At 74.4% G+C, this 51,538-nt stretch carries 45 protein-coding genes and 1 riboswitch; of the genes, 15 read left to right on the top strand and 30 right to left on the bottom strand.

Going from position 1 to position 51,538, the window contains the following annotated elements:
* Positions 1-67: 67 nt before the first annotated feature.
* The 4 genes from ACJTNH_RS17250 to ACJTNH_RS17235 form a co-directional block, all read right to left on the bottom strand.
* Positions 68-949 carry a M20 family metallopeptidase gene (locus ACJTNH_RS17250; protein WP_458177846.1) on the bottom strand — a complete coding sequence of 294 codons (882 nt, stop codon included), beginning with the start codon at positions 947-949 and terminating at the stop codon, positions 68-70.
* A gap of 46 nt (positions 950-995) precedes the next feature.
* Complete coding sequence (locus ACJTNH_RS17245) at positions 996-3,236, bottom strand: MMPL family transporter (protein ID WP_458177844.1); 2,241 nt, start codon at positions 3,234-3,236, stop codon at positions 996-998.
* A gap of 25 nt (positions 3,237-3,261) precedes the next feature.
* Entirely contained in the window at positions 3,262-3,888 is a 627-nt protein-coding gene (locus ACJTNH_RS17240; RefSeq protein WP_458177842.1) for a TetR/AcrR family transcriptional regulator, read from the bottom strand.
* Positions 3,889-4,082: 194 nt separating this feature from the next.
* Positions 4,083-5,813, bottom strand: coding sequence for a glycerol-3-phosphate dehydrogenase/oxidase (locus ACJTNH_RS17235; protein WP_458177840.1), 1,731 nt, complete (start codon positions 5,811-5,813; stop codon positions 4,083-4,085).
* 269 nt (positions 5,814-6,082) lie between these two features.
* On the opposite strand from ACJTNH_RS17235, the gene ACJTNH_RS17230 reads away from it, so the two are divergent.
* The 5 genes from ACJTNH_RS17230 to ACJTNH_RS17210 all read left to right on the top strand — a co-directional run bounded on the left by ACJTNH_RS17230 (position 6,083) and on the right by ACJTNH_RS17210 (position 12,598).
* Positions 6,083-6,811, top strand: coding sequence for an IclR family transcriptional regulator (locus ACJTNH_RS17230; RefSeq protein WP_458177838.1), 729 nt, complete (start codon positions 6,083-6,085; stop codon positions 6,809-6,811).
* On the top strand, positions 6,804-8,306 hold the full coding sequence (gene glpK, locus ACJTNH_RS17225) for a glycerol kinase GlpK (RefSeq protein WP_458177836.1): 1,503 nt from the start codon (positions 6,804-6,806) through the stop codon (positions 8,304-8,306). The genes ACJTNH_RS17230 and glpK (ACJTNH_RS17225) overlap by 8 nt, the downstream gene beginning before the upstream one ends.
* A 181-nt stretch (positions 8,307-8,487) precedes the next feature.
* Positions 8,488-9,225, top strand: a complete 738-nt coding sequence (locus ACJTNH_RS17220) for an MIP/aquaporin family protein (RefSeq protein ID WP_458177834.1) — start codon at positions 8,488-8,490, stop codon at positions 9,223-9,225.
* Between the two features lie 61 nt (positions 9,226-9,286).
* Positions 9,287-10,804, top strand: coding sequence for a glycerol kinase GlpK (glpK, locus tag ACJTNH_RS17215; RefSeq protein ID WP_458177832.1), 1,518 nt, complete (start codon positions 9,287-9,289; stop codon positions 10,802-10,804).
* Positions 10,805-11,008: 204 nt separating this feature from the next.
* The gene (locus tag ACJTNH_RS17210) at positions 11,009-12,598 is read left to right on the top strand and encodes an alpha/beta hydrolase domain-containing protein (RefSeq protein ID WP_458177830.1); all 1,590 of its coding nucleotides are present in this window, start codon (positions 11,009-11,011) and stop codon (positions 12,596-12,598) included.
* Between the two features lie 205 nt (positions 12,599-12,803).
* Here the strand turns inward: ACJTNH_RS17210 and pgm are convergent, their stop codons facing one another.
* Positions 12,804-14,438, bottom strand: a complete 1,635-nt coding sequence (pgm, locus tag ACJTNH_RS17205) for a phosphoglucomutase (alpha-D-glucose-1,6-bisphosphate-dependent) (protein WP_458177828.1) — start codon at positions 14,436-14,438, stop codon at positions 12,804-12,806.
* 76 nt (positions 14,439-14,514) lie between these two features.
* Here pgm and ACJTNH_RS17200 point away from each other — a divergent pair, with 76 nt between their 5' ends.
* A complete protein-coding gene (locus ACJTNH_RS17200; protein WP_458177826.1) occupies positions 14,515-17,790 on the top strand; it encodes a DEAD/DEAH box helicase in 3,276 nt (1,091 codons plus the stop codon).
* A 14-nt stretch (positions 17,791-17,804) separates the two neighbouring features.
* Here the strand turns inward: ACJTNH_RS17200 and ACJTNH_RS17195 are convergent, their stop codons facing one another.
* The 6 genes from ACJTNH_RS17195 to ACJTNH_RS17170 all read right to left on the bottom strand — a co-directional run bounded on the left by ACJTNH_RS17195 (position 17,805) and on the right by ACJTNH_RS17170 (position 23,155).
* Positions 17,805-18,179, bottom strand: coding sequence for a DUF4190 domain-containing protein (locus tag ACJTNH_RS17195; RefSeq protein ID WP_458177824.1), 375 nt, complete (start codon positions 18,177-18,179; stop codon positions 17,805-17,807).
* Positions 18,180-18,322: 143 nt separating this feature from the next.
* The gene (locus ACJTNH_RS17190) at positions 18,323-18,733 is read right to left on the bottom strand and encodes a VOC family protein (protein WP_458177822.1); all 411 of its coding nucleotides are present in this window, start codon (positions 18,731-18,733) and stop codon (positions 18,323-18,325) included.
* A gap of 4 nt (positions 18,734-18,737) precedes the next feature.
* Positions 18,738-19,619, bottom strand: a complete 882-nt coding sequence (locus tag ACJTNH_RS17185) for a helix-turn-helix domain-containing protein (RefSeq protein ID WP_458177821.1) — start codon at positions 19,617-19,619, stop codon at positions 18,738-18,740.
* A gap of 57 nt (positions 19,620-19,676) precedes the next feature.
* Positions 19,677-20,498 carry a DUF4253 domain-containing protein gene (locus ACJTNH_RS17180; RefSeq protein ID WP_458177819.1) on the bottom strand — a complete coding sequence of 274 codons (822 nt, stop codon included), beginning with the start codon at positions 20,496-20,498 and terminating at the stop codon, positions 19,677-19,679.
* Positions 20,499-20,591: 93 nt separating this feature from the next.
* On the bottom strand, positions 20,592-22,316 hold the full coding sequence (gene bluB, locus ACJTNH_RS17175; protein WP_458177817.1) for a 5,6-dimethylbenzimidazole synthase: 1,725 nt from the start codon (positions 22,314-22,316) through the stop codon (positions 20,592-20,594).
* Positions 22,313-23,155, bottom strand: coding sequence for an alpha/beta fold hydrolase (locus ACJTNH_RS17170; protein ID WP_458177815.1), 843 nt, complete (start codon positions 23,153-23,155; stop codon positions 22,313-22,315). The genes bluB and ACJTNH_RS17170 overlap by 4 nt, the downstream gene beginning before the upstream one ends.
* Before the next feature lie 94 nt (positions 23,156-23,249).
* Here ACJTNH_RS17170 and ACJTNH_RS17165 point away from each other — a divergent pair, with 94 nt between their 5' ends.
* On the top strand, positions 23,250-25,010 hold the full coding sequence (locus ACJTNH_RS17165) for a helicase (protein WP_458177813.1): 1,761 nt from the start codon (positions 23,250-23,252) through the stop codon (positions 25,008-25,010).
* A 9-nt stretch (positions 25,011-25,019) separates the two neighbouring features.
* Here ACJTNH_RS17165 and ACJTNH_RS17160 read toward each other — a convergent pair whose 3' ends face one another.
* From ACJTNH_RS17160 to ACJTNH_RS17135, 6 genes are all read right to left on the bottom strand, one after another.
* Entirely contained in the window at positions 25,020-26,450 is a 1,431-nt protein-coding gene (locus ACJTNH_RS17160; protein ID WP_458177811.1) for a signal peptidase I, read from the bottom strand.
* Positions 26,447-27,049: a hypothetical protein gene (locus ACJTNH_RS17155; RefSeq protein WP_458177809.1), complete on the bottom strand. Its 603-nt coding sequence runs from the start codon at positions 27,047-27,049 to the stop codon at positions 26,447-26,449. The genes ACJTNH_RS17160 and ACJTNH_RS17155 overlap by 4 nt, the downstream gene beginning before the upstream one ends.
* A gap of 182 nt (positions 27,050-27,231) precedes the next feature.
* Complete coding sequence (locus tag ACJTNH_RS17150) at positions 27,232-27,681, bottom strand: GNAT family N-acetyltransferase (protein WP_458177807.1); 450 nt, start codon at positions 27,679-27,681, stop codon at positions 27,232-27,234.
* A gap of 20 nt (positions 27,682-27,701) precedes the next feature.
* Positions 27,702-29,138, bottom strand: coding sequence for a DUF222 domain-containing protein (locus ACJTNH_RS17145; protein WP_458177805.1), 1,437 nt, complete (start codon positions 29,136-29,138; stop codon positions 27,702-27,704).
* Between the two features lie 80 nt (positions 29,139-29,218).
* Complete coding sequence (locus tag ACJTNH_RS17140; RefSeq protein ID WP_458177803.1) at positions 29,219-30,757, bottom strand: flotillin family protein; 1,539 nt, start codon at positions 30,755-30,757, stop codon at positions 29,219-29,221.
* The gene (locus tag ACJTNH_RS17135) at positions 30,754-31,317 is read right to left on the bottom strand and encodes an NfeD family protein (protein WP_458177801.1); all 564 of its coding nucleotides are present in this window, start codon (positions 31,315-31,317) and stop codon (positions 30,754-30,756) included. The genes ACJTNH_RS17140 and ACJTNH_RS17135 overlap by 4 nt, the downstream gene beginning before the upstream one ends.
* A 104-nt stretch (positions 31,318-31,421) precedes the next feature.
* Positions 31,422-31,515: riboswitch (TPP riboswitch) on the top strand.
* Here ACJTNH_RS17135 and thiM point away from each other — a divergent pair.
* From thiM to thiD, 3 genes are all read left to right on the top strand, one after another.
* Complete coding sequence (gene thiM, locus ACJTNH_RS17130; protein WP_458177799.1) at positions 31,508-32,302, top strand: hydroxyethylthiazole kinase; 795 nt, start codon at positions 31,508-31,510, stop codon at positions 32,300-32,302. Its footprint overlaps the riboswitch before it by 8 nt.
* Positions 32,299-32,952 carry a thiamine phosphate synthase gene (gene thiE, locus ACJTNH_RS17125; RefSeq protein WP_458177797.1) on the top strand — a complete coding sequence of 218 codons (654 nt, stop codon included), beginning with the start codon at positions 32,299-32,301 and terminating at the stop codon, positions 32,950-32,952. Before thiM ends, thiE begins: the two co-directional genes overlap by 4 nt.
* A complete protein-coding gene (gene thiD / locus ACJTNH_RS17120) occupies positions 32,949-33,767 on the top strand; it encodes a bifunctional hydroxymethylpyrimidine kinase/phosphomethylpyrimidine kinase (RefSeq protein WP_458177795.1) in 819 nt (272 codons plus the stop codon). The genes thiE and thiD overlap by 4 nt, the downstream gene beginning before the upstream one ends.
* A 12-nt stretch (positions 33,768-33,779) precedes the next feature.
* Here thiD and ACJTNH_RS17115 read toward each other — a convergent pair whose 3' ends face one another.
* The gene (locus ACJTNH_RS17115; protein WP_458177793.1) at positions 33,780-34,412 is read right to left on the bottom strand and encodes a hypothetical protein; all 633 of its coding nucleotides are present in this window, start codon (positions 34,410-34,412) and stop codon (positions 33,780-33,782) included.
* Positions 34,413-34,474: 62 nt separating this feature from the next.
* Positions 34,475-35,863, bottom strand: coding sequence for a DNA polymerase IV (locus ACJTNH_RS17110; RefSeq protein WP_458177791.1), 1,389 nt, complete (start codon positions 35,861-35,863; stop codon positions 34,475-34,477).
* A 50-nt stretch (positions 35,864-35,913) separates the two neighbouring features.
* Here ACJTNH_RS17110 and ACJTNH_RS17105 point away from each other — a divergent pair, with 50 nt between their 5' ends.
* Entirely contained in the window at positions 35,914-36,504 is a 591-nt protein-coding gene (locus tag ACJTNH_RS17105) for a class I SAM-dependent methyltransferase (RefSeq protein ID WP_458177789.1), read from the top strand.
* A 9-nt stretch (positions 36,505-36,513) separates the two neighbouring features.
* Positions 36,514-36,972, top strand: a complete 459-nt coding sequence (locus ACJTNH_RS17100; protein WP_458177787.1) for a cupin domain-containing protein — start codon at positions 36,514-36,516, stop codon at positions 36,970-36,972.
* Between the two features lie 9 nt (positions 36,973-36,981).
* On the opposite strand, the gene ACJTNH_RS17095 is transcribed toward ACJTNH_RS17100, so the two are convergent.
* The 8 genes from ACJTNH_RS17095 to rpsF form a co-directional block, all read right to left on the bottom strand.
* Entirely contained in the window at positions 36,982-37,857 is an 876-nt protein-coding gene (locus ACJTNH_RS17095; RefSeq protein WP_458177785.1) for a GmrSD restriction endonuclease domain-containing protein, read from the bottom strand.
* A gap of 260 nt (positions 37,858-38,117) precedes the next feature.
* Complete coding sequence (locus ACJTNH_RS17090; RefSeq protein WP_458177783.1) at positions 38,118-40,085, bottom strand: hypothetical protein; 1,968 nt, start codon at positions 40,083-40,085, stop codon at positions 38,118-38,120.
* 135 nt (positions 40,086-40,220) lie between these two features.
* A complete protein-coding gene (locus ACJTNH_RS17085; RefSeq protein ID WP_458177781.1) occupies positions 40,221-40,346 on the bottom strand; it encodes a hypothetical protein in 126 nt (41 codons plus the stop codon).
* A 13-nt stretch (positions 40,347-40,359) separates the two neighbouring features.
* Positions 40,360-41,730, bottom strand: a complete 1,371-nt coding sequence (dnaB, locus tag ACJTNH_RS17080) for a replicative DNA helicase (RefSeq protein WP_458177779.1) — start codon at positions 41,728-41,730, stop codon at positions 40,360-40,362.
* A 727-nt stretch (positions 41,731-42,457) separates the two neighbouring features.
* Positions 42,458-42,904, bottom strand: coding sequence for a 50S ribosomal protein L9 (gene rplI, locus ACJTNH_RS17075; protein WP_458177777.1), 447 nt, complete (start codon positions 42,902-42,904; stop codon positions 42,458-42,460).
* An 11-nt stretch (positions 42,905-42,915) separates the two neighbouring features.
* The gene (rpsR, locus tag ACJTNH_RS17070) at positions 42,916-43,152 is read right to left on the bottom strand and encodes a 30S ribosomal protein S18 (RefSeq protein WP_036333041.1); all 237 of its coding nucleotides are present in this window, start codon (positions 43,150-43,152) and stop codon (positions 42,916-42,918) included.
* A 102-nt stretch (positions 43,153-43,254) separates the two neighbouring features.
* Positions 43,255-43,749: a single-stranded DNA-binding protein gene (locus ACJTNH_RS17065; RefSeq protein WP_458177775.1), complete on the bottom strand. Its 495-nt coding sequence runs from the start codon at positions 43,747-43,749 to the stop codon at positions 43,255-43,257.
* 2 nt (positions 43,750-43,751) lie between these two features.
* The gene (rpsF, locus tag ACJTNH_RS17060) at positions 43,752-44,039 is read right to left on the bottom strand and encodes a 30S ribosomal protein S6 (RefSeq protein ID WP_237491988.1); all 288 of its coding nucleotides are present in this window, start codon (positions 44,037-44,039) and stop codon (positions 43,752-43,754) included.
* A 170-nt stretch (positions 44,040-44,209) separates the two neighbouring features.
* Here rpsF and ACJTNH_RS17055 point away from each other — a divergent pair, with 170 nt between their 5' ends.
* The gene (locus tag ACJTNH_RS17055) at positions 44,210-45,025 is read left to right on the top strand and encodes a deoxyribonuclease IV (protein WP_458177773.1); all 816 of its coding nucleotides are present in this window, start codon (positions 44,210-44,212) and stop codon (positions 45,023-45,025) included.
* Here ACJTNH_RS17055 and ACJTNH_RS17050 read toward each other — a convergent pair.
* The 3 genes from ACJTNH_RS17050 to ACJTNH_RS17040 form a co-directional block, all read right to left on the bottom strand.
* Positions 44,980-46,542 carry a glycosyltransferase family 87 protein gene (locus ACJTNH_RS17050; RefSeq protein ID WP_458177771.1) on the bottom strand — a complete coding sequence of 521 codons (1,563 nt, stop codon included), beginning with the start codon at positions 46,540-46,542 and terminating at the stop codon, positions 44,980-44,982. The genes ACJTNH_RS17055 and ACJTNH_RS17050 overlap by 46 nt on opposite strands.
* A gap of 22 nt (positions 46,543-46,564) precedes the next feature.
* Positions 46,565-49,105, bottom strand: a complete 2,541-nt coding sequence (locus ACJTNH_RS17045; protein ID WP_458177769.1) for a transglycosylase domain-containing protein — start codon at positions 49,103-49,105, stop codon at positions 46,565-46,567.
* Positions 49,106-49,248: 143 nt separating this feature from the next.
* Positions 49,249-49,407 (bottom strand): hypothetical protein, encoded by a 159-nt coding sequence (locus ACJTNH_RS17040; protein ID WP_458177767.1) that lies wholly within the window; start codon positions 49,405-49,407, stop codon positions 49,249-49,251.
* A gap of 166 nt (positions 49,408-49,573) precedes the next feature.
* Here ACJTNH_RS17040 and ACJTNH_RS17035 point away from each other — a divergent pair, with 166 nt between their 5' ends.
* Positions 49,574-50,236, top strand: a complete 663-nt coding sequence (locus ACJTNH_RS17035) for a PadR family transcriptional regulator (RefSeq protein ID WP_458177765.1) — start codon at positions 49,574-49,576, stop codon at positions 50,234-50,236.
* Between the two features lie 95 nt (positions 50,237-50,331).
* Complete coding sequence (locus ACJTNH_RS17030; protein ID WP_458177763.1) at positions 50,332-51,411, top strand: inositol-3-phosphate synthase; 1,080 nt, start codon at positions 50,332-50,334, stop codon at positions 51,409-51,411.
* Positions 51,412-51,538: the final 127 nt, after the last annotated feature.

Genomic DNA, 51,538 nt, shown 5'->3' with positions numbered 1-51,538 from the left:
CGTCACGGAGCACCGGGGGGTCGGTTTAGTTGGTGGCGGGGGCGGGTTCGCCCGCCGCCGGCTGGCTCTACACCCAGGGGTGGTGGGCGCCGGGGCGCCCCGGCGCCAGGTCGACCAGCACCTCGACCTCGGCCACCTCCGGCTGCGCCCGCCACCAGTCCAGCAGCGCGGTGCCCTCGCCCACCGTGCGCTGGTCGATCACCGCCTCGGCCCGGTCCGGGACGACGTTGGGCACGGTGCCGCTGCGCAGCACGCCGGGGTTCCAGGTCTCGGTGCCCAGGAACGGCTCGCTGGCCAGCGGCAGCTGCGAGCCGGCCCGGCCGAGCACGGCGACCAGGTCGAGCAGCGCGTTGTGCCCACGCTCAGGGGTGCTGCCGTGGGCGGCGACGCCGCGGGCCCGCACGGTCAGCCACAGCGCGCCGCGGTGGCCCAGCACCACCCGGTTGCCGGTCGCCTCCGGGACGACGACGGCGCCGACGCTCAGGTCGGCCACCGCGGCGGCCGCGGCGGCGGCGCCCCGGGAGCCGATCTCCTCGTCGCTGGTGAGCAGCAGCGCGACCGGCGTCCCCGGGTCGGCGCCGGCGAGCGCGGCGACGGCGGCCACCACACCGGCCTTCATGTCCGAGCCGCCCCGGCCCCAGACCCTGCCGTCGTCCAGGTCGGCGCCGAACGGGTCGCGCTGCCAGCTGCCCGGCTCGGCGGCCGGCACGGTGTCGACGTGGCAGGCGACCAGCAGCCGGGGCCGCGCCGGGTCGGTGGGGGAGCTGAGCAGCGTCCAGGGCTGGTCGGGGTCCGTGCCGGTCTGCACCCGCAGGTGCGGGGCGGCGGCGGTCAGCACGTCGGTGACCGTGCCGAGCACGCCGCGCTGGGCAGCGGCGTCGCCGGAGACCGTGGGGGTGGCGACCAGCTCGCGCAGCAGGCCGACGACGTCCGGGGCAGGGGCGCTCATGTGCCGATCATGGCCCCTTCTCCGCGCCCCCGCCCCCGCCCCGCGCTCAGCCGGCGACCGGCTCCGGGGTGCGCTCGGCCTCGACCGTGCGGCTCAGCTTCGCGCCCTCGACGTCCAGGTCGGGCAGCGCGCGGTCCAGCCAGCGCGGCAGCCACCAGGCCGAGCGGCCCAGCAGCGCGAGCACCGCTGGCACCAGCGTCATCCGGACGACGAAGGCGTCGACCAGCACGCCGACGGCCAGCCCGAACGCGATCGCCTTGATCGTCACGTCCTCGATGGTCACGAAGCTGCCGAACACCGAGAACATGATCAGCGCAGCGGCCACGACCACCCGGGACGCGTGCCGCATGCCGGCGACGACCGCCTCGACCGGCGCGGCCCCGTGCACGTACTCCTCGCGCATCCGGGAGACGAGGAAGACCTCGTAGTCCATCGCCAGGCCGAACAGCACCGAGATGAGCATGATCGGCATGAAGCTGATCACCGGGCCGGTGGCCGGGACGCCGAAGACGTCCATCAGCCAGCCCCACTGGAACACCGCGACGACGGCGCCGAAGGAGACACCCACCGAGAGCAGGAAGCCCAGCGCCGCCTTGACCGGCACCAGGACCGACCGGAAGACCAGCAGCAGCAGCACCAGCGCCAGGCCGAGGACGACGACGGTGAACGGCAGCAACGCGTCGGACAGCCGGTCGGAGACGTCGATGGCGACCGCGGTCTGCCCGGTGACGGCGACGTCGGCACCGGTCTGGGCCGCCAGGTCGGTGCCCAGGTCGCGCAGCGCACCGACCAGGTCGCTGGTCTCCTGGCTCTGCGGGCCGCTCTCCGGCACCACGGAGACGAGCGCGGCGGTGCCGTCGGCGACCACCTGGGGGGCGGCGTAGGCCACGTCGTCCAGACCGCCGGTGAACTCACCCGGGGTCCCGGTCGGGGTGCCGCCGATGGCCGCCGCCGCCTGGCCGGCGGCCTGCTCGGCGGTGGCCGGCTCCAGGCCGTCGAGGAAGACCAGCAGCGGGCCGTTCACCCCGGGCCCGAAGTACTCGCCGATCGCGTCGTAGGCCTGCCGCTGCGGGGTCTCCTCGCCGGCGGTGCTGGCGTCGGGCAGGGCCAGCTCCAGCTGGGCGGCGGGGATGGCGCAGACCAGCAGCGCGGCGAGCACGCCGAGCACGGTCAGCGCCGGGCGGCGGGTGACCAGCCGTGCCCACCGGGCACCACCGGTGCGGGCCGGGGTGTCGGCGTGCGCGGCCAGCGCCAGCTCGCGGCGGTGCGCCCGGGAGCCGGGCTTGGGCACCAGCCGCTCCCCGGCGAAGCCGAGCAGCGCCGGCACGAGGGTCAGCGCGACCAGCACGGCGACCAGCACGGTGCCGGCTGCGCCCAGGCCCATCACGGTGAGGAAGGGGATGTTGACGACGGCCAGCCCGGAGAGCGCGATGACCACGGTCAGGCCGGCGAAGACGACGGCCGAGCCCGCGGTGCCGGTGGCCCGGCCGGCCGACTCCTCGGGTGCCATGCCCTGCGCCAACTGGGACCGGTGCCGGCTGAGGATGAACAGCGTGTAGTCGATGCCGACCGCCAGGCCGATCATCAGCGCCAGGGTGGGCGCGGTGGAGGAGAGGGTGATGACGCCGGTGAGCGCCAGCAGGCCGGTGAGCCCGATCCCCACCCCGACCAGCGCGATGAGCAGGTTCATCCCGGCCGCGAGCAGCGACCCGAAGGTGATCACCAGCACGGCGACGGCGACGACGACGCCGATCAGCTCCAGCGGACCGACGGTGACCGCGGTGGTGGCGAAGGCCCCGCCGCCGACCTCGACCTGCAGGCCGGCCTCCTCGGCCGCGGCCGTGGCCTGCTGCAGCTGCTCCAGCGCGTCCCCGTCGAGCTCGGTCGCCTCCACCGAGTACTGCACCGAGGCCAGCGCGGCCTGCCCGTCGGGGCTGATCTGCTGGGTGGTGAAGGGGTCCTGCACCGCGGCGACGTCGGCGACCTGACCGGCCGCGGCGACGGCCGCACCGATGGCCTGCGCGTACTGCGGATCGGCGACGGTGCTGCCGTCGGGGGCGATGAAGACCAGGTCGGCACCGGCCCCGGCCGCGGCGGGGGAGACCTCGCGCAGCCGGTCCAGCGCGGTCTGCGACTCCGAGCCGGGGATGGTGAACTCGTCGTCGAACTCGCCCCCCGCGGTGAGGAAGAGGGTGACGACCAGTCCCAGCAGGGCTGCCCAGGCCGCGGTGAACAGCACGCGACGGCGGTAGGCCGCGCGGCCCAGCCGGTACAGCAGGGTGGACATCGGTACTCCTGGGGGATCAGCCGGGTCAGGGGGTGGTCGGAGCGGTCGACACCGCACCACGGACGAGGGAGAGCAGGGCGGTGCGGCGCAGGGGCTCGAGGTCGTCCCGTGCCGTCAGCGACATGGCGTTGAGCCCGGTCAACAGGGCGGTGGCCGCGCCGATGAGGTCGGCGGCCGGCAGGGAGAAGGTCAGGCCCGCCTCGGCGGCCATCCGGTCGACCAGCTCGGCCAGCCGGCTGCCGACCTGGTCGTCGTGCCGGCGCAGCACCTCGGCGGCCTCGGGGTTCCGGGCGGCGTGCAGCGTGTACTCGGTGACCACCAGCGACCAGGTGCGGTCGCACCGGAAGGCGCCCAGCACCCGGTCGACGGCGGCGGCGAGCGGGTCCGGCTCGTCGCCCAGGCCGGTGATGAGCTCGGCGACCCGGGTGAGGTCCCGGTCGACCTCGCGGGTCATCAGCGCCTCGAACAGCTCGTCCTTGCTCCGGAAGCTGGAGTAGAAGGCGCCGCGGCTGAACCCGCCGCGGCGGCAGACGTCCTCCACGCTCGCGGCGGCGAAGCCCTGCTCGGCGAAGGTCTCCAGCGCGGCGTCCAGCAGGAGCTCCACGGTGACCTCACGGCGCCGCTTGGGCCGGTCGAGGTCGGTCGAGGTCACGATGCAGGACTGTATTGGATACAACGGTGCATCGAGAAGCCGCGGCGGTGTGACGTCCGTCGTCCCCGGGCCGGGCGTTCCCGCCGGGGCTCCCCGCCGGTTGTCCTCCCGCACCAACAACTGTCCCCCCGCACCAGCGTTGGTGCGGGGGGACGGTCGTCGATCAGGTCACCTGATCACTGCGGCGACCACGGTCAGCCCAGCGCGCGGCCCACGGCGACGGCGCGGGTGTCCGGCGCGGCGACCCGGGCGGCGTCGGCCTCCTGGTCGTCGGCCGCCTCCTGCGAGCGGCGCTCGGCCTCCACCCGGGCGGTGTAGCTCTGCACCTCGCTGGCGATCCGGGCCTCGTCCCAGCCGAGCACGGGGGCCACCGCGCGGGCCACCGCCTCGGCGGAGTCGACACCGCGGTGCGGGGTCTCGATGGAGATCCGGGTGCGCCGGGCCAGCAGGTCGTCCAGGTGCAGGGCGGCCTCGCGCGCGCACCCCCACACCATCTCGACCATCAGGTACTCCTCGGCGCCGGGCACCGGCTCGAGCAGCTCGGGGGCGTCGGCGGCCATCGCCAGCACCTCCGGGGTGAGCGAGCCGAACCGGTTGATCAGGTGCTCGGCCCGGAACCGCGGGATGCCCCACCGCTCGGACAGCCCGTCCAGGGAGTTGACCATCGCCGCGTAGCCCTCGGCGCCGACCAGCGGGATGTTCTCCGTGACGCTGGGCGGCACCTGGCGGGTGACGTCCTCGGCGACGGCGTCCACCGCGTCGGCGGCCATCGGCCGGTAGGTCGTGTACTTGCCGCCGGCCACCGCGATGACGCCCGGCGTCGGCCGCGCGACCGCGTGCTCCCGCGACAGCTGGCTGGTCATCTCGCTGTCGCCGGACAGCAGCGGGCGCAGCCCGGCGTAGACGCCGGTGATGTCGTCGTGGGTCAGCGGCACGGCCAGCACCCGGTTGACGTGCTCGAGGATGTAGTCGATGTCGGCCTTGGACGCCGCCGGGTGCGCCTTGTCCAGCTCCCAGTCGGTGTCGGTGGTGCCGACGATCCAGTGGCTGCCCCACGGGATCACGAACAGCACCGACTTCTCCGTGCGCAATATCAGCCCGGCCTCGCCGTTGATCCGGTCGCGCGGGACGACGATGTGCACGCCCTTGCTGGCCCGCACGTGGAACCGGCCCCGGCCGCCGACCAGGGTCTGGATGTCGTCGGTCCACACCCCGGTGGCGTTGACCACCACCTCGCTGCGGACGTCGACCTCCTCACCGGTCTCCACGTCGCGGACCCGGACGCCGACGACCCGGCCACCGGCGTGCAGGAAGGAGACGACCTCGGCGGAGTTCAGCACCGTCGCGCCGTAGGCGGCGGCGGTGAGCGCCACGGTCAGGGTGTGCCGGGCGTCGTCGGCCTGCGCGTCGTAGTACCGGACGGCGCCGACCAGCGCGTCGGGCTTGAGCGCGGGGAACATCCGCCGGGCCCCGGTGCGGGTGAGGTGCTTCTGCCCCGGCATGGGCTCGGACAGCGCGCCGAAGCGGGCCAGGCCGTCGTAGAGGGCCAGCCCGGCGGTGACGTAGGGCCGCTCCCAGCCGCGGTGGGTCAGCGGGTACAGGAAGGGCACCGGCTTGACCAGGTGCGGGGCGATCCGGTTGACCGACAGGTCGCGCTCGTGCAGCGCCTCCCGGACCAGCCCGAAGTCGAACTGCTCCAGGTAGCGCAGCCCGCCGTGGAAGAGCTTGGAGGAGCGGGAGGAGGTGCCGCTGGCGAAGTCGCGGGCCTCGACCAGCGCCGTCCGCAGGCCGCGGGTGGCGGCGTCCAGCGCGACGCCCGCGCCGGTCACCCCGCCGCCGATGACCAGGACCTCGAACTCGCCCTTGACCAGCTCGGCCCAGGACTGGGCGCGCTGCTCGGGCCCGAGCGGGCGTACTGCCGTCATGCGAACTCCTCGGTACGTCCCGCCGCGGAGGACGGGCACGTGCTGACGAGGTGGCGCCGGCCGGCGCACCTCGGTGTGGCTGCCGCTGTGACGAGCGGGACGACGATGTGCCGTCGCCCACACGTCCTGCGACCACGGTAGGTCGGTCGCGGGCGGCCCGTCGACGCGAGCTGTCTGACATGGTCGTACGCGGCGTCTCACCCGGTACGACGAGGTCGTACGGCGCAGTGCTCTCCACGGCCGGTCGCGATGCCCTAGCGTCGGGCGTCGTGCCGGGCACCGTGCAGTCGATCGAGCGGGCAGCCGCGATCCTGCAGGTCGTCGCTGCCTCCGGCGGCACGCTCGGGGTCACCGACATCGCCGAGGCGGTCGGGCTGGCCAAGACCACCGCGCACAGCCTGCTGCGCACCCTGCTGCACGTCGGCTTCGTCGAGCAGGACCGGGCGACCGGCCACTACGCCGTGGGCGCCGGGCTGCTGCGGCTGGGCAGCCACCTGGACGTCAACGAGCTCCGGGCCCGCTCGTCCAACTGGGCCGACGCGCTGGCCGCGCGCAGCGGGCAGGCGGTCCGGCTGGTCACCCTCGCCGGCGACGACGAGGTCGTCGTCGTCCACCACGTCTTCCGGCCCGACGACTCGGCGCAGGTGCTGGACGTCGGCAGCACGCTGCCGGCCCGCAGCACCGCGCTGGGCCGGGTGCTGCTCGCCCACTCCCTCGGCCGCCGGGCACCGCGCACCGCGGCCGGCGTGGCAGCAGCCGACCTGGCCGAGGTCCGCGCCCGGGGGTGGGCCGTCGAGCGGGGGGAGCACCAGCCGGGGCGGGGCTGCATCGCCGCGCCGGTGCGTGCCCACGGCGGCCTGGTCGTCGCGGCGCTGGGCATCAACGGGCCGGTGAGCTCGCTGTTCGACGGGCGGGGCGCCCCGCGGGGCCTGCTGGTCGGCATGGTCACCGACGCCGCCGCCGGCGTCTCCCGCGAGCTGGGGGCCGGCGGTGGCTGACCGGTACGTGCTCGCCGTGGACCAGGGGACGACGTCCACCCGGTCGCTGGTGTTCGACCGGGGCGGCCGGATGGTCGCCGTCCGGCAGCGGGAGCACCGGCAGTACTTCCCCAAGCCGGGCTGGGTCGAGCACGACCCGATGGAGATCTGGGCGAACACCCAGCGCACCGCCGCCCAGGTGCTCGCCGACCTGCCCGCGGCCGGGGAGGTGGTCGCGCTGGGCATCGCCAACCAGCGGGAGACGACCGTCGTCTGGGACCGCACCACCGGTCGCCCGGTCACCCGCGCGCTGGTCTGGCAGGACACCCGCACCGCCGACCTGGTCGCCGAGCTGGCCGCCCGCCCGGACGCGGAGCTGGTCGCCGAGCGCAGCGGGATGGCGATCGCCGGCTACTTCTCCGGCCCGCGGCTGCGCTGGATCCTCGACCACGTGCCCCGCGCCCGGGAGCGCGCCGAACGGGGTGAGCTGCTCTTCGGCACGATGGAGACCTGGCTGATCTGGAACCTCACCGGCGGCCCGGACGGCGGGGTGCACGTCACCGACGTGACCAACGCCAGCCGCACGCTGCTGATGGACGTGCGCAGCTGCCGCTGGGACCCCGACCTGCTGGCCTTCTTCGGCATCCCGGCGGCGATGCTGCCGGAGATCCGCCCGTCGGTCGGCGTCCTGGGGCTGGCCACCGCGCTGTCGCCGGCGCTGCCGATCGCCGGCGCGCTGGGCGACCAGCAGGCGGCGCTGTTCGGGCAGGCCTGCTTCGCCCCCGGCGAGGCCAAGTGCACCTACGGCACCGGCAGCTTCCTGCTGCAGAACACCGGCACCGAGCTGGTGCGCACCCGGTCGGGGTCGATCAGCACGGTCGCCTACCAGCTGGCCGGCGAGCCGGTGCACTACGCGCTGGAGGGCTCGGTCGCCGTGGCCGGCGCGCTGGTGCAGTGGCTGCGCGACGGCCTGGGGATGATCAGCTCGGCGGCCGAGGTGGAGACGCTGGCCCGCACGGTCGCCGACAACGGCGGCTGTTACGTCGTCCCGGCGTTCTCCGGCCTGCTCGCCCCGCACTGGCGGGGCGAGGCACGCGGCCTGGTCGCCGGGCTCACCTCCTACGTGACCAAGGGCCACCTGGCCCGGGCGGTGCTGGAGGCCACCGGCTGGCAGACCCGGGACGTCGTCCAGGCGATGGCCGCGGACTCCGGGCTGAGCCTGCCGGCGCTGAGGGTGGACGGCGGGATGACCACCAACAACCTGCTGATGCAGTTCGTCGCCGACGCCCTCGACACCCCGGTGGTGCGCCCGATGGTGGGGGAGACCGTGTCGCTGGGGGCCGCCTACGCCGCCGGGCTGGCGGTGGGCGTGTGGTCCGACGTGGCGGCACTGCGCCGCAACTGGCACCGGGCGGCGCAGTGGACGCCGTCCCCAGTGCGGTCGCTGGCGCTCACCGCGGAGTACCCGCGGTGGGAGCGCGCGGTGGAGCTGAGCATCGCGTGGGGCGCCCCCTGACCGGTGGCGACCCACCGTCACCGCAAGCTGTCCGACGATGTCGGACCCGGCGTGTTGTCCGGCTCACACCCGGCTCCTACGGTCCTCGCACGGGACGGCCCGAGGTGATCATCACCACAGGCCGGTCCGGACCCACCCACGGTCCGCAGAGCTGCGGACCCGTTGCGAGGAGCGCCTACACGTGGACACCGTCGGTCTCTGGACCGTCTTCGGGAGTGAAGTACTCGGTACCGGGATCCTGATCCTGCTGGGCGTGGGCGTCGTCGCCAACGTCGTGCTGCCCAAGACCAACGGCAACAACAGCGGCTGGATCGTCATCATCTTCGGCTGGGGGCTGGCGGTCTTCGCCGGCGTCTTCGCCGCCGCCTCGTCCGGGGCCCACATCAACCCGGCGGTCACCGTCGGGCTGCTGGTGAGCGGCGCCGACGAGTACGCCCCCGGCGTGCCCGTCACCCTCACCAGCACGCTGGTGTACTTCGCCGCCCAGCTCATCGGCGCCTTCCTCGGCGCGGTCGTGGCCTACCTGGCCTACTACGGGCACTACAACGACCCCGACGCCGCCGGCACCCAGCTGGGCACCTTCGCCACCGGGCCGGCGATGGGCACCATCAAGGACAACGTGGTCACCGAGGTCGTCGGCACCTTCGTGCTGGTCTACATCGTGCTCCGGTTCGGCGACACCCCGACCGAGATCGGCCCGCTGGCCGTCGCTCTGCTCGTCGTCGGCATCGGCGCCTCGCTCGGTGGCCCCACCGGCTACGCCATCAACCCCGCCCGTGACCTCGGGCCGCGGCTGGCCCACGCCGTCCTGCCCATCAAGGGCAAGGGCGACAGCAACTGGGGCTACGCCTGGGTGCCGATCGTCGGCCCGCTCATCGGCGCCGTGATCGCCGGCGGCCTCGCCCACGTCAACCTCTGACCCGACCCCTCTCGGGGCCAAAGTCGCGATTTTGGCCCCTCCGTCTCCAGGAGGAACCCCCATGGCCCAGTACGTAGCCGCCATCGACCAGGGCACCACCAGCACCCGCTGCATGCTGTTCGACCACGACGGCAAGGTCGTCTCCGTCGGCCAGAAGGAGCACCAGCAGATCTTCCCGCGCGCCGGGTGGGTCGAGCACGACGCCAACGAGATCTGGACCAACACCCGCGAGGTCGTCGGCCAGGCCCTCGCCCGCGGCAACGCGAGCAACTCCGACATCGTCGCCGTCGGCATCACCAACCAGCGGGAGACCGCGGTGGTGTGGGACAAGAACACCGGCCAGCCGGTCTACAACGCCATCGTCTGGCAGGACACCCGGACGACGAAGATCATCGAGGAGCTCGGTGCCCTCGGTGGCGGCGCCGACCGGTACAAGGACAAGGTCGGCCTCCCGCTGGCCACCTACTTCGCCGGCCCCAAGGTCCGCTGGATCCTGGACAACGTCGACGGCGCCCGGGAGAAGGCCGAGCGCGGCGACCTGCTCATGGGCACCATCGACTCCTGGCTGATCTGGAACATGACCGGCGGCGCCGACGGCGGGCTGCACCTCACCGACGTCTCCAACGCCTCCCGCACCATGCTGATGGACTACCGCAAGCTGGCCTGGGACGCCGACATCGCCGAGGAGATGGGCATCCCGATGTCGATGCTCCCGGAGATCCGGTCGAACTCCGAGGAGTACGGCAAGGGCCGCAAGGCCGGCTTCCTGGCCGGGGTGCCGATCGCCGGCTCGCTCGGTGACCAGCAGGCGGCCACGTTCGGCCAGGTCTGCTTCACCAAGGGCATGGCCAAGAACACGTACGGCACCGGCAACTTCATGCTGCTCAACACCGGCGAGGAGGCCGTCCCGTCGCAGAACGGCCTGCTCACCACGCTGTGCTACCAGCTGGGTGACGCCAAGCCGGTCTACGCGCTGGAGGGGTCGATCGCGGTCACCGGCTCGCTGGTGCAGTGGGTCCGCGACAACCTGGGCATGATCAAGAACGCCCCGGAGATCGAGGACCTCGCCCGCTCGGTCGACGACAACGGCGGCGCCTACTTCGTCCCGGCGTTCTCCGGGCTGTTCGCCCCGCACTGGCGCTCCGACGCCCGCGGCGCCGTCGTCGGGCTCACCCGGTTCGTCAACAAGGGCCACCTCGCGCGCGCCGTCCTGGAGGCCACCGCCTACCAGACCCGCGAGGTGCTGGACGCGATGAACGCCGACTCCGGCGTCGACCTCACCGAGCTGCGGGTGGACGGCGGCATGGTCGGCAACGAGCTGCTCATGCAGTTCCAGGCCGACCTGCTCGGCGTCCCGGTGATCCGGCCGCAGATCGCCGAGACGACGGCACTGGGCGCGGCCTACGCGGCCGGGCTCGCCGTCGGCTTCTGGTCCGACCTCGACGAGCTCACCGCCAAGTGGGCCGAGGACAAGCGCTGGGAGCCGCAGATGGCCGACGACGAGCGGGAGCGCAACTACCGCAACTGGCAGAAGGCCGTCACCAAGTCCCTGGACTGGGTCGACGACGACGTCAGCTGAGCCGGCCGGTGCCCCGCGGCTCGCGAGAGCTGACCGCGGGGCCCAGCACGGTGCCAGGGTGCAGGCCGGTCGGAGCAGTCTCCGGCGGGCCTGCACCCCGCCACCGGTCGATGACGGGGTGCACCCGGGGGAGGAGTTCGTCGCAGGGCCCGCACCGCGGGCATCGAAACGCACATGCACGAGACTCAAGGAAGAGCATCGATCATGAAGGCTGCACTACCGAAGTCGCTGTTCACGATGGCCGTGGCCGCAGGCCTCACCGGCGCGGTCGCACCGGCCGCCTCGGCCACCCCCCAGGAGGACCCGCCGACGGTGTTCGGCACGGCCGCCGACGTCACCGGTCCCCTGCCGGTCACGGACGAGTCCTACCCCTTCGGGGCCGCGGACCGGACAGAGGTCCCCGAGGACCTGGCAGCGTCCGGCTACGTCGAGGAGGAGTTCCTGGCCAGCGGCACGTCCAACGTGTACAGCTGGCCGGAGGACGCGCCGGCGGTCGTGCGCACCGCCGACGCTCCCTACACCACCCGGGTCCTGGTGCGGCGCCCCGCGGAGGGCGCGCACTTCAGCGGCAACGTCGTCGTGGAGATGCTCAACCCGTCCAACCTCTTCGACCTGAACATCGGCTGGGCTGTGGCCAACCGGCAGCTGGTCGAGAACGGGGACGCGTGGGTGGGGATCACCGCGAAGCCCGTCGCGGTCGAGGCGCTGAAGAACTTCGATCCCGAGCGCTATGGGCCGCTCTCCTTCGCCAACCCGCTCCCTGTCAGCGACCCGGCCAACTGCTCGACGGTGGACGCCGACGCGGATCCCGCCACGCCGGAGACACCGCTGCCGGCGGACACCACGCAGGCCACCGAGAACGGCCTGGTCTGGGACATCTTCACCCAGGTGGGCAACTGGCTCCGGGAGGACGACACCTCCAACCCGCTCACCTACGGTGGGTCCGAGACGCAGGTGCAGCACGCCTACGGCTTCGGCTACTCGCAGACCGGCGGCTACCTGATCAACTACATGAAGGCGGTTCACCCGCTCGTCGTGGCGGCCCAGGGCGGCCCCACCTACGACGGCTACCTCCTCGGGGTGGCCGGCGGTGCCTTCGCCGGCGCCTACCCGATGAACCAGTGCGAGGCCGCGCCGCCGGTCGACGACCCCCGCCGGGACCTGTACGGGATCGGTGTCCCGGTGATCCAGTTGATGTCGCAGTCGGACTACCTCCGCGGCATCGGCTCACGCCGTCCGGACAGCGACGTCGCGCCGGACCAGTTCCGGCACTACGAGATGGCCGGCGCCGGTCACGCGACCCCGGACGAGCTGTACTACTCCGCGTCCTCGGCGGACATCGTCGCGGCCGGCCGGACCGTACCGCCGGTGGCCTGCGACCAGGGCCCGCGGAGCCGGTTCCCCAGCGCGATCTTCTTCGACGCCGCGCTGCGGAACCTCGACCTCTGGGTGCGGGACGGCGTCGCCCCGCCCAGGTCCAACCCGATCGTCGTGCGCTACGGCGAGCCGGTCCTCGACGAGTTCGGCAACGTGCAGGGCGGCCTGCGCTCGCCCTACCTCGACGTCCCGCGGAGCACCTGGTACGGCACGGCCACCGGAGCGTCGTTCTGCTACATCGCCGGTTACGAGGTGCCCTTCGACGAGGCCACCATCGACGCGCTCTACCCCAAGCCGCGGGACTACGTGCGGCAGGTCAGGCAGAACGTCCGCGACCTGGAGGACGCCGGGTACCTCACCCCGGCAGACGCCGACTGGCTGATCGAGGAGGCGCGGGAGGTGGCCCGGCAGCGGTGACAGCCTGCCGGTCACGCACCAGCAGCTGACCAGCACGGGCCCGCGGGAGTCCACCCGCGGGCCCGTGCTGCGTGCAGGGGCCGCCCCTCGGGTGTCAGGGGCCAAAGGGCGACGGGGACGACGGCCTTGGCCTCCTCCTGCACCCGAGCCAGGTGGTCGGCCTCGGGTAGGACATCGCTGTGGACCTCGTAGAACGGTGGGCCCGTCAGCCGGCGAGGGCCGCGGATACGACGGCCTTGGCCTCCTCCTGCACCTGGGCGAGGTGGTCGGGGCCCTGGAAGGACTCGGCGTAGACCTTGTAGACGTCCTCGGTGCCGGACGGGCGGGCGGCGAACCAGGCGTTCTCGGTGGTGACCTTCAGCCCGCCGATCGCCGCACCGTTGCCGGGGGCCGTCGTGAGCTTGGCGGTGATCGGCTCGCCGGCCAGCTCGGTGGCGGTGACCGCCTCGGGGGAGAGCTTGCCGAGCGCCGCCTTCTCCTCCCGGGTGGCCGCGGCGTCGACCCGGGCGTAGGCCGAGGCGCCGAACCGTTCCGTCAGTGACGCGTGCAGCTGCGAGGGCGAGCTGCCGGTGACCGCCTGGATCTCCGAGGCCAGCAGGGCGAGCAGGATGCCGTCCTTGTCCGTCGTCCAGACCCCGCCGTCGCGGCGGAGGAACGAGGCGCCCGCCGACTCCTCGCCGCCGAAGCCGACCGACCCGTCGAGCAGCCCAGGCACGAACCACTTGAACCCGACCGGCACCTCGACCAGCTGCCGCCCGAGGTCGGCGACCACCCGGTCGATGAGGGACGACGACACCAGCGTCTTGCCGACCGCCGTGCCGGCGCCCCACTCCGGCCGGTGGCTGAACAGGTAGGAGATCGCCACGGCGAGGAAGTGGTTGGGGTTCATCAGTCCGCCGTCGGGGGTGACGATGCCGTGCCGGTCGGCGTCCGCGTCGTTGCCCGTCGCGATCGAGAACTGGTCCTTCTGCCCGATCAGCGAGGCCATCGCCGAGGGGGAGGAGCAGTCCATCCGGATCTTGCCGTCCCAGTCCAGCGTCATGAACCGCCAGGTGGCGTCCACCAGCGGGTTGACCACGGTCAGGTCGAGGCCGTGCCGCTCGGCGATCTCCCCCCAGTAGGCGACGCTCGCCCCGCCCAGCGGGTCGGCGCCGATGCGAACGCCGGCGTGCCTCACAGCGGCCAGGTCCAGCACGTTCGGCAGGTCGTCGACGTAGCTGCCCAGGAAGTCGTAGGACTGCGCGGCGGCGCGGGCCCGGGCGAACGGGATCCGCCGCACGCCGTCCAGGCCGGTGATCAGCAGTTCGTTGGCCCGCTTCGCGATCCAGCCGGTCGCATCGGTGTCGGCCGGGCCGCCCGAGGGCGGGTTGTACTTGAACCCCCCGTCGCGCGGCGGGTTGTGCGACGGGGTGACGACGATGCCGTCGGCCAGCCCGCTGGTCCTCCCCCGGTTGGCGGTGAGGATCGCGTGGCTCACCGCGGGGGTCGGGGTGTAGCCGTCGCGGGAGTCGACGAGCACGGTGACGTCGTTGGCGGCGAGCACCTCCAGGGCGCTGACCCAGGCCGGCTCGGAGAGCCCGTGGGTGTCCCGGCCGACGAACAGCGGGCCGTCGAAGCCCTGCTGCGCCCGGTACTCGCAGATCGCCTGCGTGGTGGCCAGGATGTGCGCCTCGTTGAACGCGCCGTCCAGCGAGGACCCGCGGTGCCCCGACGTGCCGAACGTGACCTGCTGGTCGGGGTCCTCCGCGTCGGGCTGCACCGAGTAGTAGGCGGTGACCAGGTGTGGGACGTCGACCAGGTCGGAGGGCTGGGCCGGCTGGCCGGCGCGGTCGGAGCTCATGGGCTGATCTTCGCGCCGACAGCCCGGTCGCCGCGACCTGGGTCGCTCTGTCGGTGGGCGGTCGTAGCCTGGTCGGGTGCTCGGGGACTGGCGGGAGATGGTCACCGACGCGGCGTTGACCGAGGCGGTCGGCAAGCACGTGCTCGACCGGGCGCGGCCCTACGCGAGCCGCAGCGTGCTCGACGTCCGGGTGGGCGACGATGCCCGCCGACTGACCGGTCTGGTCCAGGGCGGCGAGCCCGAGCCCTACCGGACGACGGTGGTGCGCACCGAGGGCGGCCGGGTGGGCTGGGCGGCGGCCTGCACCTGCCCGGTGGGCGACGACTGCAAGCACGCCGTGGCGGTGCTGCTGCACCTGCGCCCGGACATCCAGCGTGCCGCCGGCGGGCCGCGTCCGGGGCAGTCCGCCCCGCGCAGCTGGGAGGAGGAGCTCGCCGAGCTGGTCACCTCCGCCGGCCGGCCGGCGCTGGCGTCCGTGCCGATCGGCCTGCAGTTCGAGCTGGTCGAGCCTGAGCCCGGCCGGGGGCGCGCGTCGGTCGCCGCACCGGGCACCCGGCAGCGGCTGATCCGGCTGCGGCCCGTGGTGCCCGGGAAACGCGAGCAGTGGGTGCGCAGCGGCGTCTCCTGGCGGCAGCTGCAGTACGACAGCACCCAGGCCGGCTGGGACGCAGGCCACCTCGCCGCGATGCGCGCGCTGCACGCCACCCACCAGGCGGCCCGCAACCAGTACTGGTCCTACGCGCCGGCCGACGTGTACCTGCACGAGTTCGGCCCCGGGCTGTGGCGGCTGCTCGCCGAGGCGGTGGCCGACGGCGTCCCGCTGGTCACCGCCGACCGGGTGGCCCGGCCGGTGCTGCTCGCGCAGCAGCCGGCGGACGTCGCCGTCGACCTGCGCAGCGGCGGCGGGCCCGCCGAGCTGTCCGCGGTGCTGCAGCTCGACGGCCGCAGCGTCGACCCCGCCCGGCTCTCCTTCCTCGGGATGCCCCCGCACGGGGTGTCCGTGGAGGGCCCCGTCGGCGCGGACGGCGACATCCCCGGGCTGGTGCTGGCCCGGCTGGACCGGGCGGTGCCGCCGGTGCTGGCAGGGCTGGTGGCCCGCGGTGGGCGGATCGACATCCCGCCCGGCGACGTCGACCGGTTCCTGCGCGACTGGTACCCGGGGCTGCGGCAGGCGGTCCCGGTGATCTCCGGCGACGGCTCGGTGCCGCTGCCCGAGGTGCCTCGGCCGCGGCTGGCCGTCGAGGTCCACTACCCCGGCGACGACACGGTCTGCCTGGCCTGGACGGTCCGCTACGGCGAACGGGCGTTCACCCCGGGCGCCCCGTCCGCGCCGGGCGACGGCCGCGACCCCGCCGCTGAGCAGCAACTGGTCGACGCGCTGCCCGGCCCGGTCGCCGCGCTCCCCGAGCTCTGGACGCCGGACGGCCCGCTCGCGGTGAGCACCGAGCTGGCCCGGGTGGAGGCACTGGAGTTCACCACCGAGGTGCTGCCCGAGCTGCACGCCGCACCCGACGTCGACGTGACGCTGGTGGGCACCCCACCGGACTATCGGCCGAACACCGCGGCGCCGCAGATCAGCTTCACCACCCGCGACAGCCGGGAGTCCGATTGGTTCGACCTGGGCGTCTCGGTGAGCGTGGACGGCCAGAGCGTGCCCTTCGAGACCCTCTACAAGGCACTCGCCGCAGGGCGCACCCGGCTGGTGCTGCTGTCCGGCACGTACTTCTCCCTGCAGCGGCCGGAGTTCGAGCAGCTGCGGCTGCTGATCGAGGAGGCCCGGGCGCTGCAGGACGTGCCCGGCGACGGGGTGAAGGTGAGCCGTTTCCAGGCCGGGTTGTGGGAGCAGCTGCTCGGGCTGGGCGTGGTCGAGGAGCAGAGCGAGCGCTGGACCCGCGAGGTGCGCGGGCTGATCGACGCCGAGCACGCCGAGCCGCCGCCGGTGCCGGCCGGGCTGGCCGCCGAGCTGCGGCCGTACCAGCACGAGGGCTACGGCTGGCTGGCCTTCCTCTGGGACCACCGCCTCGGCGGGGTGCTCGCCGACGACATGGGGCTGGGCAAGACCCTGCAGACCCTCGCGCTGCTGGTGCGGGCGCACGAGGCCGGCGACCTGGACGACGCCCCGGCCCTGGTCGTGGCGCCGACCAGCGTGGTCTCCACCTGGGCGCGGGAGGCGGCCCGGTTCGCCCCCGGCCTGCGGGTGGTCACCGTCGAGGAGACCGAGCGCAAGCGCGGCCGGGCCCTGGAGGAGCAGGTGGCCGCGGCGCACGTCGTCGTCACCTCCTACGCCCTCTTCCGGATCGACGAGGACGCGTGGACGGCGATGCCGTGGCGCGCGCTGGTGCTCGACGAGGCCCAGTTCGTGAAGAACCACCAGGCCCGCACCTACCAGTGCGCCCGCCGGCTGCCGGCGCCGGTGAAGCTGGCGCTGACCGGCACCCCGCTGGAGAACAGCGTCATGGACGTCTGGTCGCTGATGTCGATCGTCGCGCCCGGGCTGTTCCCCGACCCGGAGCGGTTCACCGAGCAGTACCGCATCCCGATCGAGCGGGACCGCGACGCGGAGAAGCTGGCCGTGCTGCGCCGCCGGATCCGCCCGCTGATGCGCCGGCGCACCAAGGAGATGGTCGCCGCCGAGCTGCCGCCCAAGCAGGAGCAGGTGCTGGAGGTGGTGCTCAACCCACGCCACGAGAAGCTGTACCAGACCCACCTGCAGCGGGAGCGCAGCAAGGTGCTCGGCCTGGTCGACGACATGCAGAAGAACCGGATGACGATCTTCCGGTCGCTGACCCTGCTCCGGCAGCTGAGCCTCGACCCGGTGCTGGTCGACCCGGGCTACGCCGACGTCCGCTCCAGCAAGGCCGACGCCTTCCTCGAGCACCTGCGCGAGGTGGTCGCCGAGGGCCACCGGGTGCTGGTGTTCAGCCAGTTCACCCGCTTCCTGCGCGGCATCCGCGACCGGCTCACCGCCGAGGGCATCGACTGGGTGTACCTGGACGGCCGCACCCGCGACCGCGACGCCGCGATCGGGCAGTTCCGCACCGGAACGGCGCCGGTGTTCCTGATCAGCCTCAAGGCCGGCGGCTTCGGGCTGACCCTCACCGAGGCCGACTACGTCTTCGTGCTCGACCCGTGGTGGAACCCGGCGAGCGAGGCGCAGGCCGTCGACCGGGCGCACCGGATCGGCCAGGACAAGACGGTGATCGTCTACCGCCTGGTGGCCGTCGGCACCATCGAGGAGAAGGTGATGGAGCTCAAGGCCCGCAAGCAGGCGCTGTTCGAGCAGGTCGTCGACGACGGCGCACTCGCCTCAGGCGCACTCACCGCCGACGACGTCCGGGGCCTGTTCGGCTGATCAGCGGCCGGCCGTCAGCCCACCCGGGCGGCGATGGCGAACACCAGGGGGATGCACAAGACCCCCACGCCGACCCAGCCGAGCACGATCCCCGCGGTCGCCATGCCACCACCGCCCTCGCCGCGCTCCCGGATCTGCTTCTTCGCCACGTAGCCGAAGACCAGCGCGAGGATGCTGCCAATCCAGTAGATCCACACGATACCGAGCACCATGGAGGCGATGGCCAGCCCGTTGGTGCGCTGCGGCGGCGGGTAGCCGTACCCGTACGGCGGCGGACCGTAGGGCTGCGGACCGTACGGCTGCGTGACCTGGCCGTGGGGCTGCTGGCCATGGGGAACTTCGGCCTGCCGCCGATGGGCCTCGTGGTCGTGGCCGTCGTCCTGGCTCATCTGCTCGTCCCCCGTGGTCGCGGCACCTGCGTGCACCGCCCCGGTGGACGGCCCCTCGACCACAAGTCCGTTCGGAGCCCCCGGCACCGACCTCCGGCCGGCCGGCGGGCCGGCCACAGGGGCGTGGACCCGCTCGAGCCGGCTCACCCCCGGCGCGGCTCGCCGCGGTAGTCGCCAACGCTCCACAGATTGCCCTCGGGGTCACGGACGGCGAACTCGCGACTGCCGTAGTCGGTGTCGTGCGGCTCCTGCACCACCTGAGCGCCGACGGCGAGCGCCCGGGCGTGCACCGCGTCCACGTCGTCGCTGACCAGGTAGGCGGCGGCCGTGCCGGGCTGTGCCGGCCATGGGTCGCCGGGCACGTCGCGCACGGAGCCGAGCATCACCCCGCCGCCGGGCGGCCAGTCCAGCTGCGCGTGGGCGACCGTGTCGCCTTCGCCGTGGACAGCGGTCTCCTCGAAGCCGAGGGCGTCGACCAGGAAGCGGATGAGCGCACGGGCGTCGCGGGCGCGGAAGGCGGGCCAGACGGTGGGTGCGGGAGTCGGATCGGTCATGCGCTCAGGTTGACGGCATGGCGGGCCGGCCGTCTTGGACGAATCGGAGCAGGTCGTCGGCGTCGGCGCGGAGCTGCTGGTGCTCAGCGGCCAGCCACCGGCGGGGCGGGAGCCCGGTGTGCTCCCGCCACTCCCGGGTCAGGTGCGCCTGGTCGGCGTACCCGGCGACGGCGGCGAGTCCGGCCAGGTCGGTCTCCTCGCCGCGGGCGACCGCCGATCCGAGCAGACGACGGGCCGCGTCGAAGCGCACCACCCGGGCAGCCTCCTTGGGGCCCAGCCCGAACTCGGCGGTGAACCGCTGGCGGAGGTGACGCTCGGACCACCCGACGGTCCGGGCGACGGTCGCCACCGGCAGCCGGCCGCCCGATCCCGTCGTCAGCCGCCAGGCGTGGGCCAGCTCGGGGCAGGCTCCCGGTGCCGCACGGACAGCCAACCGGCGCAGGACGTCGTCCACCGCGGCGAACCGGTCCGGCCAGGTCCGGGCCATGCGGAGCCGATCGACCAGCTCGGCGGCCGGCTCGCCGAGCACGTCCCCGAGGTGTTCGTCCCGCGACCCGAGCGCACCCGCGGGAACACCGAGCAGCGCACGGGCGCCCGCCGGCGTCAGCGACAGCTGGATGCCGGCCTGCCGGGTACCGGTGGCGATCAGGGCCGGTCCGGTGTGCAGCCCGCCGACGAGCGCGGCGTACCGGCCCGGGGACTGCCGGGGATCCGAGTGGGCGGCCATCTCCAGCGGGTCGTCGAGGGTGACGATCAGGGTCAGCGCGGGGGAGGGGAGCCCCCGGTGCACACCGGGCGTGAGCCCGTCCTGCCGGTACCCGGTGGCCTCGGCGACCAGCCCGCGCAGGGCCGGGTGTGGCCGGTGCCGCACCCATTCCTGGCCCACCACGTCAGCGTGGACCGACCAGCGACCGGCGTCCAGCGCAACCGCATCGGGTCGGCGTCAGTCCCACCAGAAGTGCCACGTCGTCGCCCTCCGCAACCGGGCGGCGTGGTCGCCGTGGCTGATCGGCTGGTCGTCGAACCCGGTCTGCGGGACGTGGTTGTCTGGGCAGAATGCGTGGTGCTCGGCCGCCATCAGCTCGCACTGGCGAGCAGTCACCGGCGGCCGCAGGACGACCAGGTCCAGCGTCGCAGCGCCGATGCCCACCAGGTAGGCACCGAAGCGGTCCTCCCAGGACCGGAGCACCGCAGAGATCGACGCACTGGTCAGCGACCAGTTGGCTGCCCCCGACCAGCCCAGCTGGGCCACCGCGTCCGCGGGGCGGGTGGCTGGTACCAGCAGCAGGCCGCCGAGCCGCGGGAATTCGTGCTCGGAGGTGAAGAGCACGCCGCGCTCGCCCGTGGCTCCGCGCCCCGGAGCCAGGCCCGGCCACGGGGGGTGGGGCAGTCGGGCGCCGTCGGCACCAACGGGCGTGCAGCCCTGCCAGCACTGCTCGAGCACGGCGGCGGCCTCCGCCGGGCCGCTCGGGGACGCCGGATCATCGTCGACGTACGGGTGCTCGTCGACCCGGCCGGCCAGCAGCGGCCACAGCCCGCTGCGGTCGAACACTCGCGCGCACCGCCGCCAGGAGACCTCCGGGTCGCGGACCGGGCGCGTGCTCAGCCAGCCGCGAACCCGTTCCTCCAGCTGGTCCGGGCTCCGGCGGCCGCGCACCGGGGACATCGGAGGCAGGTCGAGCAGCGTCCCGACCTCGGGCATGCTGCCGGGACGCTCGGCCCGGACCGGGGTCCGGAACGGGTGTGGGTCGATCGACCAGGTCATCACTGCTCCTCTCAGGAGCAGCGATCGGAGCACGACCCGGAGCGGTCGACGCGGCCACTCTCCACAGCCGGAGCCACGGTCCACAGCTCCCGGTCAGCGGTCGACGCGGGCGGTCTTCTGGCGCAGCAGGAAGCCCTGGCGCAGCAGGCCGGCCGCGAGCACCGCGCCCACCCCCTCGCCGGCGCGCAGCCGCAGGTCCAGCAGCGGCTCGCAGCCCAGCGCGTGCAGCACCGCCTCGTGGCCCCGCTCCCGGCTGCGCTGCCCGGCGACCAGCGACGCCTGCGCGGCCGGCTCCAGCAGGACGCCGACCAGCGCGGCCACCGAGGTGGCGAACCCGTCGAGGACCACGACCGCCCCGGCCTCGGCCGCGCCCAGCACCACCCCGGCGAGCACCGCGAACTCCGGGCCGCCCAGCTCGCCGAGCGCGCGCATCGGCTCCAGGTCGCTGCCGGCCCGCCCGAGCGCCGCGGCCACCACCGCCCGCTTGCGCTCGAGCATCGCCGCGTCCACCCCGGCGCCGAGGCCGGTGACGGCGTCCGGTTCCACGTGCAACAACGCAGCGGCCAGCGTGGCGGCGACGGTGGTGTTCCCGACGCCGACCTCCCCGAGCGCCACCAGCCCGGTCGCGGCACCGTGCTCGGCGCCCAGCCGGCGACCGGCGGCGACGAGCCGATCGGTGTCGGCGAGGGTGAGCGCGGCCGCGTCCACCAGGTCACCGCGTGCACCCGTCGCCCGTGCCGGCACCGCGCCGGGCACCGGTGGCCCGGCGACGCCGGCGTCCACCACGACGACGCCCAGACCGGCCGAGCGGGCGGCCGTCACGCCCAGCGCCTCCCCGGCGACCGCCGCCGTCACGACGTCCCGGGTGGTCGACGCGGGGTACGCCGAGACGCCGCGGGCGGCGACCGGGTGGTCGGCGGCGGCGAGCACCAGCACGCCGCCGGGCAGCGCCGGGCGCCCCAGTGCCACCGCACGGTCGACGGCGCGGTCGAGCACGCCGAGCGACCCGGGCGGGGTGAGCAGCCGGTCGGCGGCGTCCCGGGCAGCGACCACGGCCTCGGGCTCGGGTGCCCGCAGCCGGGACGGGGGAGCGGCGACGTCCCCGGTCGGCCACCGGTCGGTGAGGACGACGTCGGCCAGCGGCTGCCGGCGCGACCAGGCGGCCCGCTCCAGGCCGGGTGCGGGCGGCCGCTCGTCCGGCCAGCCCAGGCACAGCCAGCCCAGGGTGACCACGCCCTCGGGCAGCCCCAGCAGCGCGGCGAGCTCGTCGGGGCGGAACAGGGTCACCCAGCCCAGGCCCAGCCCCTCCGCGCGGGCAGCCAGCCACAGGTTCTGGATCGCCGCGGCGCAGCTCCACAGGTCGGCGTCGGGGAAGGTGGCCCGACCCAGCACCCCGGCCGCCGGCGCGCGCCGGTCGCAGCAGACGACGACGCCCAGCGGTGCCTCCCGGACGCCGGCCAGCTGCAGGTCCAGCAGCCGGGCCGCGGCGTCCGGCTCGAGCTGGGCGGCCTGGCGCAGCCGCTCGCGGTCGGTGAGCACGGCGGCGGTGTCGCGCACCGCGGCGTCCCGGACGACGACGAACCGCCACGGCTGGCTGTGCCCGACCGAGGGCGCCTGGTGGGCGGCGGTGAGCACCCGGGTGAGCACCTCGTCGGGCACCGGGTCGGGGCGGTAGCGGCGGATGTCGCGGCGGGCCTCGATCGCCCGGTAGAGCCCGGCCCGGTCGTCGGCCGGCAGCGCCCAGCCGGTGGGGTCGGCGGCCCGCTCGGAGGCCGCGGTGCCGTCACCGATCAGCGGCACCGGCCGGGGCCAGGTCATCCCTCCACCTGCGCCAGGAACCGGCGCACGGTCTCCAGGAAGACCTCGGGCTGCTCGGAGTGCACCCAGTGCCCGGCGTTCTTCACCCGCACCAGCCGGGTGGTGGGGAACAGCTCGTCCATCCGCGGCCGGTCGTCGTCCAGCACGTAGGTCGAGTTGGCGCCGGCGATCCACAGCACCGGGCCGTCGAAGGTGGCCCCGGGCGGCGGGTCGGGGAAGCGGCGCAGCTCGCCCAGGTCGCGGGCCAGCGTCTCCAGGTTCAGCCGCCACCGCCAGCCCTGGCCGGCCCCGACACCGTCCCGCACCAGGCTCTGCAGCAGGAACGACCGCACCATCGTGCTCGGCACGGCCGCCCGCAGGGCCTGGTCGGCGTCCTCGCGGGTCTCCAGCGCGTCGAGGTCCATCGCCTGCATGGCGGCGATGAACGCCGCGAAGGGGGAGGCCTCCTCGTCGGGGTCGTCGGTGCGGCCGCCGGTCTCCGGGTAGTCGGTCGGGGCGATGTCGACGACGACCAGCGCCCGCAGCAGCTCCGGCCACCGCAGCGCCAGCTGCATCGCCACCTTGCCACCCATCGAGTGCCCGACCAGCGTCACCGGCTCGCCCAGCAGCGTCAGCTCCGCGGCGACGAACTCGGCCATGTCGCCGTAGTCGACCCGGTCGGTCCACGGCGAGTGCCCGTGGTTCGGCAGGTCGAGCAGGGTGACCCGGTGGCCGTCCTCGGCCAGGGCCTTGGCGATCGTCGTCCAGTTCCGGCCCTGGCCGAACAGGCCGTGCACGAACACCACCCGGGGGCCGGTGGTGCCGAGCGTGCGGGCGGCCAGCCGGATCGCGTCGGTCATGCCCTCATCCCACCAGACCCGATGTCGCTGCCCGCGACCGTCGGTGCCCGCGGTTAGCGTCGGGGCACCCCGACGGCCGCCCCAGGAGGACCCCGTGCCCGGACGCCGCCGGCGCTCCACCAGCTCGACCCGCAGCACCACCCGGACGACGACCACCCGGAAGCCGACCGCCCGGAAGGCCGCGCCACGGAAGGCCGCCCCGGCGGCCACCGCCGAGCTGCCCCAGGCCGGGCCGGGGGAGCGGGTGTGGGTGCTCGCCGTGCCGTTCCGCGCGCCGGCGCCGGGGGCCAGCTGGCACGCCGGCCTGTCGGCGCACGTGTTCGTCGGCCGGGAGCTGCCCGCCGCGCTGGCGCCGTACGACCCGCCGCCGTACAGCTTCGAGCGCTTCGTCGAGGACGAGCTGAACGCCGAGCCGCGCCCGATCACGCCGGCCCGGCCGATGTCCCCGCGCCCGGAGCAGCTGACCGGGTCGGCGGTCATCGCCGCGCACGAGGCCGCGGGCGGGCGGATGTTCCTGCTCGGTGACGACCCCGGGGTGGGCAAGACCGGCACCGCCGTCCTCGCCGTCGGCCAGATCGCCGGTCGGCGTCCCGTCCGTACGGTGCTGGTCGTCGCCGACCGGCCGGCCGCGATCACCGTGCCGCACTGGGCCCGGTCGATCGCCGCCTTCGGTGACGGCGGGGTGCGCTGGTGCGTCACCACCTGGGACCGGCTGGGCAAGGTGGCCGGGCTGACGAAGGCGACCGGCGCCCGGTTCGACGTGGTGGTCGCCGACGAGGCGCACATGGTGCGGCACACCACGACCCAGCGGTGGAAGCACTGGAAGTCGGTCTCCGGCGCCGGGCGGGTGAAGGACGCGCCCTACGTGCTGCTGGCCACCGCGACCCCGGCGCACACCCCGCTGGAGCTGCCCTACCTCGCGCCGCACTTCGCCGCCGTCCACGGGGAACCGCTGAGGGAGTGGGCCGACCTGCCGAGCCGGCTGGCGGCGCACGGGTTCCACGTGGAACGTGCCCGGTACGGCTGGAGCTGGACCGAGGACGCCGAGGAGCGGCGCGCCGACCTGGCCCGGCTGCGCAGCTGGCTGGCCGACACCGACCCGCCGGCCACGCTGCACCGCCCCGCGCCCTGGGGGCCGGTGTCGGTGACCGGCACCCCCGTCGAGCTGACCCCGGCCGAGCGCGCGCAGTACGAGGCCGAGTGGTCGGAGTTCCGCGCCGAGATGCAGCTGGCCCGCCGCAAGCGGGAGACCGCCCGCGGCCGGGCGGCGCTGCTGCGCTTCCGGCAGAAGGCCGGGCTCATCCGGGCGGCGGCGACGGTCGACTGGGTCAAGGCGCAGGTGGAGGCCGACCGGCAGGTCGCGGTGTCGGTGGAGTTCGTCGAGACCGCCGCCGACCCGATCCGCGAGGCCCTGCTGGACGGCGGCATCGCGGTGGCCTCGATCTACGGCCGGGACCGCTTCGACGTCGAGGCCGAGCGGCTGCGCTTCCAGACCGGCGAGGCACCGGTGTGCGTGTTCACCGTGACCGCCTCGATCAGCCTGCACGCCGGCGAGCAGCTGCCCGGCGGGCGCACCGCGTCGACGACGCCACGGGTCGGGCTGTTCCACCAGCCGCGCTTCTCCGGCATCGCCGCCCGCCAGGTCACCGGCCGCACGCACCGCGACCACCAGGTCTCGCCGTGGCGGGTCGCCTTCGCCGCGGACACCGTCGAGGAGGACGTCGCCCGGGTGATGGTGGAGCGCCTCGCGGTCACCGGCTCGACCGCCGGGGGCGACACCGCCGGCCTGCAGCAGATCGCCGAGCTGCTCGACGCCGACTGGCTGCCGGCCACATCGCTGACCGGCAGCGACTGACCGGCGCCGTCAGCGGGTGATGTCCCAGGCCTGCCGCACCTCGCTCGCCGACAGCACCCGGTCGTAGATGCTCACGTGGGCCAGCGACCCGGCGAAGAACTCGCTGGTCGGTGTGGCGGGCCAGGTGTTGAGGTTGTCGAAGCCGATCCGCCAGTGCCCGGTGATGGCCTCCGCCGCCGGCGCCCAGCCGGAGGCCACCTGGGCGCCGTCGACGTAGAGCCGCATCCCGCTGCTCGGCGAGAAGCTGGCGGTCATCAGGTGCCAGCCCCCGTCGTTGTAGGAGCGCGGGCTGGTCACCGTGTAGATCGTCCCGTCGTAGACGCCGAACACGAGCTGTCCGGCGTTCGTCATGTACACGTGCCGGTCGTAGGAGCCGGACCGGTCACCGTTGGTGCCGTTGCCGAAGCCGATCAGCTTGCCGCCCCGGGCGGTCCGGGTGCTGAACCACAGCTGCGTGGTGAAGGACTGCGGGTTCGTGACCGCCTGGGTGGTCGAGAGGTAGCCGGAGGAGCCGTCGAGGGTGACCGCCCGGTCCTCTCCGCTGCCGCAGCCCGGCCCCCCGGCCTGGCGGGCCACGCCCCCCCGGTAGGTGGCGTTGCCGGCCGCGCCCGTCGTGCCGGAGTTGCCGGCGATCGCACCGGAGCTCTCCTGGAGCCGGTAGTAGTTGGTCGCCCGGTTGGCCGTGCCGACGTCCGAGCAGTTCCAGATGGTGGCGACCGGGAAGGTGAGCGCGGGGCTGGCCGTGGTGTCGGAGAACCCCGCACCGGACCCGGGCAGCGACACGGTCACCAGGACGGCGGCGGTCAGCACCGCGCCGCGGCGCAGGCCGCGGACGGCCGGACGACGGCGGCGCCCGGCACGGGCCGGTGGGGCGGACGGGCCGGGGGCCGGTGGGTCGTCGTCGGGACGCCGGTGCGCGACGGAGAGCGCCAGCAGGGCGAGCAGCCCCAGGCCGGTGCCGACGAGCGGCAGCACCCGGCCCTGGGTCAGCCACACCGCCGGCTGACCGACCAGCGGCAGGCCGAGGGTCACCACGCCGTGCACGGCGGCGGGGTCGACCAGTGACCCGTCCGCGGCCGCGTTGGCGTCGCCCTTGAGCTGCAGGCCGGCCGGCTGCACGGCGACCAGCCGGTGCAGCCGGAGCTCACCGGGGGAGTCGGGGTCGTCGACCAGCAGCACCTGTCCCGGCTCGAGCCGGTCCGCCGGGACCGGCCGGACGACGGCGACGTCCCCGACGGTGAACGTGGGCGCCATCGAGCCGGACAGGACGACGCTGGACTGCCAACCGACCAGCACCGGCAGCACCGAGATCGCGAGCAGCACGGCGAGGGCGCCGAGCACCACGCGGGCGAGGGCGGCGAGCAGGAACGCCGTCCACCCCTGTCGCCAGGAGGTGGGCGCGGGGGCCGGGACGGCGCCGGCACCGAGGGTGGCGGTCATCGGTTCTGGGCCTCCCACACGAAGGTGAGCCGGGCCGAGCCGCCCTTGACCCGCGCCGGGGCGCTGGCCGAGAGCGTGAAGGTGAACTTGTAGGTGCGGGTCTCCGCCGTGGTGCCGCCCGCGGTGTCCCAGGGCAGGATGCCGCGGGCCCAGCTGGTGGCGAAGGACCCCATCGTGGTGGTGACCGTGGTGCCGGCGGAGCGGAAGCCGGCGCAGTCGGCGTTCACGCCGCCGCCGGTGCCGGCGTCCCAGGAGAGCTGGAGGTAGCTGGCCAGGTCGCCGGTGCTCGTCCGGTCCCGGGCGTAGAGCCGCACGGTCGCCGGCAGCGAGCCGGTCGAGGTGACGATGACGCACTCGGTGACGCTGTCGCCCGGGCGCATCGCCGGCAGGCTGAGCGGCGCGATGCCCTCGATCTCGTTGGTCAGCGCCACAGTGCCGGTGCCGATGCTGGCGGGCAGCGCGGTGGTCTGGTCGGTGAAGCCCGCGTAGGCGGTCTGCCAGAGCAGCGCCGCGGCGAGGACGAGCGCGCCGGCCGTGGACACGACGACGCCCCGTCGCGTCGCGCGACGGCTGGGACGGCGGAGGCGCACCCTCGTCATGCCTGGCTCTCTCCGGGGCTCCGGTGAGGTCGGCCGGCGGAGGCCACCTCGGAGCCTTGGACGCTAGGGCCCGCCCACCCCCAGGAGAAGACGCAAGGTCACCAGATCACTCCGCTGGGTGACGGGCGCTGCGGGCAGGTGACAGCCCTCCGGGTGGCCCGGTGACCCAGCGTCCGCGCGGGTCAGCCCCGGCCGGCCAGCCGCATCGGCAGGTGTGGGATGCCGTCCTCCAGGTAGTCCGGCCCCGACCGGCGGAAGCCGAACCGCTCGTACCAGGACTCCAGGTACGCCTGCGCGCCGATGTCGATCGTGCGGCCCTCGCACAGCTCGATGCCCCGCTGCACCAGCTGCGCCGACAGCCCCCGCCCCCGGGCCTGGACCGCGGTGGCCACCCGGCCGATCGCGCGGTCCTCGCCGTTCTCCAGCAGCCGGATCGTCGACAGCACCGTGCCCTCGTCGTCGGCGAACCACAGGTGGAGGGTCGTCGGTTCGGCGTCGCGGCCGTCCAGCTCCGGGTAGGGGCACTCCTGCTCGACGACGAACACGTCGACCCGCAGCCGCAGCAGCCCGTACAGCTCGGCGGGGGTCAGTTCGGCGAACCGGGCGGTGCGCAGGGGAGGGGCGTCGGTCACCGGCTCATCGTCGCAAGCACTCAGGACGCCGTCCGCCGCAGGTGGTCGCGATGTGCCAGCAACGCCCAGACCACGTGCCCGAGGTCCATCCGTTCCCCGCCGGCCGGCATCTCGTCCGGCAACTGGGCGTCCGGCACCAGGGTCAGCGGCGGGCGCGGCACGTTGGCCGGTTGCCCTGCGGGAGAGATGACCGGAGCTGCGGCGAAGGCCGGGTCGGGCGGGCCCCAGATCTGCTGTCCGGCCCGGTCGTGGGCCACCAGCTGCGGGCCCCGGAGGCGCAGGACGATGCCCTCGTCGTGCACGAGACCGTGGTCGACGTCGCACAGCAGGACCATCGCCGACACGTCGGTGCGGCCACCCAGCCGCCACGGCCTGAGGTGGTGGGCGTGCAGCCGTTCGATCCGGGTCTCCGTGCAGCCCGGTCGCGCGCAGCCGCCGTCGCGGGCCAGCAGGGCCCGCCGCTGGGCCCGGGTCGCCAGCCGTCGACGGCGTCCCAGCGCCAGCGGCTGACCGTGCCGCTCGACGATGACGCTCAGCGACGCCTCGCACGCCATCCGCCGGACCTGCGCCGGGGTCAGTGCCGGCCCACCCTCCAGGTGGGCCCGACCCGCGGCGGCGTCATCGGCCAGCACGTCGGCGTCCACGTGTACGACCACCTCCCGGCGAGGTGGGTCGCCCGCTCGCCGGCCGGTGTCGGCGGCGACCTCGGCCAGCTGGGCCAGCGCCCGGCAGCGGCGGGCACTGGCCCGTTCCCGAGGGAACGCCCCGGGGTCGGCAGGGCACTCGGTGGCCGCCGTCTCCCTGGCCGCCGTCTCTCCGGTGGCCATCGCCCCGGTCGCTGCCGCGCGCTCCCGGCGGGTGTCCCGTTCCACCAGCGACTCGACCGCCGCCAGCAGGGCCGCACCCGACTCTCCGTCCATCCGGACCTGCAACACCAGCATCCCGTCGGCGTCCCAGTGCCACTGGAAGGACCGCTTCTCCGAGACTCGGCCCTCGTCGACGGCGTCCGACCGGCGCCAGGCCCGCACCACTCGCTCCACCTGGGAGGCCGTGGCGTGCCGCGCCAGCTCGACCAGCTCGACCTCGGTGGCGGGGTCGGCCACCCGGCTGATCGCCCGCACCTTCGAGTACGACAGCCGGCCGGCGGCGAACGCCTCCGCCGTCACCGGCAGCGAGCCCAGCGCTCGGGCGACCCGGACGTGCTCCCGCGCGGCGCCCGGACCCATCCCGCACTGCCAGGCCAGCCAGTGCGCGCAGCTCCGGACGCCGACCTCGCCCCAGCCCTCACGGGCGTCGAACTCCGCCACCAGCCGCAGCCAGGCAGCCGTCGCCGCTGCCAGGCGCACCGCGCCGGACCTGATCTCCCGGGCCAGCTCCGCCACCGACCGCTCGCCCGGCTCGCCACCCAGCGCCGAGTCGCCCACCGACGCGCCGCCCACCGCCACGAGTGCACCCATGCCGCGATGCTGCTCTCGGGGTATGACAGAACCGCAGCTCAGCGACCAGCAGGCGTTCCCGCGGGAACGCCTGCGGTTCGTCAGTCGCGCGCCGGTGCGGTGCCGTTGCCGTCGAGCGGGACACGCGTGACCGGCGCCGCCTCGCCCACGCTCCCCGCGGCTCCGTTGCCCAGCCGCTTGAGCAGCGCGGCGACGTCCAGGCCGGTGAGGTCACCGGACAGCTGCAGGCCCTGGGCCACGTTCGCCGCCACCGAGCGGCCGAGCGAACCGGCGCCGTCGGCGGAGATGACGGTCATCTTCTCCACCGCCGACAGCGGGGCCGAGGCCGCCGCCACCACCTCGGGGAGCACCTTGACCAGCAGGTCGAGGATCGCCGCCTCGCCGTAGTTGGCGAACGCCTCGGACCGGGCGTCCATCGACTCGGCCTCGGCCTTGCCGCGGGCCAGGATCGCGGCGGCCTCCGCTGCGCCCTCCCGCTCGACCGCGTCGGCGATCGCCTGCCGGCGCTGCTTCTCCGCCTCACCCCGCTTGGCGCCCTCGATCGCCTCGGCCTCGGCCAGCGCCGAGCGGCGGGCCCGCTCGCCCTCACCGGACAGCCGGGCCTGCTCGGCAGCGGCCTGGGCGGCGGCGATGGTCGCCTGCCGCTGCGCCTCTGCGGTGAGGATCGCGGAGTTCTTCCGGCCCTCGGCCTCCTGCTCCACCCGGTACCGCTCGGCGTCGGCCGGACGGCGCACCTTGGTGTCCAGCTGCGCCTGGGTCAGCGCCGCCGTCCGCTCGGCGACCTTCTCCTGCGCGGTCAGCACCTCCTGGTCCTGCGCGGCCTGGGCGAGCGGCCCGGCGGCGGCGGCGCGGGCCTTGGCGGCGTCGATCTCCGCGTCGATCTCGGCCTGCTTGAGCTGCAGCTGCCGCTGGGCCACCGCGATCGCCTCGTCGGCGAGCAGCTGCTCCTGCTGGGCGGCCTGCCGGGCGCGCGCCTCGGCGATCGACGCCTCCTTGAGCACCCGGGCGGCCTCCGGGCGGCCCAGGTCGGCCAGGTAGCTGCCCTCGGCCTGGATGTCCTGCAGCTGGAAGGTGTCCAGCACCAGCCCCTGACCGGTGAGCGAGGACTCCGCCTCCTCGGCGACGGCGGAGGCGAACGCGGCCCGGTCGCGGATGATCTCCTCGATGGTCAGCCGGCCGACGATCGACCGCAGCGCACCGGCCAGCACCTCGGAGGTGAAGGTGTCGATGCCCTCCTGCTGGGCGAGGAACCGCTGCGCCGCGGCGCGGATCGCGCCCTCGTTGCCGCCGACCTTGACGATGGCGACGCCCTCGAGGTCGCACTTGACGCCCTGCAGGCTCACCGCGCCGCGGATGCCGACCGGGATGCGCCGGCTGGACAGGTCGATCGAGTGCAGCTTCTGCACCACCGGGAGCACGAAGACGCTGGCCCCCATCACCACCTTCTGCCCGGACATGTCGCGGCTGACCGCGCCGTCGGTGCCGGTGACCGAGCGGCCCTGCCGGCCGGTCACCAGGAAGGCCTGGTTCGGCCCGGCGACCTTGATCCGGGAGAGCACCAGGAGCACGAGCAGCAGCACGAGGACGGCGATGCCGCCGATGGCGATGAGCAGGGTCACGGCTGGGTTCCTCCGGGGTCTGGGAAGAGGTCGGTCGGCTCCGGTGCGGTGGAGGCGACCTGCACGGAGGTCTCCGTGAGGGTGTCGACGACGTAGACCGGGGTGCCCGCGGGCAGCGGCACGTCGCTGCGCGCGTGGTACTTGAGCTGCTGGCCGGCCACACCGAGCCGCACCTCGCCGAGCCCGCCGGCGGGCACCCGGGAGACGACGACCCCCTGGGCACCGAGCAGCCGGTCGGCGGTGAGCGTCGGCTCGGTGGGCATGTCGCGCAGCAGCGCCGACAGCCGGACGGCGCCGGCGGCCAGCGGGAGCGCCACCACCAGCCCGGCGAGCAGGGCCAGCAGCACGGTGGCGGCGCCGGGCAGGGCGGGCAGCAGCGCGGTGGCCGCGGCACCACCGAAGCCGATCCCGCCGAGGAACGCGGCGATCGCGGGGAGGGAGAAGGGGCCGTCGGCGTCGATCGGGCCGATCTCCCCGAGCTCGCCGGCCAGCAGTGCGACGACGAGCACGAGCAGGCCCAGCCCGCCGACGACGAGGAAGGCCACGGCGATGGGGTCCACGTGCCCTCCTCCTGGGTCCGGCGCACAGAGTCGCAGGTCAGCGGCTCGTGATCAAGCCGAGCGAGCGCACCGGCCGCGGCCGGCCGGGCGCGGTGCTAGCGTCCGGGCCTGACACGGGGTGTCCCGCCCGGGACTGAGAACACACCCGTCGAACCTGCTCCAGTTCGCACTGGCGAAGGGATGTCACGGCGTGGACGCCACCGCTCTGCGCGCCGCCGCCACGGCGCTGCGCGACTCCGCACCCCTGGTGCACTGCCTCACCAACACGGTCGTGCAGACGATCACCGCCAACGCCCTGCTGGCCATCGGCGCGGCCCCGGCGATGGTCGACGAGCCCGCCGAGGCCGGCGAGTTCGCCGCCGTCGCCTCCGCCGTCCTGGTCAACGTGGGCACGGTGCACCAGCGCACGGCCGAGGCGATGCGGCTGGCCGCCCGCGCCGCCGGTGAGGCCGGCCGCCCCTGGGTGCTCGACCCGGTGGCGGTCGGTGGGCTCACCTTCCGCACCGAGCTCGCCGCCGACCTGGTCGAGCTGCGGCCCACCGTCGTCCGGGGCAACGCCTCGGAGGTGCTGGCCCTGGCCGGCGCCGGGAAGGGCGGTCGCGGCGTGGAGAGCACCGACTCCCCGGAGGCGGCGCTGGAGGCGGCCCAGGAGCTGGCCCGCCGGACGCTGGGCATCGTCGCGGTCAGCGGGCCGGTCGACGTGGTCACCGACGGCGAGCGGGTGGTCCGGGTGGGCGGTGGGTCACCGCTGCTGACCCGCACCACCGGCGCCGGCTGCGCGCTGGGCGGCGTGGTCGCGGCCTACGTCGCCACCGCCGGCGACCTGATGACCGCCACGGTGGCCGCCCACGCGCACGTGGCGCTGGCCGCCGAGGCCGCCGCCGCGCGGGCCGCCGGGCCGGGCACCTTCGCCCCGCTCTGGCTCGATGCGCTGGACGCCGTGGACGGCGACGCCCTCGCCGCCGCCGACGTACGCGGCTCATGAGGGCCGGCTTCGACCCGACGCTCTACCTGGTCACCGACACGGTGCTCTGCGCCCCGCGGTCGGTGCCCGAGGTGGTGACCGCCGCGGTCGCCGGCGGGGTCACCGCCGTCCAGGTGCGGGACAAGACCGCCAGCCACCGGGAGCTGCTCGCGCTGGTCCGCGCGGTGCAGGTGGTGCTGCCGCCGGCGGTCGCGCTGATCGTGAACGACGCCGTCGACATCGCGGTGCTCACCGGTGCCGACGGGGTGCACGTGGGCGCCGACGACCTGCCGCCCGCCGAGGCGCGCACGCTGCTCGGGCCCGACGCGCTGGTCGGCGTCTCGGTGGGCAGCGCGGCCGAGCTGGACGACGTGCTGGCCCTCCCCGCCGGCACGGTCGACCTGGTCGGGCTCAGCCCGGTCTGGTCGACCCCCACCAAGCCCGACGCCGGTGCGGCGCTGGGGCTCGACGGCGCCCGGGAGCTGGCCGCCCGGGCGCGGGCCGGCGGGCTGACCTCGGTCGCGATCGGCGGCATCTCCGCGGACACCGCCGCCGCGGTCGCCGCGACCGGGGTCGACGGCATCTGCGTCGTCTCCGACATCTGCACCTCGGCCGACCCGACGGCTGCGGCCCGGGCGCTGCGCACCGCGCTGAGCGGGGTGCCGGCGTGACCGCGGCCGTGGCGCTGACCATCGCCGGCAGCGACCCCAGCGGCGGCGCCGGCATCCAGGCCGACCTGAAGACCTTCAGCGCGCTGGGCGCCTACGGCACCGCGGTGCTCACCGCGCTGACCGCGCAGAACACCCGCGGCGTCACCGGGGTGCACGGCGTCCCGGCCGGGTTCGTGGCCGAGCAGGTGCGCACGCTGCTGGCCGACGTGACCGTGCACGCCACCAAGCTGGGGATGCTGGGCACCGCCGAGGTGGTGCGCGAGGTCGCCGCGCTGCTGGCCGGCCGTCCGGCCGGGCCGGTGGTGTGCGACCCGGTGATGGTGGCCACCAGCGGCGACCGGCTGATCTCGCAGGACGCGGTGGACGCCGTCCGCACCGACCTGCTGCCGGTGACCGACCTGCTCACCCCGAACGTGCCCGAGGCCGCGGCGCTGCTCGACGTCGCGCCGGCGACCACGGTCGACGAGCTCGCCCCGCAGGCGACCGCGCTGCTGGCGCTGGGGCCGGCCGCCGTGCTGCTCAAGGGCGGGCACCTGGGCGGCGACGACTCCGTCGACGTGCTGGTCACCGCGACCGGGGTGCTGGAGACCCGCCGCCCCCGGGTGGCGACGACGGCGACGCACGGCACCGGCTGCACGTTGTCCTCCGCGCTGGCCGCACTCGCCGCCCGCGCGCGGCTGGCCGGCGACGAGCCGGGCTGGGCGCCGCTGGTCGAGGGTGCCCGCGACTACCTGCAGGCGGCGCTGCGGGCCGGCGGCGAGCTGGGGGTCGGCTCCGGGCACGGCCCGGTGCACCACTTCGCCGGCCGCTGGTGACGGCCTGAGGGCTCAGCCCTCCTCGAGGACCTCGCGCAGCACCAGCGCGGCCAGCTCGTCGCCTCCGGCGGCGGCGATGGAGAAGTGCTCGATCGCGGTCTCGACGTCGCCGGCGCCGAGCAGCAGCACGCCGAGGTTGTGGTGGGAGTGCAGGTCGCCGCCCTCGATGCCGGCCCGGTAGGCGGCCTCGGCGGCGACGACGTCGTCCAGCTCGTCGCGGTACAGGTTGCCCAGCGGCAGCCAGGCGGCCACCTCACCACGGGCGGCGCCGCGCTCGAGCACGGTGCGCGCCTCCTCGACCCGGCGGGTGCTGCGCAGCAGGTCGGCGAGCGCGGCGCGGGCGACCTCGGAGTGCTCGGCGCCGGCCCGCAGCTGCGGCTCCAGCGCCGGGTCGCGGCTCTCCTCCCAGCGCCAGCAGGCGAGGGTGGTGGCCGCGGGCCGGGAGCCGGCGTCGGCGGCGAGCTGGGCCCAGTGCCAGGCCTCCAGCTGCCGGCCCGCCTCGCGCAGCAGCACGGCGAGCTCCAGCGCCGCCTGCTGGTCGCCGCGACCGGCTGCCGCCCGGAACGCCCGCTCGGTCAGCGCATGCCCGGTGGCCGGGTCGACGGGGGCGTCGTCGTCCGGGGTGTTCTCGCGGTCCAGGGGCACGCCGGGAAGTCTGTCGTGATCACCGGCCCCGGCGCATGCCCCGAAGGGGCTGCCCCACCCGATCAGGGGGTGGTCCAGTCCGGCGGGTCGGCCGGCTGCAGCGCCGGGTCGTCGGCGGCCAGGGTGCGCACCGGGCCCGGCGCCGTCCGCGGGCCCTCGAACCGCACGGTCACCCGGTTCAGGCCACTGCCCCACACCCAGCCCGCGCCGAGGTCGGGGTGGACGACGTCCTGCCCGGGGTACCAGGCCACCACCGCCGGCCCCGGCGCCGGGTCGCCCGGCACCGGCTCGACCGCCGGCTCCCCGGTCGGGGCCCCGCCCCCGGCGGCGTCCTCCACCGCGGCGTCCTCGACGGCGGTGCCCTCGACGGGACTCAGCACCTCGGCGAACAGGTCGCCCTGGGCGTACGGCGAGAGCCCGGAGACACCGACGCCGAGCAGCCGCAGGCCACCGCTGCGGTCGACCGCGGCGAGCAGCCGGTGGGCGACCTCGGCGATCTGCCGCGGGTCGTCGACGGCGTGCGGCAGGGTCTGCGAGCGGGTCAGGGTGCTGAAGTCGTAGCGGCGGACCTTCAGCGTCACCGTCCGCCCCGAGGTGCCCGAGCGCTGCAGCCGGCTGCCCACCCGCTGGGCGAGCGCGTCGACCTCGGCGGCCAGCCGGGCCGGGTCGGTCAGGTCGCGGGCGAAGGTCTCCTCCGCGCTCACCGACTTGGCCTCCCGGTCGGTCACCACCGGACGGTCGTCGTCCGCCCGGGCCAGCCGGTAGAGCCCGGCGCCGTGCGCCTGGCCGACCAGGCTGGTCAGGTCCACCAGCGACAGCCGGTGCAGGTCGCCGATCGTCTTCACCGAGATCTGCGCCAGCCGCTCGGCGGTGGCCGGGCCGACCCCACCGAGGCTGCGCACCGGCAGCGGTTGCAGCACCTCCAGCTCCTGCCCGGGCGGGACGACGGTCAGCCCGTCCGGCTTGCGCAGCTCCGAGCCGATCTTGGCCAGTGACTTCGAGGTGCCGATGCCCACCGAGCCGGTGACGCCGCCGGTGGCCAGCGCGATGCGGTCCTTGAGGTCGGTGGCCAGCGCGGTCACCCCGGCGACGGACAGGTCGTGGTCGCCGGCGGCCAGGTCGACGTAGGCCTCGTCGATGGAGACCGGCTCGACCAGCGGGGAGAGCTCCCGCAACAGGGTCATGACCACCTCCGACGTCCGCCGGTAGGCGGCGAACCGGCCGCCCAGGAACGCGGTGCCCGGCGGGCAGAGCCGGCGCGCCTCGGCGGTGGGCATGGCGCTGCGGGCACCGAACGCCCGCGCCTCGTAGGAGGCGGTGGCGACCACGCCCCGGCCACCGGTGCCGCCGACGACGACCGGCCGGCCGCGCAGCGAGGGCTTGTCCCGCTGCTCGACGGCGGCGAAGAAGGCGTCGAGGTCCAGGTGCAGGATGCTCGGCTCACGCCGCACGCGCCTCCCCCTCCCTGCCCGCCGCGGACCCGACCGTCGATGATGCCCCCATGGTCGAGCCGAGCGCATGGACGCAGATCACCCAGTCCGACCCCGACCACTCGCCCCGCTACGTCGAGCGGTTCCGTGCGCTGGCCGCGCAGGGCGCCGACCTGGCCGGTGAGGCACGGCTGGTCGACGCGATGCTGCCCCGCGGGTCGCGGGTGCTCGACGCCGGCTGTGGCCCGGGCCGGGTCGGTGCGGTGCTGGCGGAGGCCGGGCACACCGTGGTCGGCGTGGACGCCGACCCGGTGCTGATCGCCGCCGCCGAGGCCGACCACCCGGGGCCGCGCTGGATCGTCGGCGACCTGGCCGAGCTGGACCTGCCCGACCGGTTCGACGCGATCGTCTGCGCCGGCAACGTGATGGCCTTCCTGGCGCCCAGCACCCGCCGCGAGGTGCTCCGCCGGCTGCGAGCCCACCTCGCGGACGGCGGCCGGGCCGCGATCGGCTTCGGCGCCGGCCGCGGCTACCCGTTCGAGGAGTTCCTGGACGACGCCCGGGCCACCGGCTGGTCGGCCGACGTCCTGCTCTCGACCTGGGACCTGCGGCCCTTCGGCCCGGAGGCCGACTTCCTGGTGGCCGTGCTCTCCCGGGTGTAGGCACGGGGCATGACCCACCTGCCCGACCCGGCCACGTTCTCCCGCCAGGAGGACCAGGCGTCCGCCGGCCGCACCCGCTTCGTCGCCACCGGCAGCCAGACCCGCGGCGACTTCGGCCTCTTCGAGGTGACCATGGCCCCGGGCGGCAGCGGCCCCGGGCCGCACCTGCACCGCACGTTCAGCGAGTCCTTCCACGTACTGGAGGGGTCACTCGCGGTGCTGGCCAACGGCGAGTGGACGACGGCGCACGCCGGGGACCTGGTGTACGTGCCCCGCTCGGGCGTGCACGGGTTCCGGTCGGTGGGCCCGGACGTCGGCGCGCGGTTCCTCATCCTGTTCACCCCGGGCATCCCGCGGGAGGACTACTTCACCGGCCTGGTCGAGCTGCACGCCGGCGGCCGGACACCGTCTCCGGCGGAGATCGACGCCTTCGCGCTGGAACACGACCAGCTGAACCTGCGCGACTGACCGGCCGCGCTACTCGCAGGCGGTGCCGTCCCCGTCGCCGTCCATCCGGTCGGACCAGCCCGGGTCGCCGCGGTGCAGCGGCGCCGCGCCGGCGGCGCGGGCCGCGTCGCAGTTCGGGAACGGCTCGGTCGTGGGGACGACGGCCGACGGTTCCGCGGAACCGCCGGCGACGGGCACCGGCTCACCGGGGCAGCTCTCCAGCACGCGGGCGATCGCGTCGTGCTCGGCCTGGGTGACCCACAGGCCGTAGCTGGCCTTCACCGCGACCTGGCGTGCCACGTACGTGCAGCGGAACCCACGGTTGCCCGGCAGCCAGGTGGCGGCGTCGCCGTCGCCCTTCTGCCGGTTGGCCGCGTAGTCGACGGCGAGCAGGTTGAGCGGGTCGTTGGCGAAGGCGGTGCGGCGGGCCTCGTCCCAGGCGAAGGCGCCGGTCTGCCAGCCGTTGCTCAGCGCGACGACGTGGTCGATGTCGACGCTGCTCCCGTCGCCCTTCTCGAAGGCGATCGTGGTGCCGGTGTACGGGTCGGCCAGCGCGCCGGTCTCGACCACGCAGTCCTGGGTGCCCGGCCGGAACACCTCGTCGACCAGGTCACGGGCCAGGACGTCGTTGCGGGTGTCGCAGCCGTTGCGGTCCACGTCGGCCCAGGTGGCCCCGAACTCGTCACGGTCGTAACCGGTCGTCGGCGCGCGACCCTTCACCGGCAGCGTCGCCAGCACGGCGGCGGCGGACGCACCGGCCGGCGGCGCACCGGCCTGCGCCCGCTGGGCGGCCTCGGAGACGGCGTCCGGAGCGGTGGGGGCGACCTGCTGGGCCGGACCGCAGGCGGCGGCGCCGAGCAGCGCCAGGACGGCGAGTGCGGCGACCCGCGCCGAACGGTGTTCCACGTGGAGCCTCCCCGGAGTCGACCGGCGACCGACGCTAGGCGGGCGAGGGGTGTCACCCGGGGACCCACGCCGTCGGCCGCGCGACCGATCGGGCGAGCCCCGCCGACGTGGACCCCCGCCGCGGGCAGCACCTCGAGCCCGGTCGGGAGGGCGGCCCTCGTCGACGACCGGTCGACGGCCGGGTCGGCACCGCCGAGCACGCACGAGGGGCCCGGGACGCAGATCGCGTCCCGGGCCCCTCCGGCTGTGTGCCGCGGGTGTTACCGCGCCCCTCCCGGGACGTCGACCGGTGGTGCCGTGAACGGCGCCGCGTAGTTCGTCGTCCGCAGGACCGACGGGTCGACGACCGGCACCTCCCACACGTCGCCCGCGCCATCGGGGTCGATGGTCTGACCCCGGCCGAGGAAGGCCGCCACCTGCGCCTGCGCCTGGGCCGTGGCCGTGGGGTTCGCGGCCAGCGGCGAGGTCAGGAAGCTGTGCGGGTTCTCCGCCGCGGCCGGCGTCCGGTCGTTGCGGTACAGGCTGGTGCGCCCGAAAAGGTTGCCCGCGTCGACGATGGTGTACGAGGTCGGGTTGGGCACCGTCCGGTCACCGAAGGCCACCTGGACGATCGCCCGGTCGGGGCGGATCAGCGGCGCGTAGGTCTCCGGCTGACCGGAGCGGGCCAGCCACGTCGCGTCGGCCAGGTACTGCTGGATGGCCAGTGCGCCCGGGTAGTCCGCCGTCACCGGCGGGTCGTCGCGCAACGGCAGCTCCTCGGTGAAGGGCCCACCCGGGCCCCCGTTGAGCAGACCGGCCGCGGCCAGCGCCGGCGCGGCGCTGGAGCCCCGGAAGGTCGGCGACAGCCGGGTGATCTCGGTGATCGGGCCGCCCGGCACGTTGAGCACCGCACGGGCCACGGTCGGGTCCGCACCGGCGACCATGGTGCCGTAGATGCCGCCGAAGCTCTGCCCGAAGTAGGTCACGTCCCGGCCGGCCAGGTCGGCGGTCCCGTTGCCGTCGGCGTCGGTGCCGCCGAGCGCGCGGACCAGGCTCATGACGTCAGCCGCGGTCTGCCGCAGCGCGTCGCGGTTGGTCTGGGCGGCCGACTGACCGGTGGCCGACGAGCCCTCGGTGGCGGCGATGGCGCCGTCGCCGTTCTGGTCGAAGCCGCGGCCGTAGGACGGGAACTCCGCGGTCCGGCCACCGCTGGTGACCACCCAGGCGCTCTCCGGCCCGAAGCCGTGGCCGACCACGTTGGTGCCGATGGTCGCCAGGCCCTGCGTGGCGTTGGTGCGCGCCGCGGCGAAGACCGCCGCCGTCGAGCTGCCGAAGCCGTGCCCGAAGACGGCGGTCGGCCAGCCCTGGGCGGGCGTCGCGCCAGGCGGCAGGACGGCGACGAAGGGCAGCCGCTCGCTCTCGACGACCCGCGGCCCGGCGTCACCGGTGGGGGTCGGCGGGATGACGACGTCGTCGGTCAGCCAGGACGGCGCGAGGTAGGAGCCGAAGACCAGCCGGGCACCGTCGGGCAGGGCGGCCACCGAGGTGGTCGGGCTGAGCGGGCCGGTGACGCCGGGGGCGGCGGCGGCATCGACGCGCAGGCCGACGGTGGTGCCGGCGTCCTTGGTGAACACCTGCTCGACCTGCAGGCCGCGCGTGGGGATGCCGGCCGACGTGGCGGCCGAGCCGCTGTCGATCTGCTGGCGGATGTCGAGCAGGCCGTCGGTGGCACTGTGGGTGGTGAAGGTGTCCAGCACGCCCTTGTTCTGCGGGCCGGCACGCAGCTGCAGCCGGTAGGTGGTGCCCGGGGCGAGCTGGCGCTCGGGGTGGGCGTACAGCGTGTTGGTCGCCGGGTCCCAGACCACGCGGTCGACGCCGACCTCGAAGCTGCCACGGGTCTGCCGGATGCTGATCCGCTCCGCGGTGGCCGCCGGGTCGACCGGCCCGTCGAACTGGATGGCCAGCCGTGGGTCGAGGTCGAAGCCGTCCAGCTTGTTGAGCTCGATGTCCAGGCCGCAGCGGACGGCGTTGACGTCGGCGCCCTGGCACTGGTCGAGCGGCAGGTCCACCCGCAGCCCGGTGAGCTGGGAGCGGTCCCGCACGGTGAGCTCGTCGGAGGGGAAGAGCGAGAGGACCTCGGGGCGGACTGCAGCGGCCGAGGCCGGTGCCGCAGTGACCGAGATGGTGGCCGCGAGGGCCAGTGTGCCGAGGACCGAGACGGTCGTCCGGCGCCAGCGTCGTTGCTGCACGCGAACTCCAAGGTGGGTGAGGGTGACACCTCTTGGTACGTGAGCGTGGCTCAGATCACAAGGCGATCACGGGAAGCGCCAGGCCAACGCCGTGCCGGGACGCCCCGGCCCGGCGTGGCGACACGGCTGCGGCCGTCAGCCGGCGAGGTCGACCCTCGGGCGCAGACCCGCGCCGTCCTCGTGCACGCCCTCGCCCCACTCGCGGTGCTCGGTCAGCCAGGCGGCGTGCAGCCGGGTGGTCGGCTCGACGAGTGCGGGCACGGGGAACGGCCGGTCAGTTCGCCATGTCGACGAAGCGGCTGTAGTGGCCCTGGAAGGCGACCGTGACGTTCGCGGTGGGGCCGTTGCGGTGCTTGACCAGCATGATGTCGGCCTCGCCGGCCCGCGGGGACTCCTTCTCGTACATGTCCTCGCGGTGGATCATCATCACCATGTCGGCGTCCTGCTCGATCGAGCCGGACTCACGGAGGTCGGAGAGCATCGGCTTCTTGTCCTGACGCTGCTCCGACCCACGGTTCAGCTGCGACATGGCGATGACCGGCAGCTCGAGCTCCTTGGCCAGCAGCTTCAGCGCACGGGAGAACTCCGAGACCTCCTGCTGGCGGCTCTCGACCTTCTTGCCCGAGGTCATCAGCTGGAGGTAGTCGATGACGATCAGCTTGAGGTCGTTGCGCTGCTTGAGCCGCCGGGCCTTGGCCCGGATCTCCATCATCGTCATGTTCGGGGAGTCGTCGATGTAGAGCGGGGCGTCGGCGATCTCGCCCATCCGGCGGGCCAGCTTCGACCAGTCCTCGTCGGAGAGGGTGCCGGCGCGCATGTGGTGCAGCGGCACCTTCGCCTCGGCCGACAGCAGCCGCATGGTGATCTCGTGCTTGCTCATCTCGAGCGAGAAGATCGCCGCGGGCAGGTGGTGCTTGACCGTGGCCGAGCGGGCGATGTCGAGGCCCAAGGTGCTCTTGCCGACACCGGGGCGGGCGGCGATGACCACCATCTGGCCGGCCTGCAGGCCGTTGGTCAGCTCGTCGAGGTCGCGGATGCCGGTGGGCACACCGCGGGCGGTGCCGCCGCGGGAGGCGATCGCGTCCAGCTCGTCCATCGTCGGCTGCAGGACGTCCTCGAGGCGGGAGTAGTCCTCGCTCATCCGCTTCTCGGTGACGTCGTAGATCTCCTGCTGCGCGCGGTCGACGATGTCGTCGACGTCGCCCTTGCCGCCGGCCGCGCCGTAGCCCAGCTGGACCACGCGGGTGCCGGCCTCGACCAGGCGCCGCAGGACGGCCTGCTCGGCGACGATCGCGGCGTAGTAGCCGGCGTTGGCGGCGGTCGGGGTGGAGGCGATCAGCGTGTGCAGGTAGACCGCGCCGCCCATCTTGGACAGCTGGTCGGTGCGGTTGAGCTCGGCGGCGACGGTGATCGCGTCGGCGGGCTCACCGCGGCCGTACAGGTCGAGGATCACGTCGAAGACGACCTGGTGGGCCGGCCGGTAGAAGTCGGGGCCGGCGAGGACCTCGACGACGTCGGCGATCGCGTCCTTGCTCATCAGCATGCCGCCGAGCACCGACTGCTCCGCGGCGACGTCCTGCGGGGGCTGCCGGTCGTACTCCGGAGCCGTGACCCTCGGCCTGCTGATGTCGTCGACGACCGCCACGCTGATGTCCCCCTCGTCCCGTCGCGCCCCGGGGCCGGAGGCCCCTGCGCGACGCGTCCCACTCGTTCGCACAGCTCGAACAGCTGTTCGCACAACAGCTACCACCGGGCGCCGACAGTTCGCGCCCGGCGGTGGCTGGGGGAGACGTTAGGAAGCGGGCGGGGCCCGCGTCCAACACCGCTGTGCACGCCCTTCTGCACAACTTGTGGACAAGTCGGTGGACGGAGGCGGTCACCGTGTGGAGACCGCGGGGGACCCGCGGTCGTCGTGTCGCCGCCACCCGCCCGTCACCTGCGCAGCGGCCGTGCCCAGGGTGTGGACGGAAGAAATCCGGCAACTCGCCGGACCCCCGACCTCCCGGGCGTGTCGCGGGATCCTCCCTGGTCACACGCGTAACCGGCGACACCTGGCCCGGTGCCCTGCACCACAGCGGCGCCGCCGCACCGTCGTGCGCACGGCACTCCCGACGGCTGCGGGGTTCACCTGCCGTCCACGGGCGGGCCGGCCGCCGTGTCGACACCGGCGCCCGGTCAGCGGGGGTCCACCGGACCTCTCTGCGGCCTCCTGGGGAGCTGCAGCGGCGTCCGGGTCCAACCTGCTGGGGTGGTGCTGTGGAGAACGGGGTGCGGCGACTCAGCCCGCTCCACCCGGGAACGCCACGAGGGGCGCCGGACCGGAGTCCGACGCCCCTCGTGGGCGGTGCACGCCCCCTCAGGGGGCGCCTCGATCAGCCTGCGACGACGTCCAGGGTCACCGGGACGGTGACCTCCGGGTGGACCCGCACCGTGACGGTGTGGGTGCCGACGCTCTTGATGCTGCTGGGCAGCTCGATGCGGCGGCGGTCCAGCTCCGGGCCACCGGCGGCGGAGACCGCGGCGGCGACGTCGGCGGTGGTGATCCGGCCGAAGAGCCGGCCACCGTCACCCGAGCGGGCGGGCAGCGTGACGGTCAGCCCGGAGAGCCGACCGGCGACCGCCTGGGCCTCCTCGAGCGTGCGCACGTCGCGGGCCGCGCGGGCCCGGCGCAGGCTCTGCACCTGCTTCTCGGCACCACGGGTGGCCAGCATGGCCAGCCCGCGGGGCAGGAGGTAGTTGCGGGCGTACCCGCCCTTGACCTCGACGGTGTCGCCGGAGGACCCGAGACCGGTGACCTCCTGCGTGAGGATCAGCTTCATGGTGCTCATGATCAGCGCGCCGTGGAGGTGTAGGGCAGCAGTGCCATCTCGCGGCTGTTCTTCACGGCCACGGCGACGTCACGCTGGTGCTGGCTGCAGTTGCCGCTGACGCGGCGGGCACGGATCTTGCCGCGGTCGGAGATGAACTTCCGCAGCAGGGTCGTGTCCTTGTAGTCGATGTAGGTCGCCTTGTCCTTGCAGAACTGGCAGACCTTCTTCTTGATCTTGCGGGGGGGAGGCTTGGGCACGTGGGGTTCTCCTGAGAGAGGCGTTCAGAGATGTCTTGTTCGGCCCCCTCGCAGGGCCCCGCGCCGCGCGGAGCGTGGCGTGGGGGGCGAGGGGGTCCTTCATCAGAAAGGGGGTTCGTCGGAGGACGCCGGCGGGGTCGACCAGGGGTCGCTGGCTCCGCCACCGGAGAAGCCGCCACCGCCGCCGCTGTTGCCGCCGCCGCCGAACCCACCGCCGCCGCCACCCTCGCTGCGGGCAGCTCGGGTGACCTTGGCGGTGGCGTACCGCAGGGAGGGGCCGATCTCGTCGACCTCCAGCTCGATGACGGTGCGCTTCTCGCCTTCCTTCGTGTCGAAGGAACGCTGCTTCAGCCGGCCCGAGACGATGACCCGCGAACCGCGGGTGAGCGACTCGGCGACGTTCTCCGCCGCCTGACGCCAGACGTTGCACCGGAGGAACAGCGCCTCGCCGTCCTTCCACTCCTGCGACTGACGGTCGAAGGTGCGGGGGGTGGAGGCGACGGTGAAGTTGGCGACGGCGGCGCCGGACGGGGTGAACCGCAGCTCCGGGTCGGCCGTCAGGTTCCCGATGACGGTGATGACGGTCTCGCCGGCCATGGTCAGTGGACCTCGGGCCGCATCAGCTTGGTGCGCAGGATGGACTCGTTGAGGTTCAGCTGACGGTCCAGCTCGGCGACGGCGGCCGGCTCGGCCTGGATGTCGACGATGGCGTAGATGCCCTCGGCGTTCTTCTTGATCTCGTAGGCCAGCCGACGGCGGCCCCAGATCTCGGTCTTGACGGTGCCACCGGAGTTGGTGACGACGGTCAGGAAACGGTCCAGGCTGGGAGCGATGGTCCGCTCCTCGAGCTCGGGATCGAGGATGATCATCAGTTCGTAGTGACGCACGGAGAACCCCACCTCCTCTGGTCTCAGCGGCCGCAGTACATCTGCAGCAGGAGGGTCGTACACGCGTCGCGCGCCCGGACCTGCAGGCAGCAGGAGAGGACGCGCACCGGACAGGCTACCAGCGCCCTGGACACCCCGGATGCGTCGGACCGGCGATCTACGCTCCCCGGGTGACCGAACAGCTGATCGGCGTGCACGTCGGACCGGGCCTGACCGAGGACGGCGAGCTGGACGACGGCGGCCCGCTGGCCCGCGCCGCGGAGCTGGACGCCGACGCCGTCCAGGTGTTCCTCGCCGACCCGCAGGGCTGGAAGGCACCGGCGCCGCGCCCGGACGCGGAGGCGCTGCTCGGCTCCGACGTCGCCGTCTTCGTGCACGCCCCGTACGTGCTCAACGTCGCCTCCACCAACAACCGGATCCGCATCCCCAGCCGCAAACTGCTCGGCCAGCACGCGCATGCCTCGGCCGCGATCGGCGCAGCCGGCATGGTCGTGCACGGCGGGCACGTGCTCGCCAAGGACGACCCCGCGACAGGGGTGGACAACTGGCGCAAGACCTTCGCCCGGCAGGCCGACGAGGGCGGCTTCGGCGTCCCGGTGCTGATCGAGAACACCGCCGGCGGCGACAACGCGATGGCCCGCGAGCTCGACGCCCTCGCCCGGCTGTGGGAGGCGGTGGGGGAGTTCGACGCGGGCTTCGTGCTCGACACCTGCCACGCCTGGGCGGCCGGCTGGGACCTGGCCCGGGTGGTGGACGACGTCCGGGCGGTCACCGGCCGGATCGACCTGGTGCACCTGAACAACAGCCGCGACCCGGCCGGGTCCGGGCGGGACCGGCACGCCCCCCTGGGCGCCGGGGAGATCCCGACCGAGCTGCTGGTGGAGGTCGCCCGCACCGCCGGCGCCCCCGTCGTCCTGGAGACCCCCGGCGACCCCGCCGCTCACGCCGAGGAGATCGCGCTCCTGCGCTCGGCGCTCGCCGGCTGAGCCCGCCCCCACCGCCGGGGCAGCACCCACCGGTCGGGGGCACCGTCCAGGACGCCGCCGGCGGGGTCGTCGGTGCCGGGCCAGCTGCGGCGCACCAGGTCGGCGTCGGGCTGCCAGACCTCCCGCACCACCAGGGCCATCAGGACGACGACGGCGACGTCCCGGACGGCGACGGACAGGTAGAACCACTCGACGCCGATGCCGCGGTTGTCCGCGCCCAGGTAGTACAGGAGCGTCGTCCCCCAGACCAGCGCCTCCGTCGCCTGCCACAGCAGCAGCGAACGCCACCTCGGGCGGGCGAGCACCGCCAGCGGCAGCAGCCACAGCGAGTACTGCGGGCTCCACACCTTGTTCAGCAGCAGGAAGGCCGCGACCAGCAGGAACACCAGCTGGGGGAGGCGGGGGCGGAGTGGGGCGGCCAGCGCCAGCCACGCCACCCCGGCCGCGCACAGCAGCAGCAGCACCGCCACCGTCGCGTTGAGCACCGAGGGCGCCTCGCCCTCGGCGAGCGGGCCGTCGAGGAACTCGGGGAAGGAGTGCAGGGCGATCGCCCAGATGCTCTCCGGGTTGGCCGGGCGGACGTCGCTGAAGGTGAAGAAGCGGGCCCAGTTCTCCGGCGCCAGCAGCGCGATCGGCAGGTTCACCGCCAGCCAGGCCAGACCCGCGGCGACGGTCGTCGACAGCCAGGGCCGCAGCCGCCCGGCCCGCAGGCACAGCACGAAGAGCACGCCCAGCACGATCACCGGGTAGAGCTTGGCGGCCACCCCGAGCCCGATCAGCACCCCGGCGAGCACCGGGTGCCGCCGGGCCCACGCCCACGTGCCGAGCGTGGTCAGCGCGACGGCCAGCAGGTCCCAGTTGGTGAAGGCGTGCACGAACAGCAGCGGGGACAGCGCCACCATCGCCGTGTCCCAGGGGCGCCGGCCGGCCAGCCCCAGGACGCCGCGGGTGACCAGCAGCGCGAGCGCGGAGAGCAGCAGGCAGGTCACCACGTAGAAGCTCAGCACCGGGGTGGCCTCCGGCAGCGGGCCCAGGCCCGCGGCCAGGTCGTCCCACGCGCGGGCGATCACCGCGGACAGCTGCATCAGGCCACCGGTGAGCACCGGGTACTCGACGGCGGAGTCGAGGTAGGGGACGGCGCCCTCGTCCAGCCCGTGGATGCCGAACAGCGGGACGGCGTCGTTGTAGCAGAGGTGGGTGTACTGCTTGCTGCCCGTCCAGTTGCCGTCCGCGCACGGCGCCTGCTTGGCCCAGGCCAGGGCGAGCACCGCGACGGTGAAGAGCAGGCACACCCGCAGCGGCGTCCAGAACAGCGCCCGCCCGGTCACCGCGTGCCGCCCCCACGGGCCGCCGACGGCCTCGCTGGCCTGGGCGACGACCGGGTCGGCCCAGCTCGGGACGACGCGATCGGGCCACGGCGGCGCGGCGACCCGCGGCACCGGCGGGACCGGCCGCACCGACGCGACGGGCCCGTCCTCCGGGAGATCGGAGGACGGGCCCGTCGGTGGTGCGGTCACGCGGTCAGTCTGCCCGGCAGCGTCAGTTGTTCGGCTGGCCGGGGACCGGTACTCCCGGCGAACACGTCGCCGGCGCGGGCGACTGGGTGCAGGGGTTCGGCTGCGGCTGGTTCGGCTGCGGACTCTGGTTCGCCGCGGACGACCGGCTCGCCTCAGCCGACCGCCGGGCCTCCTCGGCCAGCTGCGCGGCCCGCTCGGCCTCCTGCCGGGCCCGCTCCCGGGCCCGCGCCTCGGCGCCACCGTCGTCCACGGTCGTCGGGGTGGCCTGCGCCTCGCTGGTCGACGCGGGGGCCTCCGTGGTCGGCTCCGGGATGCTCTTGTCCGGGTCGCCCTTGATCAGCGCCTTGGACGGGAGCGGCTCCTCCGGGGTGCCCTCGAGCACCGTGTCCATGAACTGCTGCCAGATCTCACCCGGCAGCCCCGAGCCGTAGATGATCCGGCCCGCGGCGTTCTCGATGGCCCCGGTCCCCTTCGACCCGATCCACACCGCGGTCGAGATCGACGGGGTGTACCCGACCATCCACGCGTCGGAGTTGTCGGTCCGGTTGGCCCCCTGGGTGCCGGTCTTGGCCGCCACCGGCCGGTCGCCGTCCAGCGGGAGCTTCGAGGACTCGGCGACGTCCTCCAGGGCGAAGGTCACGTCGCTGGCCACGTCGGCCGGGATGGCCTGCTCCGAGGCGGTCGAGCCGGTGCCCAGGACGTTGCCGTCGCTGCCGGCCACCGAGGCGACGAAGTGGGTGTTGTGCCGGACGCCGCCCGCGGCGAAGGTGGCGAACCCGGCGGCCTGCTGGATCGGCCGGACCGGGTACTCGCCGATGCCGATCGAGCCACCGGTGTCGTTGGTCGTCGGGATGCTCAGCGTGTCGAACCCGGTCAGGTCCGTGGGCACCGTGGGGTCGTTCCGCTCCGGGTCCCACTTCTCGGGGATGCCGGCGATCCGCCGGGCGGTCTCCGCCACCAGCTCCGGGCCCACCTCGTAGGCCAGACCGTAGAAGGTGGTGTTCAGCGACCTGGTCATCGCCTCCTTGAGCGTGCAGTTGGCGCACTGGGCGTTGCCGGAGTTGACCACCGGCAGCCCGGGCCGGTCATCGAACTCCTGCGGGGAGGTGCCGTCGCGGCGCGTGTCCACGCTGTAGCCGTTCATCAGCGCGGCGGCGAGCGTGTAGGGCTTGAACGACGAGCCCGGGGCCTTGAGCGCCTGGGCGTAGTCGGTGGTGTCGACGTTCGGGTCGTCGCTGCTGGCCTGGGCGTTGCCGTAGTAGGCCATCACCCCGCCGGTCTTGGGGTCGATCGCGACCAGCGCCTGCTCCAGGTTCCCCGGCTCGCCGGCCATCACCTCGTTCACCGCGGCGACCGCGGCGTCCTGCTTGGCCTTGTCCACGGTCGTGGTGATCCGCAGGCCGCCGGTGTAGATGTCGTCGTCGTCGTAGCTGAACGGCGACTTCCGCAGCTCGGCGATGACCTGCCGGACGATGTGCCCCTCCGGGCCGGCCGGGATGCCGGCGCTGCTGCCGGTCCTCGGCAGCACCGGCGGGTAGACCGCCGCGGCGCGGGCTGCGGAGTCCATCCAGCCCTGCTCCACCATGGCGTCGAGCACCAGGCCCCAGCGCTTCTGCGCGCCCTCCGGGTTGCTCTCCGGGTCGTTGGCCGCCGGGTTGCGGATCAGCACGGCGAGGACGGCGCCCTGCTCGGGGGTGAGCTGCGCGGCCGGCACACCGAAGTAGGTGTTCGCCGCCGCCTCGATGCCGTAGGCGCGGCGGCCGAAGTAGATGGTGTTCAGGTAGTTCTGGAGGATCTCGTCCTTCGAGTACTCGTTGTCCAGCTTGACCGCGAGGAAGAGCTCCTTGAACTTGCGGCTGAAGGTCTGGTCGGAGCTCAAGAACGCGTTCTTCACGTACTGCTGGGTGATCGTCGACCCACCCTGGGTGGAGCCACCGGTGAGGTTGTTCCACGCCGCGCGCACGATGCCGGTGAAGGAGATGCCGGGGTCGGAGTAGAACGCCCGGTTCTCCGCGGCCAGCACCGCGTTGCGGGCCGGCTCGGAGATCTGCTCCAGCGAGACCTCGGTGCGGTTCTCGCCGTCGTTGAGCCGGGCCATCTCGGTGACGCCGTCGGCGTAGTAGACGACCGTCGTCTGCTCGTTGGCGATCGAGTCGGGCGAGGGCACCTCGGTGGTGGCGTAGACGACGCCGACGAAGACGCCGAGCAGCACCAGCAGGCTGACGAAGGTCCCGGCGAGGACCTTCAGCAGCCGCCGCCGCTTCTGCTTGGCGGTCCGCTTCTTCTTGCCCCCGCCCGGCGGCCGGCCGCTGCCGCTGCCGCTGCTCCCGGGGCGGCGTCCGCCCGTCGGTGGCTTGACCGGCGGACGCCCGCCGCCGCCACCGGACCGGGCGGCCGGGCGCGCGCTCCCCGAGGACGAGGCGGTGGTGCGGGCACGGCCGCTGACCGCCGGGCGGCGTGCGCCGGCGGAGCTGCCACCCGCTGCCCGGGCCCGGGCCGGGGGTGGACGGCGGACCGAGCCGCCACCAGGGGTGACGCGGGCGGTCTCGTCGTGGGGAGGCACGCGGTGGCCCCTTCCTCGAGGTCGTGGGTGGGTGCGGCCGGCGAGGGGTCGCCGTGCCGGCCGCACCAGGGTGACGTCTTCAGCTGTGTGCCGGCTGCACGCGGCCCGGTGGGATCGGGCCGGTGGCATCGGGCCGGTGGCGACTACTCGGTCGCCGCCCGGCGGCGGGTCGTGCGTGGCGCCCGCCCGTGGGCCGGCTCGGCACCCCGGACGCCGGACACCAGGTGGTCGCCGCGGCAGACCCCGGCGAGGCGCGCGCGTCGCTGCAGCGCGTGGTCCACCACCGACCGTCGTCCGGGCACGGCCGCCAATGTACGCACGCCGAGGGCCTCCGTGACCTGCTCACGATGTCGACATGGGGCTGGTGGTGCGCCGGTGACCTGGCCGCTCGACTTGCGCGCCGTGCAGCGACCAGATGTATCGTCCCGATACATCGATCCCGTCGCAGGCAGATCAGGAGGTGGCACCGTGCTCGAGTTCGCCATCCTGGGTCTGCTGCAGCAGTCGCCCATGCACGGCTACGAGCTCCGCAAGGAGCTGGCCTCGGTGCTCGGCGGCCTCCGCTCCATCTCCTACGGGTCGCTGTACCCGGCGCTCAAGCGCCTGCAGGCCGCCGGGCTGATCGCCAGCGAGGAGCCCGTCCCGCGCGCGCTGCTGCCCGCCGACGCCCCGGCCCTCACCGGGCGTCGCGGGAAGGTCGTCTACGCGATCACCGCCGAGGGCAAGGAGCGCTTCGCCGACCTGGTCAGCCAGACCGGGCCCGAGGCCTACGACGACGAGGGCCGCTTCGGCGTCCACCTGGCGTTCTTCCGGCACACCGCCGCCGACGTCCGGCTGCGCATCCTCGAGGGCCGCCGGCGCACCGTCGAGCGGCAGCGCGACCGGCTCATGGACTCCCTGCGCCGCACGCAGGAGAAGCTCGACCGCTACACCCTCGAGCTGCAGCGGCACGGGCTGGACTCGGTCGACCGCGAGGTCCGCTGGCTCACCGAGCTCATCGACAGCGAGCGCGACGACGCGTCCCGGGCTCTGCAGCCACCCGCCCGGACCCCACCGGCGCAGCCACCCGCCCGGACCCCACCGGCGCAGACGCCCACACCGACCGCACCACCGAACGACGTCACCACCTGAACCACCGCACCGCCAGCAGCACCGCACCACGTCACTGCCAGCAGATCACCGCACATCGTCCGGGCCCGGTCGGGTCCGTCGGAGGGAGTCAGTCCATGGCATCGGTCAAGGTCGCCATCGTCGGCGTCGGCAACTGCGCCGCGTCGCTCGTCCAGGGCGTCGAGTACTACCGGGACGCCGACGAGACCACGTCGGTCCCCGGCCTCATGCACGTCCGTTTCGGCGACTACCACGTCTCCGACGTCCAGTTCGTCGCCGCGTTCGACGTCGACGCCAAGAAGGTCGGCCGCGACCTCTCCGAGGCCATCGTCGCCAGCGAGAACAACACCATCACGATCGCCGACGTGCCGCCGCTGGGCGTGACCGTGCAGCGCGGCACCACCCTCGACGGGCTCGGCAAGTACTACCGCGAGATCGTCGAGGAGTCCGACGAGCAGCCGGTCGACGTGGTCGCGGCGCTGCGCGAGTCCGGCGCCGACGTGCTGGTCTGCTACCTCCCGGTCGGCTCCCAGCAGGCCGCGGAGTTCTACGCCCAGGCCGCGATCGACGCCGGCGTCGCCTTCGTCAACGCGCTGCCGGTCTTCATCGCCGGCACCAAGGAGTGGGCGGACAAGTTCACCGCGGCCGGGGTGCCGATCGTCGGTGACGACATCAAGAGCCAGGTCGGCGCGACCATCACCCACCGGGTGCTGGCCAAGCTGTTCGAGGACCGCGGCGTGCAGCTGGACCGCACGATGCAGCTCAACGTCGGCGGCAACATGGACTTCAAGAACATGCTCGAGCGCGAGCGCCTGGAGTCCAAGAAGATCTCCAAGACCCAGTCGGTCACCAGCCAGGTCGACCGGGACATGGGCAAGGGCAACGTGCACATCGGCCCCTCGGACCACGTGCCGTGGCTCTCGGACCGCAAGTGGGCCTACGTGCGCCTGGAGGGCCGCGCGTTCGGCGACGTCCCGCTGAACCTGGAGTACAAGCTCGAGGTCTGGGACTCCCCGAACTCGGCCGGCATCATCATCGACGCCGTCCGCGCCGCGAAGATCGCCAAGGACCGGGGGATCGGTGGCCCGATCCTCTCCGCGTCGTCCTACTTCATGAAGAGCCCGCCGGAGCAGTACAGCGACAGCGAGGCCCGCGACGCCGTCGAGGCCTTCATCCGCGGCGACGTCGAGCGCTGACGCACCGAGCACACCCAGCACGTCACCAGAGGGGGGGGGGGGGGGGGGGGGGGGGGGGGCGGGGGGGGGGGGTGTGGGGGGTGGGGGGCGGGGGGCGGGCGGGGGGGGGGGCCCCGGCGGGCGGGGG

The organism is Modestobacter lacusdianchii, assembly GCF_054177765.1.
The sequence above is the reverse complement of the archived record's forward strand: the minus strand, read 5'-3'. Positions and strand labels throughout refer to the sequence as shown.

Excerpts from the sequence above, each read along its gene's own strand:
- ACJTNH_RS17030 (WP_458177763.1), top strand. The coding sequence starts at position 50,332 with ATGGCATCGGTCAAGGTCGCCATCGTCGGCGTCGGCAACTGCGCCGCG.
- ACJTNH_RS17160 (WP_458177811.1), bottom strand. The coding sequence starts at position 26,450 with ATGACCGCCACCCTCGGTGCCGGCGCCGTCCCGGCCCCCGCGCCCACC.
- ACJTNH_RS17250 (WP_458177846.1), bottom strand. The coding sequence starts at position 949 with ATGAGCGCCCCTGCCCCGGACGTCGTCGGCCTGCTGCGCGAGCTGGTC.
- ACJTNH_RS17195 (WP_458177824.1), bottom strand. The coding sequence starts at position 18,179 with ATGAGCCAGGACGACGGCCACGACCACGAGGCCCATCGGCGGCAGGCC.
- ACJTNH_RS17180 (WP_458177819.1), bottom strand. The coding sequence starts at position 20,498 with ATGACCTGGTCGATCGACCCACACCCGTTCCGGACCCCGGTCCGGGCC.
- ACJTNH_RS17245 (WP_458177844.1), bottom strand. The coding sequence starts at position 3,236 with ATGTCCACCCTGCTGTACCGGCTGGGCCGCGCGGCCTACCGCCGTCGC.
- ACJTNH_RS17105 (WP_458177789.1), top strand. The coding sequence starts at position 35,914 with ATGGTCGAGCCGAGCGCATGGACGCAGATCACCCAGTCCGACCCCGAC.
- bluB (WP_458177817.1), bottom strand. The coding sequence starts at position 22,316 with ATGACCTGGCCCCGGCCGGTGCCGCTGATCGGTGACGGCACCGCGGCC.
- ACJTNH_RS17170 (WP_458177815.1), bottom strand. The coding sequence starts at position 23,155 with ATGACCGACGCGATCCGGCTGGCCGCCCGCACGCTCGGCACCACCGGC.
- rplI (WP_458177777.1), bottom strand. The coding sequence starts at position 42,904 with ATGAAGCTGATCCTCACGCAGGAGGTCACCGGTCTCGGGTCCTCCGGC.
- ACJTNH_RS17100 (WP_458177787.1), top strand. The coding sequence starts at position 36,514 with ATGACCCACCTGCCCGACCCGGCCACGTTCTCCCGCCAGGAGGACCAG.
- ACJTNH_RS17210 (WP_458177830.1), top strand. The coding sequence starts at position 11,009 with ATGAAGGCTGCACTACCGAAGTCGCTGTTCACGATGGCCGTGGCCGCA.
- thiE (WP_458177797.1), top strand. The coding sequence starts at position 32,299 with ATGAGGGCCGGCTTCGACCCGACGCTCTACCTGGTCACCGACACGGTG.
- ACJTNH_RS17190 (WP_458177822.1), bottom strand. The coding sequence starts at position 18,733 with ATGACCGATCCGACTCCCGCACCCACCGTCTGGCCCGCCTTCCGCGCC.
- glpK (WP_458177832.1), top strand. The coding sequence starts at position 9,287 with ATGGCCCAGTACGTAGCCGCCATCGACCAGGGCACCACCAGCACCCGC.
- ACJTNH_RS17145 (WP_458177805.1), bottom strand. The coding sequence starts at position 29,138 with ATGGGTGCACTCGTGGCGGTGGGCGGCGCGTCGGTGGGCGACTCGGCG.
- ACJTNH_RS17065 (WP_458177775.1), bottom strand. The coding sequence starts at position 43,749 with ATGGCCGGCGAGACCGTCATCACCGTCATCGGGAACCTGACGGCCGAC.
- pgm (WP_458177828.1), bottom strand. The coding sequence starts at position 14,438 with ATGAGCTCCGACCGCGCCGGCCAGCCGGCCCAGCCCTCCGACCTGGTC.
- ACJTNH_RS17155 (WP_458177809.1), bottom strand. The coding sequence starts at position 27,049 with ATGACGAGGGTGCGCCTCCGCCGTCCCAGCCGTCGCGCGACGCGACGG.
- ACJTNH_RS17235 (WP_458177840.1), bottom strand. The coding sequence starts at position 5,813 with ATGACGGCAGTACGCCCGCTCGGGCCCGAGCAGCGCGCCCAGTCCTGG.